61 protein-coding genes and 1 tRNA gene (2 of these 62 running past the window's edge) are annotated in these 54,659 nt (G+C 61.8%); 52 read left to right on the plus strand and 10 right to left on the minus strand.

The genetic code is table 11. The features are described from left to right. The 4 genes in view from ACZ52D_RS04085 to ACZ52D_RS04100 are tightly spaced (each overlapping or abutting the next) and all read left to right on the plus strand, a layout consistent with a single transcriptional unit that may run on beyond the window. Positions 1-242, plus strand: partial view of a 4'-phosphopantetheinyl transferase family protein gene (locus tag ACZ52D_RS04085; RefSeq protein ID WP_464442623.1) — the 3' portion only. It extends 448 nt beyond the left edge of the window; 242 of the gene's 690 nt are visible here — the last part of the coding sequence; its start codon lies beyond the left edge, outside the window; it ends in the stop codon at positions 240-242. Continuing rightward, on the plus strand, positions 239-1,177 hold the full coding sequence (locus tag ACZ52D_RS04090) for a hypothetical protein (protein ID WP_464442624.1): 939 nt from the start codon (positions 239-241) through the stop codon (positions 1,175-1,177). The genes ACZ52D_RS04085 and ACZ52D_RS04090 overlap by 4 nt, the downstream gene beginning before the upstream one ends. Beyond that, a complete protein-coding gene (locus ACZ52D_RS04095; protein ID WP_464442625.1) occupies positions 1,174-3,693 on the plus strand; it encodes a hypothetical protein in 2,520 nt (839 codons plus the stop codon). Before ACZ52D_RS04090 ends, ACZ52D_RS04095 begins: the two co-directional genes overlap by 4 nt. Next, entirely contained in the window at positions 3,690-4,550 is an 861-nt protein-coding gene (locus tag ACZ52D_RS04100; RefSeq protein ID WP_464442626.1) for a glycosyltransferase family 2 protein, read from the plus strand. Before ACZ52D_RS04095 ends, ACZ52D_RS04100 begins: the two co-directional genes overlap by 4 nt. On the opposite strand, the gene ACZ52D_RS04105 is transcribed toward ACZ52D_RS04100, so the two are convergent. Continuing rightward, on the minus strand, positions 4,547-5,761 hold the full coding sequence (locus ACZ52D_RS04105) for a glycosyltransferase (RefSeq protein ID WP_464442627.1): 1,215 nt from the start codon (positions 5,759-5,761) through the stop codon (positions 4,547-4,549). The genes ACZ52D_RS04100 and ACZ52D_RS04105 overlap by 4 nt on opposite strands. A gap of 232 nt (positions 5,762-5,993) precedes the next feature. Here ACZ52D_RS04105 and ACZ52D_RS04110 point away from each other — a divergent pair, with 232 nt between their 5' ends. Next, positions 5,994-7,391 (plus strand): oligosaccharide flippase family protein, encoded by a 1,398-nt coding sequence (locus tag ACZ52D_RS04110; RefSeq protein ID WP_464443115.1) that lies wholly within the window; start codon positions 5,994-5,996, stop codon positions 7,389-7,391. Here ACZ52D_RS04110 and ACZ52D_RS04115 read toward each other — a convergent pair whose 3' ends face one another. The 3 genes from ACZ52D_RS04115 to ACZ52D_RS04125 all read right to left on the minus strand — a co-directional run bounded on the left by ACZ52D_RS04115 (position 7,392) and on the right by ACZ52D_RS04125 (position 10,708). Further along, positions 7,392-8,669, minus strand: coding sequence for a GumC domain-containing protein (locus ACZ52D_RS04115; RefSeq protein WP_464442628.1), 1,278 nt, complete (start codon positions 8,667-8,669; stop codon positions 7,392-7,394). A gap of 126 nt (positions 8,670-8,795) precedes the next feature. Then, on the minus strand, positions 8,796-9,536 hold the full coding sequence (locus tag ACZ52D_RS04120; RefSeq protein WP_464442629.1) for a P-loop NTPase family protein: 741 nt from the start codon (positions 9,534-9,536) through the stop codon (positions 8,796-8,798). A 389-nt stretch (positions 9,537-9,925) separates the two neighbouring features. Further along, positions 9,926-10,708: a sugar transferase gene (locus tag ACZ52D_RS04125; protein ID WP_464442630.1), complete on the minus strand. Its 783-nt coding sequence runs from the start codon at positions 10,706-10,708 to the stop codon at positions 9,926-9,928. A 51-nt stretch (positions 10,709-10,759) separates the two neighbouring features. Here ACZ52D_RS04125 and ACZ52D_RS04130 point away from each other — a divergent pair, with 51 nt between their 5' ends. Next, positions 10,760-11,098: a hypothetical protein gene (locus tag ACZ52D_RS04130; RefSeq protein WP_464442631.1), complete on the plus strand. Its 339-nt coding sequence runs from the start codon at positions 10,760-10,762 to the stop codon at positions 11,096-11,098. Here the strand turns inward: ACZ52D_RS04130 and ACZ52D_RS04135 are convergent. Further along, positions 11,093-12,244, minus strand: coding sequence for an AraC family transcriptional regulator ligand-binding domain-containing protein (locus ACZ52D_RS04135; RefSeq protein ID WP_464442632.1), 1,152 nt, complete (start codon positions 12,242-12,244; stop codon positions 11,093-11,095). The two genes, ACZ52D_RS04130 and ACZ52D_RS04135, sit on opposite strands and share 6 nt — an antisense overlap. Before the next feature lie 179 nt (positions 12,245-12,423). Here ACZ52D_RS04135 and ACZ52D_RS04140 point away from each other — a divergent pair, with 179 nt between their 5' ends. Continuing rightward, on the plus strand, positions 12,424-13,260 hold the full coding sequence (locus ACZ52D_RS04140; protein ID WP_464442633.1) for a 2-dehydro-3-deoxygalactonokinase: 837 nt from the start codon (positions 12,424-12,426) through the stop codon (positions 13,258-13,260). 25 nt (positions 13,261-13,285) lie between these two features. On the opposite strand, the gene ACZ52D_RS04145 is transcribed toward ACZ52D_RS04140, so the two are convergent. Then, the gene (locus tag ACZ52D_RS04145; RefSeq protein WP_464442634.1) at positions 13,286-14,101 is read right to left on the minus strand and encodes a TIGR03084 family metal-binding protein; all 816 of its coding nucleotides are present in this window, start codon (positions 14,099-14,101) and stop codon (positions 13,286-13,288) included. Between the two features lie 89 nt (positions 14,102-14,190). Then, positions 14,191-15,204, minus strand: a complete 1,014-nt coding sequence (locus tag ACZ52D_RS04150; RefSeq protein ID WP_464442635.1) for a hypothetical protein — start codon at positions 15,202-15,204, stop codon at positions 14,191-14,193. A 331-nt stretch (positions 15,205-15,535) separates the two neighbouring features. On the opposite strand from ACZ52D_RS04150, the gene ACZ52D_RS04155 reads away from it, so the two are divergent. Further along, complete coding sequence (locus ACZ52D_RS04155) at positions 15,536-16,849, plus strand: hypothetical protein (protein WP_464442636.1); 1,314 nt, start codon at positions 15,536-15,538, stop codon at positions 16,847-16,849. Between the two features lie 92 nt (positions 16,850-16,941). Here the strand turns inward: ACZ52D_RS04155 and ACZ52D_RS04160 are convergent, their stop codons facing one another. Continuing rightward, entirely contained in the window at positions 16,942-18,069 is a 1,128-nt protein-coding gene (locus ACZ52D_RS04160) for a THUMP domain-containing class I SAM-dependent RNA methyltransferase (RefSeq protein ID WP_464442637.1), read from the minus strand. 275 nt (positions 18,070-18,344) lie between these two features. On the opposite strand from ACZ52D_RS04160, the gene ACZ52D_RS04165 reads away from it, so the two are divergent. The 10 genes from ACZ52D_RS04165 (at position 18,345) to ACZ52D_RS04210 (ending at position 28,114) form a co-directional block, all read left to right on the plus strand. Continuing rightward, the gene (locus ACZ52D_RS04165; protein ID WP_464442638.1) at positions 18,345-20,078 is read left to right on the plus strand and encodes an ABC transporter substrate-binding protein; all 1,734 of its coding nucleotides are present in this window, start codon (positions 18,345-18,347) and stop codon (positions 20,076-20,078) included. A 166-nt stretch (positions 20,079-20,244) separates the two neighbouring features. Further along, positions 20,245-21,309 (plus strand): ABC transporter ATP-binding protein, encoded by a 1,065-nt coding sequence (locus tag ACZ52D_RS04170; protein ID WP_464442639.1) that lies wholly within the window; start codon positions 20,245-20,247, stop codon positions 21,307-21,309. Positions 21,310-21,316: 7 nt separating this feature from the next. Continuing rightward, on the plus strand, positions 21,317-22,423 hold the full coding sequence (locus ACZ52D_RS04175) for an ABC transporter ATP-binding protein (RefSeq protein ID WP_464442640.1): 1,107 nt from the start codon (positions 21,317-21,319) through the stop codon (positions 22,421-22,423). Next, complete coding sequence (locus tag ACZ52D_RS04180; RefSeq protein WP_420667278.1) at positions 22,423-23,286, plus strand: carbohydrate ABC transporter permease; 864 nt, start codon at positions 22,423-22,425, stop codon at positions 23,284-23,286. The genes ACZ52D_RS04175 and ACZ52D_RS04180 overlap by 1 nt, the downstream gene beginning before the upstream one ends. Positions 23,287-23,300: 14 nt before the next feature. Then, complete coding sequence (locus tag ACZ52D_RS04185) at positions 23,301-24,098, plus strand: carbohydrate ABC transporter permease (protein ID WP_222455412.1); 798 nt, start codon at positions 23,301-23,303, stop codon at positions 24,096-24,098. Further along, entirely contained in the window at positions 24,098-24,376 is a 279-nt protein-coding gene (locus tag ACZ52D_RS04190; RefSeq protein ID WP_222455413.1) for a DUF2160 domain-containing protein, read from the plus strand. Before ACZ52D_RS04185 ends, ACZ52D_RS04190 begins: the two co-directional genes overlap by 1 nt. Before the next feature lie 144 nt (positions 24,377-24,520). Further along, entirely contained in the window at positions 24,521-24,916 is a 396-nt protein-coding gene (locus tag ACZ52D_RS04195; protein WP_222455414.1) for a BlaI/MecI/CopY family transcriptional regulator, read from the plus strand. Further along, positions 24,906-26,051, plus strand: a complete 1,146-nt coding sequence (locus tag ACZ52D_RS04200; RefSeq protein ID WP_464442641.1) for a M56 family metallopeptidase — start codon at positions 24,906-24,908, stop codon at positions 26,049-26,051. The genes ACZ52D_RS04195 and ACZ52D_RS04200 overlap by 11 nt, the downstream gene beginning before the upstream one ends. Before the next feature lie 320 nt (positions 26,052-26,371). Continuing rightward, a tRNA-Gln gene (locus ACZ52D_RS04205) sits at positions 26,372-26,446 on the plus strand. 345 nt (positions 26,447-26,791) lie between these two features. Next, positions 26,792-28,114 carry an integrase gene (locus ACZ52D_RS04210; protein WP_464442642.1) on the plus strand — a complete coding sequence of 441 codons (1,323 nt, stop codon included), beginning with the start codon at positions 26,792-26,794 and terminating at the stop codon, positions 28,112-28,114. On the opposite strand, the gene ACZ52D_RS04215 is transcribed toward ACZ52D_RS04210, so the two are convergent. Further along, positions 28,111-28,299, minus strand: coding sequence for a hypothetical protein (locus ACZ52D_RS04215; RefSeq protein ID WP_464442643.1), 189 nt, complete (start codon positions 28,297-28,299; stop codon positions 28,111-28,113). The two genes, ACZ52D_RS04210 and ACZ52D_RS04215, sit on opposite strands and share 4 nt — an antisense overlap. Then, complete coding sequence (locus tag ACZ52D_RS04220; RefSeq protein ID WP_464442644.1) at positions 28,289-28,495, minus strand: helix-turn-helix domain-containing protein; 207 nt, start codon at positions 28,493-28,495, stop codon at positions 28,289-28,291. The genes ACZ52D_RS04215 and ACZ52D_RS04220 overlap by 11 nt, the downstream gene beginning before the upstream one ends. 181 nt (positions 28,496-28,676) lie before the next feature. Between ACZ52D_RS04220 and ACZ52D_RS04225 the strand changes: the two genes are divergently transcribed. From ACZ52D_RS04225 to ACZ52D_RS04390, 34 genes are all read left to right on the plus strand, one after another. After that, on the plus strand, positions 28,677-29,051 hold the full coding sequence (locus ACZ52D_RS04225; RefSeq protein ID WP_464442645.1) for a helix-turn-helix domain-containing protein: 375 nt from the start codon (positions 28,677-28,679) through the stop codon (positions 29,049-29,051). Between the two features lie 211 nt (positions 29,052-29,262). Next, positions 29,263-29,868: a helix-turn-helix transcriptional regulator gene (locus ACZ52D_RS04230; RefSeq protein WP_464442646.1), complete on the plus strand. Its 606-nt coding sequence runs from the start codon at positions 29,263-29,265 to the stop codon at positions 29,866-29,868. Positions 29,869-29,910: 42 nt separating this feature from the next. After that, on the plus strand, positions 29,911-30,531 hold the full coding sequence (locus tag ACZ52D_RS04235) for an acyl-homoserine-lactone synthase (protein ID WP_464442647.1): 621 nt from the start codon (positions 29,911-29,913) through the stop codon (positions 30,529-30,531). Between the two features lie 240 nt (positions 30,532-30,771). Continuing rightward, complete coding sequence (locus ACZ52D_RS04240; RefSeq protein WP_464442648.1) at positions 30,772-31,089, plus strand: hypothetical protein; 318 nt, start codon at positions 30,772-30,774, stop codon at positions 31,087-31,089. After that, complete coding sequence (locus ACZ52D_RS04245; protein WP_464442649.1) at positions 31,082-31,348, plus strand: hypothetical protein; 267 nt, start codon at positions 31,082-31,084, stop codon at positions 31,346-31,348. The genes ACZ52D_RS04240 and ACZ52D_RS04245 overlap by 8 nt, the downstream gene beginning before the upstream one ends. After that, a complete protein-coding gene (locus ACZ52D_RS04250; protein ID WP_464442650.1) occupies positions 31,348-32,697 on the plus strand; it encodes a DNA methyltransferase in 1,350 nt (449 codons plus the stop codon). Before ACZ52D_RS04245 ends, ACZ52D_RS04250 begins: the two co-directional genes overlap by 1 nt. 3 nt (positions 32,698-32,700) lie before the next feature. Then, on the plus strand, positions 32,701-33,570 hold the full coding sequence (locus tag ACZ52D_RS04255) for a DUF6456 domain-containing protein (RefSeq protein ID WP_464442651.1): 870 nt from the start codon (positions 32,701-32,703) through the stop codon (positions 33,568-33,570). After that, on the plus strand, positions 33,567-33,839 hold the full coding sequence (locus tag ACZ52D_RS04260) for a hypothetical protein (protein WP_464442652.1): 273 nt from the start codon (positions 33,567-33,569) through the stop codon (positions 33,837-33,839). The genes ACZ52D_RS04255 and ACZ52D_RS04260 overlap by 4 nt, the downstream gene beginning before the upstream one ends. Positions 33,840-33,851: 12 nt before the next feature. Further along, positions 33,852-34,130 (plus strand): hypothetical protein, encoded by a 279-nt coding sequence (locus ACZ52D_RS04265; protein WP_464442653.1) that lies wholly within the window; start codon positions 33,852-33,854, stop codon positions 34,128-34,130. After that, entirely contained in the window at positions 34,127-34,735 is a 609-nt protein-coding gene (locus ACZ52D_RS04270) for an HD domain-containing protein (protein WP_464442655.1), read from the plus strand. Before ACZ52D_RS04265 ends, ACZ52D_RS04270 begins: the two co-directional genes overlap by 4 nt. A gap of 4 nt (positions 34,736-34,739) precedes the next feature. Further along, entirely contained in the window at positions 34,740-35,933 is a 1,194-nt protein-coding gene (locus tag ACZ52D_RS04275; protein ID WP_464442656.1) for a CHC2 zinc finger domain-containing protein, read from the plus strand. Beyond that, positions 35,926-36,633 (plus strand): DUF2793 domain-containing protein, encoded by a 708-nt coding sequence (locus tag ACZ52D_RS04280; protein ID WP_464442657.1) that lies wholly within the window; start codon positions 35,926-35,928, stop codon positions 36,631-36,633. The genes ACZ52D_RS04275 and ACZ52D_RS04280 overlap by 8 nt, the downstream gene beginning before the upstream one ends. 30 nt (positions 36,634-36,663) lie before the next feature. Beyond that, positions 36,664-36,984, plus strand: coding sequence for a DUF2158 domain-containing protein (locus ACZ52D_RS04285; protein WP_464442658.1), 321 nt, complete (start codon positions 36,664-36,666; stop codon positions 36,982-36,984). Next, positions 36,984-37,322 carry an HNH endonuclease signature motif containing protein gene (locus ACZ52D_RS04290; protein WP_464442659.1) on the plus strand — a complete coding sequence of 113 codons (339 nt, stop codon included), beginning with the start codon at positions 36,984-36,986 and terminating at the stop codon, positions 37,320-37,322. The genes ACZ52D_RS04285 and ACZ52D_RS04290 overlap by 1 nt, the downstream gene beginning before the upstream one ends. Further along, a complete protein-coding gene (locus ACZ52D_RS04295; RefSeq protein WP_464442660.1) occupies positions 37,319-37,600 on the plus strand; it encodes a hypothetical protein in 282 nt (93 codons plus the stop codon). The genes ACZ52D_RS04290 and ACZ52D_RS04295 overlap by 4 nt, the downstream gene beginning before the upstream one ends. Then, complete coding sequence (locus tag ACZ52D_RS04300) at positions 37,494-39,335, plus strand: DNA primase family protein (protein ID WP_464442661.1); 1,842 nt, start codon at positions 37,494-37,496, stop codon at positions 39,333-39,335. Before ACZ52D_RS04295 ends, ACZ52D_RS04300 begins: the two co-directional genes overlap by 107 nt. Positions 39,336-39,680: 345 nt before the next feature. After that, the gene (locus ACZ52D_RS04305) at positions 39,681-40,325 is read left to right on the plus strand and encodes a hypothetical protein (RefSeq protein ID WP_464442662.1); all 645 of its coding nucleotides are present in this window, start codon (positions 39,681-39,683) and stop codon (positions 40,323-40,325) included. Positions 40,326-40,511: 186 nt separating this feature from the next. After that, a complete protein-coding gene (locus ACZ52D_RS04310) occupies positions 40,512-41,108 on the plus strand; it encodes a hypothetical protein (RefSeq protein WP_464442663.1) in 597 nt (198 codons plus the stop codon). Positions 41,109-41,257: 149 nt separating this feature from the next. Beyond that, the gene (locus ACZ52D_RS04315) at positions 41,258-41,911 is read left to right on the plus strand and encodes a hypothetical protein (RefSeq protein ID WP_464442665.1); all 654 of its coding nucleotides are present in this window, start codon (positions 41,258-41,260) and stop codon (positions 41,909-41,911) included. Then, positions 41,883-44,018, plus strand: a complete 2,136-nt coding sequence (locus ACZ52D_RS04320) for a terminase gpA endonuclease subunit (protein WP_464442667.1) — start codon at positions 41,883-41,885, stop codon at positions 44,016-44,018. The genes ACZ52D_RS04315 and ACZ52D_RS04320 overlap by 29 nt, the downstream gene beginning before the upstream one ends. Next, entirely contained in the window at positions 44,018-44,488 is a 471-nt protein-coding gene (gene ssb, locus ACZ52D_RS04325; protein WP_464442668.1) for a single-stranded DNA-binding protein, read from the plus strand. The genes ACZ52D_RS04320 and ssb overlap by 1 nt, the downstream gene beginning before the upstream one ends. A gap of 98 nt (positions 44,489-44,586) precedes the next feature. Continuing rightward, positions 44,587-45,129 carry a hypothetical protein gene (locus ACZ52D_RS04330; protein ID WP_464442669.1) on the plus strand — a complete coding sequence of 181 codons (543 nt, stop codon included), beginning with the start codon at positions 44,587-44,589 and terminating at the stop codon, positions 45,127-45,129. Between the two features lie 71 nt (positions 45,130-45,200). After that, positions 45,201-46,616, plus strand: coding sequence for a phage portal protein (locus tag ACZ52D_RS04335; RefSeq protein WP_464443116.1), 1,416 nt, complete (start codon positions 45,201-45,203; stop codon positions 46,614-46,616). A 4-nt stretch (positions 46,617-46,620) separates the two neighbouring features. Then, a complete protein-coding gene (locus ACZ52D_RS04340) occupies positions 46,621-48,528 on the plus strand; it encodes a phage major capsid protein (protein WP_464442670.1) in 1,908 nt (635 codons plus the stop codon). Positions 48,529-48,597: 69 nt separating this feature from the next. After that, complete coding sequence (locus ACZ52D_RS04345; RefSeq protein WP_464442671.1) at positions 48,598-48,876, plus strand: hypothetical protein; 279 nt, start codon at positions 48,598-48,600, stop codon at positions 48,874-48,876. Further along, positions 48,857-49,183 carry a hypothetical protein gene (locus ACZ52D_RS04350; protein ID WP_464442672.1) on the plus strand — a complete coding sequence of 109 codons (327 nt, stop codon included), beginning with the start codon at positions 48,857-48,859 and terminating at the stop codon, positions 49,181-49,183. The genes ACZ52D_RS04345 and ACZ52D_RS04350 overlap by 20 nt, the downstream gene beginning before the upstream one ends. Beyond that, entirely contained in the window at positions 49,180-49,515 is a 336-nt protein-coding gene (locus ACZ52D_RS04355; protein ID WP_464442673.1) for a head-tail joining protein, read from the plus strand. The genes ACZ52D_RS04350 and ACZ52D_RS04355 overlap by 4 nt, the downstream gene beginning before the upstream one ends. Before the next feature lie 4 nt (positions 49,516-49,519). Next, on the plus strand, positions 49,520-49,909 hold the full coding sequence (locus ACZ52D_RS04360; protein ID WP_464442674.1) for a hypothetical protein: 390 nt from the start codon (positions 49,520-49,522) through the stop codon (positions 49,907-49,909). An 11-nt stretch (positions 49,910-49,920) separates the two neighbouring features. Continuing rightward, a complete protein-coding gene (locus tag ACZ52D_RS04365) occupies positions 49,921-50,256 on the plus strand; it encodes a hypothetical protein (RefSeq protein ID WP_464442675.1) in 336 nt (111 codons plus the stop codon). Next, the gene (locus ACZ52D_RS04370) at positions 50,256-50,405 is read left to right on the plus strand and encodes a hypothetical protein (protein ID WP_464442676.1); all 150 of its coding nucleotides are present in this window, start codon (positions 50,256-50,258) and stop codon (positions 50,403-50,405) included. The genes ACZ52D_RS04365 and ACZ52D_RS04370 overlap by 1 nt, the downstream gene beginning before the upstream one ends. A gap of 3 nt (positions 50,406-50,408) precedes the next feature. Then, entirely contained in the window at positions 50,409-52,505 is a 2,097-nt protein-coding gene (locus ACZ52D_RS04375; RefSeq protein WP_464442677.1) for a phage tail tape measure protein, read from the plus strand. 34 nt (positions 52,506-52,539) lie between these two features. Next, on the plus strand, positions 52,540-53,223 hold the full coding sequence (locus tag ACZ52D_RS04380) for a phage distal tail protein, Rcc01695 family (protein ID WP_464442678.1): 684 nt from the start codon (positions 52,540-52,542) through the stop codon (positions 53,221-53,223). Positions 53,224-53,236: 13 nt separating this feature from the next. Then, positions 53,237-54,112 (plus strand): DUF2163 domain-containing protein, encoded by an 876-nt coding sequence (locus tag ACZ52D_RS04385; RefSeq protein ID WP_464442680.1) that lies wholly within the window; start codon positions 53,237-53,239, stop codon positions 54,110-54,112. A gap of 1 nt (position 54,113) precedes the next feature. Continuing rightward, a protein-coding gene (locus ACZ52D_RS04390; RefSeq protein WP_464442681.1) for an NlpC/P60 family protein crosses the window boundary here: on the plus strand, positions 54,114-54,659 show its 5' portion. Its footprint extends 60 nt past the window's final position; the window shows 546 of its 606 coding nt (coding positions 1-546); it begins with the start codon at positions 54,114-54,116; its stop codon lies beyond the right edge, outside the window.

The raw sequence follows: 54,659 nt of genomic DNA on the forward strand, positions 1-54,659 counted from the left end.
GTCAATTGGCCAAGCTGATTTTCTCGGCCAAGGAAGCCGCCTACAAGGCCCAGTATTCACTAAGCCGGGCCTACTACGGATTTGATGGAATGGAATTGGATATCGACCTATCCGCCGGCAGTTTTCAAGCCGTTTTCACCGCCGCACGACCACCGTTTGCGCGGGGCGAGGCCGTCCCCGGACGCTTTGTCATCGGCGCGGAGCTCATCATGACAGTGGCGGAAGTCCGGAGGCGCTCATGATGGCGCGCCGCGGGTTTATCGCCCTGTCGGCAGCCGTCGCGGCCTTGGGGCTGGCCGGTTTTGCCACCCGAAATCGCCCGGTTCCAGTACCGCCGCCACTCCCGAAACCGGAGGGGCCGCTGACTGTCTTTCACCTTGGCCATTCGCTGGTCGGCGCGGACATGCCATATATGCTGGCACAGCTAGCTCCCGATGGGCACGGCTATAACAGCCAGCTGGGTTCCGGCACATCGCTTCGCGGTCATTGGGAGCCTGACGAGCCGATCCTCGACTTCGATACCGCCAATCAAGCTCCCGCCTTCCGGGATGCACGTGAAGCGGTCGGCTCGGGCGATTATGATGCGGTCGTGGTGACCGAGATGGTCGAACTGCGCGATGCGCTCAAGTATTTCGATGCGGCCAAGTATTTCGAAAAATGGGTCGATCTGGCCAGTAACGCGTCTCCAGCGCCGCGACTGTTCCTGTATGAAACCTGGCACAAGTTGGATGACCCCGAAGGCTGGTTCGAGCGGATCGACGGCGACCTGGAGCGGCTCTGGATCCGTGAACTGACGGGCCGGGCCAGTCGGCGGCACCCGGATCAGCCAGTGTATCTGATCCCCGGCGGACAGGTTTTGGCCGCCGTTGCCCGCGCCGCTGAAAACGGAAATATCCCCGGGCTCGACTCACGTGAAGCACTCTTTGCACGGACGCCGGACGGAGGCCTGGATACTATCCACATCAATGATCTGGGAACGTATATCGTGGCATTGACCCATTTCGCGGTGCTCTACCAACGCAGCCCCGAAGGCCTGCCCCACCAACTGACGCGCGCTGATGGCACGCCCGCTCAGGCGTGGCCCACCGATGCGGCGCGCCGCGTGCAGCAGATCGTCTGGCAGGTGGTCACCGCGCTGCCGCGTACCGGTCTCGGGGCTGAGGCACGCAACGCATGAAACTGGAAGCGCTGATCTCGTCCGTGGTGATGATCGGCCATTCGTTGTTCGGGCCGGACAACCCGCCAATGCTGGAACAGCTTCTGGCGGCTGGCGGCCAGCCTGCCACTGTGGAAGCGCAGATCATCAATGGCGCGCCGTTAAGCTACAACTGGCAGCACAGCGGTGACGGAGAGGGAGTGGACGCCCGCTCGCGACTGGAACGCGCGGCCGATGCGGTCATCGTGACCGAGGCAGTCCCCTTGGCCAACCACCTGAAGTGGAGCGACACCGAGGGCGCGGTGACCCAGTTCTACGAACTGGCGAGGCATTCCAACCCCGAGGTGGATTTCTACCTGCAAGAAACGTGGCACAGCCTCAACAGTGGCACCGAGACCCCGGTACCCTTTGATGAAGGTGCCCACGTACCCTGGCGTGAGCGGCTGGAACAGGACCTGCCGCGCTGGCAGGCGGTCGTGGATGCGGTCAACGCCCGCACCGACGGCACCGTACGGCTGTTGCCCGCAGGCCAGGCAATGGCGCGGTTGGATGATGCGATCCGGGCAGGCACGGTGCCGGGCCTTAACAGCATCGCTGACGTTTTTGCCGACGACATCCACCCCAATGCCACCGGTTTCTACTTCCTCGCTTTGCTGCAGTACGCGGTGCTGACCGGACAAGACCCCAGTGGGCTACCGCATCAATTGAAGGACCGCTGGGGCAATCCCTACCCGGCCCCCTCTCCTGCTCTGGCCGCCCGATTGCAAGCCATCGCCTGGGCGGCGGCCCAGGGGCAGCAGATACGCACCGCCGCCCTGCCAAAAGAACCAGCCGCGCTGCCGCAGGAGCCGACACTGCCTGCGCTCAATGCCAACGTTACCCCCTTGCCCGCTGCCGCGAAGACACCCGCGGCAGACGGGGTCTTGCGGCAGCCGATCGCCGTTACCCTTGCAGGCGTCGCCGACTGGAGCACCCAGGCGCCGTTTCTGGACCATTTCAAGACCGCACGCCCCTGGATCGGCCACCTGCCCGGCCAATGGGGCGGTGTTACCCATGCGGATCTGCAAGCGGCCGGTTATCTCGACGACAATGGCTGGCCCACCGCGATCCCGCCGGAACTGGGATCGATCGGAACGGTCATCCTGACCGACCTGCCCGAGGACGCGCGCGCGCTTGCCGGACGCTATGTGCTGCGCTTTGACGGCGAAGGCATTGTCGAGGTTTCGGGCCGCGCCAGCAATGTACGATACGGCAAAGGCGAGGTGCGCTTTGACTTTATCCCCGGTCCCGGGCCCGTCTCGATCCTGATCCAGCGCACTGACCGGGATGGCGACTACGTGCGCAATATCACCGTCGTGCGAGAGGAGCATCTTGGCGCTCATGACAGCGGCACGCTGTTCAACCCGTTGTGGCTGGACCGGTTGAACGGGTTTGACGCCCTGCGGATGATGAACTGGATGGCCACCAACAACTCGGAACAGACCGGCTGGGAAGATCGCCCGCGGCGACAGGATTACACTTGGGCGCAGAAGGGGGTTCCGGCTGAGGTGATGCTGGAACTGGCCAACACGCTCGGTGCCGATCCGTGGTTTTCCATGCCGCACATGGCCGACGACAGCTATGTCCGCCAGTTTGCGAGGCTGGTGAATGAGGGGTTGGACGCGGATCTGCGTGCCTATGTCGAATACTCGAACGAAGTCTGGAACTGGCAGTTTGAACAAGCAGCATGGGCGGACACACAGGCCAAGGCCCGCTGGGGGGGCGAAAACCTGTGGATGCAATTCTATGGCGGTCGCGCCGCCGAGGTGGCGCAGATCTGGAGCGAGGTATTCGGCGACAACTCTGAGCGGCTCGTGCGGGTGGTCGCGACCCAGACCGGCTGGCTGGGACTGGAGGAACAAGTGCTGACAGCGCCATTGTGGCAAGCGGAAGACCCCGCGCGCCAAGCCCCTGCCGCCTATTTCGACGCATACGCCGTGACCGGCTATTTCGGCGGGATCCTCGGAACCCGCGACCGCGCGGGGCAGCTGCGCGCCTGGATCGCCGACAGCCGCGCACAGGCCCGCGCGGTCGCCGCCAACCGTGGCCTGCCCGGGGAGGCCGCCGCAGAGTTTGTCGAGCGACACCGCTATGACGCCGCCAGCGCCCAGGCGGCGGCAGAATTGCGCGACGGGCTGATCTCGGGCGATGCCAGCGACACGCTCTCAGACTTGATAGAGCGGGTGTTGCCCCATCACGCGCGCGTGGCGAGGAAGCATGACCTGGACCTGATCATGTATGAAGGCGGCACACATGTAGTCGGTATCGGTCCGGTGGTGGATGACCCTGAAATCACGGATTTCTTCATCCACTTCAACTACACCGAAGAAATGGGCACATTGTACCGGGATCTGCTCAACGGCTGGTCCGAGGCAGGCGGCAGCCTTTTCAACGTCTTTGTCGACGTGAGCGCCCCGGGCAAATGGGGCAGTTGGGGGGCGCTGCGCACGCTCAGTGACAGCAACCCGCGCTGGGACGTTATCGAGGCGGCAAAGTGAGCGTGCTGGTCTCGGTGCTGATACCCGCCCATAACGAGGCAGCCTATATCGGCTCCTGCCTTGATGCCGTGTTTGCCTCGGATCCCCTTCCCGGCAATGCCAAGGGCGAAGTTCTGGTTCTCGCCAACGGTTGCTCGGATGAGACTGCCGCACAGGCAAGATCCGTGCAGCCGCCTGAGGGGTGGAAGCTAAAGGTGCTGGAACAAGCCGAGGGTAGCAAGCTGGGTGCCCTGAATGTCGGTGATGCGGCGGCGCGCGGCGATGTGTTGGTCTATCTCGACGCGGATGTCACCGTCTCGCCACAGCTGATTCCGCAACTGACGGCGGCACTGATAGCTGGCCCGAACGCCGCGGCGAACCGATACGTCCCGCGGTATGCGAGTGGCAGCCCGCAAGTGCCGCGAGCCCAAAGCGCGATTACCCGTGCCTACGCAAGGATCTGGACGCAGCTTCCCTTCTTCACCAATGGGGTTCCGGGGTTTGGCATATTTGCCATGAGCCGCGCCGGGCGGCAGCGTTGGGAAGACTGGCCGGACATCATTGCCGACGACATCTTCGCCCGCCTCAATTTTGCGCCGACGGAACGTATCCGCGTTCCAGCAAGCTACAACTGGCCGATGGTCGAGGGCTTGCGCAACTTGGTCCGGGTGCGACGGCGGCAGAATGCAGGTGTGGCGGAGATTGCCCAACGCTATCCAAACCTCGCCAAGAACGAGGACAAGCCCCGGCCCGCAAAGGCCGATCTCCTGCGGCTCATGGCGACGGACCCGGCCGGATTTGTTGTCTATGCGCTGGTCGCGGCGGCGGTCAAAACACCACTGTTCGCCTCAAGTAAACGCTGGACCCGAGGCCGCTAGTCCCGGGCCTTGATCGCCTCCTGAAAACAGCGGGCAAGCCGCGCCGCCTCGGTCGCGCTGTCATGCCGCTCCAGCACCCGCGCGCGCCCCGCCTGGCCCATCGCCCAGCGTTTGTCCGGCGCGGTCCGCTCCAACGCCTCAATCGCTGCGACCAATGCGGTGACGTCACCGGCCGGGACCAGCCAGCCGGTCTCCCCAGGCCAGACCAGTTCCGGCGTCCCGGCGATGTAGGTTGCGATCACCGGACGTGCCGCCGCCATCGCCTCCATCACCACCATCGGCAAACCTTCAGCAAAGGATGGCATGACGAGCGCATGTGCCCGTTCGAGTTCGCGGCGCACGCCACTTTCTGGCAACCAGCCCGTCAGGGTGACATTGCGCTCCAGTCCGAACCGGGTGATCGCAGTTTCCAACGCCCCGCGCATCTCGCCGTCGCCGATGAGCGTTAGGTGAACCTCTGGCATTCGTCGCATCAGTTCCGACAGGGCGTGGATCAGCACCATCTGCCCTTTTTGTTCCACGAACCGCCCGATCGCCACCAGGCGCAAGGGCCCATCCGGTGGCTGTACCACCTCGCGCCAGCGGTCTGGCTCTATCCCGCAATGGACAACCTTCAGGCTGTCCCACTTGCCAAAGTCGGCCCAGCGGCTCAACTGGCTTTTGCCAAAACTGCTGACCGCCACGGTAAAGGCAGCACGGTTGATCTTTTCCCCCAGCGACAAGGTCCGCGGGGCGTCGAACTCCTCGGGGCCGTGCACAGTGAAACTGTAACTCACCCCGCCCAGCGCCTCGGCCAGCATTGCAACCGCCGCAGCATTGGTGCCGAAATGCGCATGCATGTGCTGCGCGCCCTCCTCAGCGCAACGCTGCTTCACATAGGCGGCCTCAACCAGGTAGATAAGGTGCCGCAGCAGCCCCCGGTCCGAGGCCCGCGCCAGTTTGGCCGCCAAGGCCATTGCCCGCAGGAAGCGCCGCGGCGAAGCTGCGAACGCGCGCACCGCCGCTGCCAGCAACGGCAAGATGCCCGCCTTCAGCACATATTCCGTCCGCGCGCCCTCGGCCTGGTCACCCGGATCAGCCAGCGGCATCGTCGTCGGCCGCATCGCAAGGCGCAAAACCGTGACGCCCTGCGCCTCCAGCGCATGCAATTCCCGGCGGATGAAACTGTGCGAAGGCTGCGGGTAGGTATTTAGAATATAGCCAATTTTCAACGCGGTGCTTCCCACAAGTTCAGTGATCACCGGAACACTAACCGCGCCGACAGCACTTGCCCAGCATCGACGCAGAGATGTTTGGTCCACGTTGAGAATGCAGCACAGGCACCGGATCGTGACAGTATTTCAACGTGCTGAGCGTCATTCGACGGTAACGCCGCTCTGATGATTGACGCTCTTCATGCTGCTGCATAGCGTGCGGCATCGGGCGGTAGGCAACGGAGTGATCATGCAGCGGGTCGCGGCGCTATTTGCAGGACAGGGAATGATGGCGCGTGTCTTGCGCTCCGCCTCGTGGCTGATGATCGGCTATGGCGGCAGCCAGGCGTTGCGGCTGGCGTCGAATCTTATCCTGACACGTATCCTGTTCCCCGAAGCCTTCGGGCTGATGGCCCTGGTCTCGGTGGTGACGGTGGGATTGTCGCTGTTTTCCGACGTCGGTGTGGGCTTGTCCATTGCCCAAAGCAAACGCGGGGACGAGCCGGATTTTCTCGATACCGCCTGGACCATCCAGGTCATACGCGGCTTCTTTCTGTGGCTGATGACTGGGCTGCTGGCCTGGCCAGTGGCGCAGTTCTACGATGCGCCAGCGCTGGCGCTTTATCTGCCGATTGCCGGAGCCGGGCTGGCGCTGGCCGGCTTTCACCCGACCCGGGTTGAAACCGCGCTGCGCCACCTGCACGCAGGCCGGGTGACCGCACTGGACCTCGGCGCGCAGGTGGTCGGCCTTGCCGCCATGATCCTTCTGGCGCTGGCGATGCAGTCGGTGCTGGCGCTTGTCATTGGCGGGGTGATACAGGCAGCCGCCAAGCTCGCGCTGTATCACATTGGCCTGCCGGGGCGGGGCAACCGGTTCCGTTGGGAAAAAACCGCCGTGCAGGAACTGATCCGCTTCGGCAAATGGATCTTCCTGTCTACCGCCTTCTGGTTCCTGACCTCGCAGGGGGATCGGGCGATACTCGGGCGGTTTGTCCCCTTGGAGGTGCTGGGGCTCTACAACATCGGCTATTTCCTGGCGAGCTTCCCGATGCAGCTGGGCCACGCCGTGAACCAGCGCCTGATGATCCCGGTCTATCGCGACAAACCTGCCGATGCCGCGCCGGAGAACCGACGTCGGCAACGCCAACTGCGCTTTGGCCTGACGGGGGCAATTCTGTCCCTGTTGCTGGTGATGGCCTGGATTGGCCCCTGGCTGGCAGGGCTGCTCTATGACGACCGCTATGCAGCGGCAGGGCCGATGATTGTTCTGATCGCCTTGGCGCTCGCGCCCGCCGTGATCACGATGACCTACGATCAGGCTGCCTTGGCTGCGGGCGACAGCCGCGGGTTCTTTGTCTTCTCAGCCACACGTGCCTGTTTGCAAACGGGGATGTTCCTGGCGGCCGTCACCACGCTTGGGCTGGGCGGTGGTATCGCGGCGCTGGCGGTCTCGGTGCTGGCGGCCTACCCCGTGCTCGTACTTCTGGCACAGCGCCACCACGTCTGGGACCCGCTGCATGATCTGGTGTTCTTCGCGCTATGTGTTCTCGTTGGGGGCGGCGCCCTGCATTGGCACTGGACGGAGATCAGTAGCATGTTCGACCAGGTGCATTTGATTCAGGGCATGACATCCATTGGCGCAAACTGATCAGCCTGTGCCCCGGGATCGACGCCACGGCAACAAGCGCAGCAGCAGGCCGCCTATCCCCCTGCGACGGGGGGCGGACTCCATCATCGGGATCGACACCACGGGCAACAGCCCTGTTTCCCGTTGCATCTGCGCTGCCGTGCGCAACACCGGATGGCGCAGTTCCAGTACAAAGGCCACCGCGAACGCCAGGAAGAGGCTGGCCGCAGCCCCGATCAGCGCCTTGTTCTTGCGGGAGCCCGTCACCGGGTAATCCGGCAAGGGGGCGGGTTCGAGGATGGTCAGGCGCTCCGCCTGCCGCCCGGTTTCAAGGCGGAAGCCGACTTCTGCTTCGTTGCGGCGCGCTGTCATCCGCGCCAATTCTGCCTGCAGCTGCTCCATCCGCCGGTCATAGGCCCCCAGCTGACGCTCCACCTCGGGCGTGGTCTGCAGCGACTCTTCCAAGGCGGCTTTGCGCTGGCTCAGCAACGCTTCCTGTGCGTCCAGCGTCTTCAATTTCTGCTCGAATTCAGCAAGCATCCGCCGCGCTGTGGCGGGACGTTCCTCGGCCTGGGCCTGGTCTGCCGCCCGTCGGATCTCGATCCGTTCGCGGGCAATCTCCAGTAAGCCCTGGTTCATCGTGGCGATTTCCTCGCGACGAAACTCGATGGTGCCCGGCAAGGCGACTTCGTGCTCGAGCCGATAGGCCGCGATCTCATCTTCCAGCGCAGCAATCTGTTCGCTGAGCGCGGCCTCTTTTTCGGCAAAGAAGTTCAGCGTCTCGCGCGCCTGGGCAATCCGGCTTGCCTGGCTCAGTTCGATGGTGCGGCGACCGAACTCCCGGGCAACCTGCTGGGCCTGTTTTGCAGTGGGCATGCGGGCAGTGATGGTCAGCACCGAAATGGTACCATCGTCAGAGAACCCTTCGCGCGCGGCCGCAACGCCTGTAATCCGCACCGAGTGGCGCAGCATGGCGACCTTCTGCAAAGGTGTCAGCGACGGCTGGTCCGCGTAAAGGCCGAATTTCTCGATGATCTCCAACACCGTTCCACGCGCCATCAGCCGCTGCTCAATCAGCTGCATGCGCCGCGCCGAAGAGCCTTCTACGGTGGATTTGGCCAGTTCACCGGCGATCTGCGGCCGGGCAATCTGTAGCACCTCAGCTGTCTCGTATTCATGCTGCTGACTCGCCGCGAACCACAGGGACACCAGGCAGCCGAGGACAAACACCCGAAAGATGATGGACAGCCTGCGCCGCACCATGTCCACAAAATCGGCAAACGAGTAAATCGGCCCCATCTGTCTGCTCTCTTGTTGCGGGCCACTGCGGCCCGGCCCCTTCCACGGCGGTTTTGAACTGCGCCTTTTCACACGCATTCACCACGGCGACAGGACCATGGCAACCGGGCAAAACTAAGGCGAGGATTAGTCCAGCGGCATCTCTGAACGCTGTGCACGGTTCAGAACAACCCCAAGAAGCTGGGTATGTCCGGCGAGCATCTTCTCGCAAGCGGCCAAATGGGCGGCGGTGGTAGCCGTGCCGTCCGAGATCAACAACACCGCGTCGACCTGGGGCAAGAAGGCCACCGTGTCGTCATGCTCCAGCACCGGCGGCAGGTCAAACAGCGCCGTGTGCGCGCCGCTACTCTGCATCATCTCGTCGATCGCGGCGGCACAATTGGCGCCGTGCAACAACTCGGCCGCGTTCTGGTCCGGCACGTCATTGGCACCGACAGCCAAGGATGGCAGCGGACGCACCAGTTGCTCTTCCATTCTGGTCGCGCCCGACAGGAAGCTCGCCAGCCCGCCATTTTCCCCGGACCCGGTTGGTGTGGCCAGCCCCATGGCCGCGGCGACACCGGGATGACGAAAGTTCATATCCATCAGGATGGTGCGCCGCCCCGGCACTCTCGCCAGGCTAAGTGCCAGGTTGACGGCGGAAAAGGTTGTTCCGCAACCGGACAACGGGGCCGTCACCGCAACCCGACGCCAGCCGCGATCTTTCAGCGTATGCAGCAAGCGGGTGCGCAGAAGATCGAACGACTTTGCTGCGGCGGACTCACGTTGGTTGCAGACCAGGCGCAGCGATCTGTCGCTTGCCCCTGGCGAACCGCTTCCCGCGAAACTGACCTGACGGATCTGATCCCAAGGTTCCGGCAGCGCCACCGGCGGCGTTGTCAAGATCGGCGCAGCTGCAATGGACGCCGAAGGCGGCGCAGGGGGATCTGCCGATATCGACGGCTCGTCTGTCGGCACCGGCCGGGCCTGAGCCTCTTGCTTTACGCTGGCCGGGGTCCCGCTTTGATCACGCGCAGGCACCTGCTCAAATGAAGGTGCGCCATTTGGCGCGCCTCGGTCAGAGGCGTGCTCAACCGCCAGAGCGCGGCGGCGGCGAAATCGCTTGAAGCCTTGCTCACTCATACTGGTGTCCGTTTTCTCCGTTTAGGTTCGGCACGATGGCTGGACCCCGTGAATGATGCGCCAGTTCAGGGGGGCTGACAACCGGGGCGGCTGGCACATGTCCGCCCGGTACAGTTCATTGTCGCAGACGCAGGTTAATAACCTGTCCCCTTTACGACCACAGCCAGCGTGCGCCAGATCAAACCGACATCTCGCTGCAGAGTGACCTCTCGCAGGTATTGACTATCCGCCTGAGCCCGGCAGGAGAACCCGGCCTCGTTGCGCACTGAGACCTGCCAGACACCGGTGATGCCGGGCCGCAGCGCAAAATATGCCTGTGCATCGCCGTATAATCCCAACTGGTTGGGCATCATCGGCCGCGGGCCAACCAGGCTCATGTCGCCGGTCAGCACGTTCCACAGCTGAGGCAGCTCGTCCAGCGACGTGGCCCGCAACAGCCGTCCAACCCGTGTGATCCGCGGGTCATTCTTCAATTTCTGGGTCTGTTCCCATTCCTGCCGCAGTGCCGGATCCTCGCGGAGATATTGCTGCAACAGCTGATCCGCATCACGCACCATGGTGCGCAGTTTCAGGATGCGAAACGTGCGGCCGGCACGACCCAGACGCGGCTGCGTGTAAAACGGGCGTCCGCTTTCAATCCAGAGCGCCAGAGCGCAGAGAGCAATTATCGGCAACACCACGGGCAAGCTCAGCAACACCAGGCTTACGTCCAGCAAACGTTTGCCGACTGCGGCGTAGGTCCCGTTCGCCAGTCCACCGTGAGCACGCTTCCCACTTGCACGGGCAGTTGCGCCCAAGGCAGCATTGATATTGGCCGGTTGAACCGGCAGCGCCCGCCTGACACGTGCGGCGTTCGCGCCCTGCAGCTCAAAACGTGCTAAAGCCAGCCCTGCGCCACCAGAAATCATGTACTTCATACCGTACCCCTGCTTCTCCAGCCGCATTGCAACTGGACCGCTGCCTCGAACATGCAGCCGTTCACTCTTGTCGCCGGTCACCTGGATCTTGGGATCCGCCTCGGCACCTCAGGTATTCTTAGTTCCATGAGGGCGCGCCCCCACGCGCCCGCATCTCTTCTGTCCCCTCCGGCACCAGGCCGGAGCGCCACCTTTCAGCGGCTCACCTTATTTAAATCAATTTTAGGAAACTTCTTGCAAATTGCGACCTTTAACCATGAATTCGACATCTACAGCCAAAAACCACACTTCGCCGGGAAACAATCCCGCCATCTGCGCTGCAATTGTTTTGCGCGCCTTGATGGCCGCGACCAAGAATCGCGAGGAATGGTGCTATTTTTCCTGTCATGAGGTTTTCTCCGCACGAAAGTTGCCCGGGCTTTGGCCTGTCCACCGACGAAAGGCATCGCTGAAACTGCTAAGTCCGGAGTACCCCAGCAGAAAGGCAACTTCGCCAAGTGAGAGTTGGCTGTCCGTCAGGTAACGGCGCGCCAGCATCTCCCGCATGTTCTCCAGAACCGAGAAGTAGCTGGTTCCCGACTGCGACAGCTTGCGGGACAGTGTCCGCGAGCTCATGCCAAGATCCCCCGCGATGACCGCCAGGGACACCGGGCCCGCAGGTAGCCTTGCAGAAATCGCCTCCTCGACCTGTGCGACAAGGCTCTTGCCCGACGGGGCGTGCTGCCCAAGGAGCAAATCGCCATAGTCCGTGAGCAGCCGCAACAATACCGGATCACCGCCCACCAGGGGCAGATAGAGGTCGTCGAGGCCGAACACGGCGCAACTTGCGCTGCTACCGAAGCGGATGGGGCAGCCCAGCGCCGCTTCCATTTCGACCACGCCGTCGCAGCGCTGGTGGGAAAACTCCACCTGTTTCGGCAGCACGCAACCGTCACTGGCCCGAAACAACCCGCGTAGAAACAACACAGCGAGGAATTCGGAATATTGCCGGGCCCTATGCGCAGCACCCGCCTTGCAACTCCAGTCCAGCTGCCCTTCATCTTCCAAGGCGCATGTATCCAAATCCCAACTGTCGCTGAGCAGCGGCGCGTATTGCGCCAGATCCTGAAGGAATTCATTGGGAGTCGATGTCGAACGGCAAATGTAGCCCAGAAGCCCTGCCTGCCGCAGGTCGCAGCTCTGTGCCAGATGCACCCCGAACAGATCGTCTCCGCTCAGCTTTTCGGCATGGTCAAAGAAACCCGCGATCCGTGCCGTTGTGGCAAGCGGCTTTTGCTGATCGAGCAAAACCTGCCCGAAACCGGTACCCCCAAAGACATCAGAAGGCGCGTTTCCCAAGGCCAGCAGACGTCGGGCCGCGACCTGCGCGAAGCTTGCATCGTGCAAGACAGCTTGGGTTTTCATAGCTTCATACCCTCCTGTCACGAAACGCGGGGGCGGGACCGACCGGTCCGGTTTCAGGCGACACCACGTCGCAAAGTTTAAGTGTCTTTTAAGAAAATACCGCGGATCTGCCCGAGCTGTCGCCCCTTGCATCGGGATGACGGAAGCACGCTTCAGGCTATCTAACCTATCCGTTTGGTCAGGTAAGGCGGCAGCAGGACAAGGCAAGTCAAGCAAGCCAACTGCACGTCGCCGGGCTGGAACCTGCCCTTGCCTGCCCCTGAAATTGGCGCGATAAGCGGCTCGCCCCAAGCCGAGGAGATTGACCAGCCATGACAGCTTCGTGCAGCCACATCGTCGCCAATCTGGATGGGAATAAGTTGCAGGTTTGGCGTATCGCCGACGACGGCACGTCAGCTTCAGAACTGGTGGCACTGGCCGACAGCGATGCAGCAAGCCTTGCCGCCGCGCTGCGCAACGCGATGGGCGAGTCTGCAGTTCCGGTGCTTTTGGCAGGCAGCACGCTGGTCCCGCCGGTAGCGGTCCCGGGCAAACCATCAGACCTGCGACCGAAAAAGATCGAGCTGGAGGGGCTGACGGTGCACGCGCTACCGGGCCTTTGCCAAAATGCGCCGGCAGGGGTGATCCTTGGCGCGACCGCGCGCATTGAAGGGTTCTTGCGTCTGAACCCGAATTGGGACGGGGTAATTTGCTTGCCGGGGCCGTTAAACCACTGGGTGCATGTCAGTGCCCGCGAAGTGGTCAGCTTTCAGGGCGCGTTGACTTGGCCCCTGGCACAAAGCCTGGCTGACACCATGCGTCTGGACCGCACTGGCCCCTTTGACCGGTCTGCCTTGACGCAGTCTGCGGCGGACAGTCTGGCAAAACCGGAAACGCTGGCGGCACGGCTGGCTTCGGTGCAGGCCGAAGCAGTGGTGGGGCAGGCCAGCAAGGAAGTTCTGCTGGGCCAATTGTTGGGCACATTGATCGGCGCCGAGCTGGCCGCCGCGCGCCCCTATTGGCTGGGACAGAACCTGGCCCTGATCGCCGAGCCATTGCTGCAGTCTCCCTACGCGGCGGTTCTGGAGGCACAAGCCCTCCCTGTGACCCTCGCCGATCCGGATCGGATGGGCTTGGAGGGGTTGAAGCGCGCTTGGGAGGATCGCTGACTGCCAGACAGCGCAAGGCTATCGCCTATCGCACTGACACCCGGAACCGTGTCCCCGGCTCCGGCGGATCCTCCGGCGGACCTGCGAAACATTGGGCGATCCGCATCCAGGTTGTTGCAGGCTCCCCAAGGACGCGCAGATCCGTATCCGCCACGTTGCGCACCTGGGTTGTCACCTGAGCGAACTCTACCGCGGAGCCAGCAATCGTGGACGTTGCGGCGCTCCCATCCGAAGGCGCATTCCAGTCCCAAATTGCACCGGACGGAGCGGTCAACCGCACATGGGGTGGCGGCTCTGGTATCGTCAGGCCGCGATTGCGGAAACTCCAGCCAAAGGTAACCACCCCCAGATGCACGATGTTGCGGATGCGGTCACTTTCGCACCGCACGAGCCCGAGGTGGTCGAACACCTCTTGGCCATGCGCCCAGGTTTCCATCTGACGCGCCGTGACAGAGCTGAGCGCGCTCATATCCGGGCCAATCCATTTCAGACGTTGCTTCGGGTCAGCTGTGGCAAACGCATCCGCGCAATCTTCCGCCCCCTTTTGCCAGACCTCCAGCAAGGCGCGGCCGGACAGCCCGTCCAGCCAAGGAAACTGACACTCCAGAATGGACTTTCCAGCCTGCATGTCACGCTGCACCGGGGCAATGAAAGATGAAAACGCATCCGCCCCACGCAGTGCTGCCTCGGCAGCTGCGTTGAACAGATGCAAATGCCCCAGAACATGGTCTATGGTCCACCCCTTGAACTGGGTCGGCTCATGGAAGGCTGCTTCGGGCAGATCCGCCAGGATGTTCGCCAGTTCGCGGCTCTCCGTCCGAAAGTCCTCTGCCTGCTGCATCCCGGCTCCCTTTGTTGTCCGTCCCGCTGAGCATAGCGACCTGAAGCCCGCAGCGGAAAGTCGAACCCAACGTCAAAACAGCCGGGCCATTAGCCCTCGGCCATGGCCCGGAAGGCCCGGCTGGCCGCTTCGAAATTGCGGCTCAGAGGGGCCGTCAGGCGACATTGGGCCGAGAAGTAAGCCCCAGTCCGGCAGAGCTGTGCCGCAAACGCCGGGTGCACCCCGGCATCATCTAGGCGACGCACCCGCTCCTGGCTGAGCCACCCGCGTTTCCTGACCTCTTTCTGGATCAGTTGCAGGCGCTGGACGCAGTGCAAGGCGGTATAGGCTGACAGGTATTCCAGGTAGTCGGCAATGTCGTGGCCACAGCCTGGGTCGAAGGTGTCGATCATGATGTCAGCCATCTTGTCCGGCGCGATGGGCCAGGTCTCATCTCCGATCAACCAGGCAAAATCCTCGGCACCGTGGCGCAGTCCCGCATACTCGAAATCGAACCAGCGCACGAAGCCATCCGCACCGATCGCCGCGTTGCCCGCGCGACAGTCCCACTTGAGAAACTGGACCCCGGCACGCTCGACGAAACTGGCGACGCCCGAGACATCAAAGCTATCGGGAACGCCCATTGAATAGGGTTCCAGCGCATCAACCGATCCGACAAAATTGGCAATCCAATCGCGATTGGCGCCGAGATGCGGCAGCATTTCGTGCAACCTCGTCTTCCGGGCCGCGGCCTGAATACGGAAAATCGCCGCACAGGCCTCCGCCGCAAGCTCCAGCCGGTCTTCGGGATCATGTTCAATGATTTCCGTGCTCAGCCGGGTTTCGCCGGTATCCGATTGAAACAGCACATCATCGTGTACCCCCAGAACGCGTGGAATATCGTCGCAATGAGGGGCCAACTGCTCCAGCACATAAGCCTCGAGATGTGTGCGCCGAAAGTTTGCCCGCAGGGTCGCGATTACCGTTCGGTCCGGATAGTGCAGCCGCATCGAGGAGCGGGACTTTCCGCCCGGCGTGGAAATCTTCTGAGGTTCGGCCCCCAATACCGCGCGTGCCGCCTCGGCAATATAGGTCAAGCGTTCATCAAATTTTCCGTCTGCCATGCCCTGCTCTCTTTCTGCGCCAGAAAACCTGTTCTGCGGCGTTTTCCCCGGGAACGCGGTAGCAGATAGAAAACAAAGAAGGCGATATTCCGAAGAATTCTTGGCGCAATCCGGTTCAGACCCGCCGATTCCGCTGTTTCAGGTGACTGCAAACAGTAAACAAAGCGCCCTCCAGGCCAAAGTTGTTTCCAGGACCTCTCTGAATTGCAAAAATTTGGCGGGAATTTTTCGAAAAACTGCCGCTTGCTCACCATTTCCATTAATTCCCTGTCGGGGCGGACCCACTGGAATTGAGCGGTTCGACCACGTTTGTTTATTTTTGGGAGCATACATGGGCTGGGGATTTACGCGATGGAGCGGCAAGCAAGCTTGCGGCGGTGACAGTTACCACAACGGCGGCGTACAGGGCGGAGACTTTGGCCGCTGGTACGACAGCAACCTGTCTGACCACTTTGCCTGGAAAGGCAAAGCGCACAAGAAATGGTGGGATCAGGACCGGCATGGCGACGCGGGTTCTGGTGGTACGAAGGGGACCGCCGACAGCCGCGACGGTGACGGCACCGGCCGCGGTGGAGACAAGAAGCACTGGTGGTGGGAGCGCCACGCGGACGGCAGCGATGGCACGGGTGGCTCTGGTGGTACGGGTGGCTCCGGCGGTACGGGCGATTCCGGCGGCACGGGCGGTTCCGGCGGCACGGGCGGTACGGGCGGCTCCGGCGGTACGGGCGGCTCCGGCGGCACGGGTGGCTCCGGCGGCACGAGCGGCTCCGGCGGTACGGGTGGTTCCGGCGGCACGGGTGGCTCCGGCGGCACGGGCGGTTCCGGTGGTACAGGGGGCTCCGGTGGTACGGGCGGTTCCGGCGGCACGGGCGGTTCCGGCGGCACGGGCGGTTCCAATGGTACGGGCGGTTCCGGCGGCACGGGTGGCTCCGACACCCCGACTGAACCGGGCAAACAGACCGTCTCGTTCGAAATCGGCGGCGACGGCGATCCCAGCGTCACGGTTGAGGTTCAACAAACCACCGAAGGCCATCTGTTCATCAAGATGAAACCCACCAGCTGGGAAAGCGAAGTCGCTGACATCGACGGGCTGTTCTTCAACTTCACGGATGACGCGGTGATGGACGACCTCCACTTCTATCCGGATGAAAACGCCCTGCCCGTCACCGGACACGAGGCCAATGCCAATTCGGTCAACGCGCTGTCCGACGGCACGACTGTCCCGGACACCTTCGACGCGATGGTCCAATTCGGGCAGACACCGGACAGCACGGACGGCGCGGTGCATGACGCCAGCTTCACGCTGTGGTCCGGCCAGCCGCTGTCGCTGGAGGATATCGACCTCAGCAGCATGTCACTGGTGATCAGCAACCCGGATGGCAGCCAGCAGGTTCTGGAAGGTGGCTACGACCCGGCGGTTGCGGCCAGCAGCAGCGACACTTATGCCAACGGCGGTGTCACCGGAGAGGGGTTGAGCAACTGGTACGATGCCAATCTAGCGGACCTCTTCCCCGGCAGCCAGGACGGCGCGACCGACGGGCCGAACACGGACGATATCCTGGCCCTGATGAACCAGCCTGTGGGCGGGACAATGCCCGGTGGCGGCACCGAGGGCAGCGAGGTTCTGCTCGAGGATATCGTCTGATCCGGTAATGACGGCAGATCAGACAACCAAAGGGCGCCAATGGCGCCCTTTTTCGTCTCTTGCAACGTGCTCTTTTCAGGACCGTCCGCCGCTCAAGGCAACGGATCTGTCTTGTAGAGACGTATTTTGAGCCCGCCATGGGCAACCGGCGGCCCGAATGGCAGAAATGGCAACTGGGTTGCTTTGGCGAGGGCCGTGTCGGAGGTGACGATACCCACCCGCCAGCCGGAGAACCGTTCTTTCAGGACCTGCCCCAACGCGCCATACAAGGCGAACAAAAGTTTCTTGTTGCCGATCCGCGCTCCATAAGGCGGGTTCACGATGACCAGCCCCGGTGGGCCAGCCGGGCGCTGCAAATCGCTGACCGCGGCCTGAAGGAACCGGGTGTTTTCGGCAACTCCCGCCCGTTCGGCATTGGCGGCAGCCATCTGGACAGCGCCCGCGTTGCGGTCGGAGCCCTGAAATACCTGATCCACAGCCCGGGCGACCCCCTGCTGCTTCATGTTTTCCCAAGAGGCGGGGTCGAAGCTCACAAGCTGCTCGAACGCAAAATGGCGATTGCGTCCCGGCAGCATCCCGGCGGCAATTTCGGCCGCTTCGATCACGAAGGTCCCGGAGCCGCACATCGGATCGACCACCGGCTCACTGCCCGTGTAGCCACATTCGCGCAGGAACAGAGCCGCTAGGTTCTCCCGCATGGGAGCCTTTCCGACCGCCGATTTATGGCCGCGCTTGTGCAGCCCCTCTCCCGATGTGTCGACGCTGAACACGCAAAGATTGTCTTCGATCCGCAGCTTGACGGTCAGCGCCGCCTCCGCTGCGTCCCTGGTGATCGGCGCGCCCAGGGTTTCGGCGATGGCCTTTTCCACTCTCTGTGCAGCCGCACCGGCGTGGTAGATCTTGGATTTGCGATTGGTCGCAACCTCCACCCGCACCGGCACATCCGCACGCAGCACCTCACCCCAGGGGAATTTTCGGGCCCGCTTGTCCAGCTGGGCCAGGTGAAAGGCACGGAACTCACCGATCCGTGCCAGCACCCGCGCTGCACCGCGCAAGGAAAGATTGGCCCGCCAGACCTCACTCCAGCCGCCCTGCACCGTCACCCCTCCGGGCACCGCCTTGGGCGCGGCAAACCCCAGCTCCCTTGCCTCGTCCAGCAAGGCCTGTTCCAGCCCTGGCGCAACGGTCAGGAAAATCTCGAATGTTTCGTCGTTTCTCATGCCGCCTCCTTAGCCGCAAAGACATGGCACGGCGACTGTTTTCTGCGCAGGCGCTCTGTTGCGAAATGCCCTTAGGTCACCTTGGAAACGCTGCGATGCGGCGAGATCAAGCTGCTTTGCGGCACGACCTTTTGCACAAATATATTCTCTAAAATCAATACCCTACAAGTTACTAAAAATTTAGTTTGACAAGATATCTCCAGATATGAAAGCTCTGTTACAGTCAGGTGCAGCCAATGCACAACTGGCCTTAAGTGACTTTCAGGGAGGAAAAGATGCGCAAGTATCTTTTGTCCGCAGCAGCCGTTTGTGCGGTGGTTGCGGGATCGATTGGTTATGCCGATGAAATGGCAGCCAAGAAATGGATCGATGAGGAATTTCAACCTTCGGTATTGACCAAAGACGAACAGCTGGCAGAGATGCAGTGGTTCATCAAGGCCGCCGAACCTTATAAAGGCATGGAAATCAACGTGCTGTCCGAGGGCATTCCCACGCACAGCTATGAATCGGAAGTGCTTGCCAAAGCATTTGAAGAAATCACCGGCATCAAGGTGAACCACCAGATCCTGGGCGAAGGCGAGGTCGTTCAGGCGGTGCAGACGCAAATGCAGACCAAGCGGAATCTCTATGACGCCTATGTCAACGATTCCGACCTGATCGGCACCCACTCTCGCCTGCAGCTCGCCTACAACCTGACCGACATGATGGAAGGCGACTTCAAGGAGGTGACCAACCCCGGTCTCGACCTCGACGACTTCATGGGCACCCAGTTCACCACTGGTCCGGATGGCGACCTGTACCAGCTGCCCGACCAGCAGTTCGCGAACCTCTACTGGTTCCGCAAGGACTGGTTCGACCGCGAAGACCTGCAGGCCGCCTTCAAGGAAAAGTACGGCTACGACCTGGGCGTCCCGGTCAACTGGTCCGCGTATGAGGACATCGCCGAGTTCTTCTCTGAAGATGTGAAGGAAATCGACGGCACCGCGATCTATGGCCACATGGATTACGGCAAGCGCGCGCCCGACCTCGGCTGGCGCATGACCGATGCCTGGCTGTCGATGGCAGGTGCCGGCTCGAAAGGTGAGCCGAACGGTGTGCCGATCGACGAATGGGGCATCCGGATGGAGGAAGGCTCCTGTAACCCGGCTGGCGCCAGCGTCACCCGCGGCGGTGCTGCCAACGGCCCGGCAGCGGTCTATGCGATCCGCAAGTGGGACGAATGGCTGCGCAAATATGCACCCCCGGGCGCTGCGTCCTATGACTTCTACCAGTCGCTGCCCGCACTGGCACAGGGCAACGTCGCCCAGCAGATCTTCTGGTACACCGCCTTTACCGCCGACATGGTGAAGCCGCGCTCCGAAGGCAACAACACCGTTGACGAGAACGGCAACCCGCTGTGGCGGATGGCACCCAGCCCGCATGGCCCCTACTGGGAAGAAGGCCAGAAGGTTGGCTATCAGGACGTGGGGTCCTGGACCTTCCTGAACTCGACACCGCTGGATCGCGCTCAGGCTGCCTGGCTCTATGCCCAGTTCGTCGTCTCCAAGACCGTGGACGTGAAGAAGTCCCACGTTGGTCTGACCTTCATCCGCGACTCGACCGTAAACCACGAGAGCTTCACCGAACGCGCGCCCAAACTGGGCGGCCTGGTGGAATTCTACCGGTCCCCGGATCGCACCGCCTGGTCGCCGACCGGCATCAACGTGCCTGACTATCCGAAGCTGGCCCAGATCTGGTGGCAGCAGATTGGTGACGTGAACTCCGGTGCCTTCACGCCGCAGGAAGCGATGGACCGTCTGGCCGAAGAAATGGACATCACCATGGCCCGTATGCAGCGCGCAGACGAGCAGGCGAATGTCTACGGCGGCTGCGGCCCCCGCTTGAACGAAGAGAAGGATGCGGAATGGTGGTTCGCCAACGGCGGCGCCAAGCCGAAGCTGGAGAACGAGAAGCCGCAGGGCAAGACCGTCAACTATGACGAGCTGGTTGCCCGCTGGCAGACCCAGTAACGCCGCTCTCGACGGGATGGCCGGGCGCCTGTCGCCCGGCCATCCCACCCAAGGCTGCGGCGGTTCTCCCCGCTGTCGCAGCCACCTCCCCGCTCTCCCCCACGAAAAGACTGCGCGGCCGCTTTCGGCGCGTGAAACAGGCCTCCTGCCGGAAAGTCAAAGCAAGATGGCACTCGAACTCAAGGGTGTGACCAAGCGCGTCGGCGCGATTCAGCATATCAAGGAAACCTCCCTGGTGCTGGAACCCGGTCACTTCAACGTTCTCCTCGGCGCCACCGGCTCCGGGAAAACCTCTCTTATTAAACTGATGGCCGGGCTCGACCCGATGGCCAGCGGCCAGGTGCTGATGGACGGCCAGGACGTCAGCCGCCTGAGCACCCAGAAGCGCAACATCAGCCTGGTGCATCAGTTCTTCATCAACTACCCGCACATGACGGTCTACGACAACATCGCCTCGCCCCTGAAGGTGGCGGGCATGGCCAAGTCGGAGATCGAGGGCCGGGTCGAGGAAGCGGCCGCGATCCTGCAGCTGAAGCCGATGCTGCACCGGCGCCCGCACGAGCTGTCCGGCGGCCAGCAGCAGCGCTGCGCGCTGGCCCGCGCGATTGCCAAGGAAAGCCGCGCGGTGTTCCTGGACGAGCCGCTCGCCAACCTCGACTACAAGCTGCGCGAGGAGCTGCGCGACCAGCTGCCCGAGCTTTTTGCGGGCCGCGGCGCGGTGGTGGTCTATGCCACCTCGGAACCGGAAGAGGCGCTGCTGCTGGGCGGCAAGACCGCGCTGATGGCTGACGGCCGCGTGACCCAGTTCGGCCCCACCGCGGAGATCTACCGCAACCCCGGCAATGTCGATGCGGCGCGTGTGTTCTCCGATCCGCCGATCAACACCGCCGAGATCACCAAGCAGGGCAGCACCGCCCGCATGGGCGCAGGCGTCACCTTCGAGCTGCCCGCCGCGGCCGCGGGGCTTTCTGATGGCACCTACACCATCGCGATCCGCCCGCACCACGTGCTGCCGGTGCAGCACAACGGCGCGCATGTGCAGCTCTCGGGCCAGGTGCAGGTGACCGAGCTCTCCGGCTCCGAAAGCTCGGCGCATTTCGACATCGGCACCGGCAGCTGGGTCTCGCTCGCCCCCGGCGTGCACCCCTACCGCGTCGGCGAGCTGCACGACTTCTACATGGACCCCGCGCAGGCCTACTTCTTTGCCCCTGACGGCAGCCGCGCGGCGTGAGGCAATAATGGCTAAAATCACTCTCTCAAAGCTGCGTCACAGCTATCTTCCCGCGCCCAAGTCCGACTCGGACTACGCGCTAAAGGAAATCGACCTCGACTGGACCGATGGCGGCGCCTACGCGCTGCTTGGCCCCTCGGGCTGCGGCAAATCCACTTTGCTCAACATCATCTCGGGGCTTCTGGTGCCTTCCGAGGGCCGGATCCTGTTCGACGGCAAGGACGTCACCGCCCTGCCCCCGGATCAGCGCAACATCGCCCAAGTGTTCCAGTTCCCGGTGATCTACGACACGATGAGCGTTTACGACAACCTCGCCTTCCCGCTCAGGAACCGCGGCCGCGACGAGGCGGTCGTGCACGAGCGCGTCATGGCCATTGCCGAAATGCTGGAAGTCACCGAAATGCTGGACCAGAAGGCTGCCGGTCTCAGCCCCGACAACAAGCAGAAGATCTCCATGGGCCGCGGCCTCGTGCGCGAGGACGTGAACGTGGTGATGTTCGACGAGCCGCTCACCGTGATCGACCCGCACCTGAAATGGAAGCTGCGCTCCAAGCTGAAGGAGCTGCACCAGCGGGTGAAGGCGACGATGATCTACGTCACCCACGACCAGACCGAAGCGCTCACCTTTGCCGACCAGGTGGTGGTGATGCAGCTCGGCGAGGTGGTGCAGATCGGCACCCCGGTGGAGCTGTTCGAACGGCCCGCGCATACCTTCGTGGGCCATTTCATCGGCTCGCCGGGCATGAACATCCTGCCCTGCGAACTGCAAGGCGGCACCGCCTATTTCGGCGGCCAGCCGGTGGCGCTGGAAGGTCCCGTTCAGGGCGCGGCGGAAGGCAACACCGAGATCGGCATCCGCCCGGAGTTCGTTACGCTGTCTGACAGCGGCCTGCCTGCCACGGTCACCAAGGTCTCTGACATCGGCCGCCACACGGTGGTGGAATGCGAAGCCGCGGGCCAGCGCATCAACGCAATCACCGAAGGCGCCGCACCCGCCAAGGGCAGCGCCGTGCATCTCGCCTTCCGCCAGGACATGACCCGGCTCTACGTGGACGGCTGGCTTGCCACCGTGCCCGCCGCCGGCACCCCCGCCGCAATCGAAGGAGTGGCATGATGAAAACCGAAAACCAGAAAGCCTGGTTCTTTGTGCTGCCGGTGCTGGCGCTGGTCGCCTTCAACGCGCTGATCCCGATGATGACGGTGGTCAACTACTCGGTGCAGGAGACCTTCGGCGACAACGTGTTCTTCTGGCAAGGATTGGACTGGTTCCAGCAGATCCTGCGCTCTGACCGTTTCCACGCGGCGCTTGGCCGCCAGTTCCTGTTCACCTTCCTGATCCTGATCATCGAGGTGCCCTTGGGCATCGCGATTGCGCTGTCGATGCCGCGCAAGGGCTTCTGGGTGCCGGTGTGCCTCGTGCTGATGGCACTGCCGATGCTGATCCCGTGGAACGTGGTCGGCGCAATGTGGAACATCTTCACCCTGCCCGACATCGGCCTTCTGGGTTATTTCCTGAACCACGTGCTCGGCATCTCCTATGACATGACGCAGGATCCGGTCGCGGCCTGGGTGACCATTGTCACCATGGACGTCTGGCACTGGACCTCGCTGGTGGTGCTCTTGGCCTACGCGGGCCTCGTGTCGATCCCCGACGCCTATTACCAGGCGGCCAAGATCGACGGCGCCTCCAACTGGGCGGTGTTCCGCTTCATCCAGCTGCCGAAGATGAAGACGGTGCTGACCATCGCGATCCTGCTGCGCTTCATGGACAGCTTCAACATCTACACCGAGCCCTTCGTGCTCACCGGCGGCGGCCCCGGCAACTCGACCACGCTGTTGTCGATCGACCTGGTGAAGATCGCGCTCGGCCAGTTCGACCTTGGACCCGCAGCCGCCATGTCGCTCATCTATTTCGCAATCACGCTTCTGGTCAGCTGGCTGTTCTACACGCTGATGACCAAGGACGACCTGAACTAAAGGGAGGGAGACCGATGCAGAAACGATCCATCGTCCCCATCGTCTACATCCTGTTTCTCATGCTGCCGATCTACTGGCTGGTGGCGATGAGCTTCAAGACGACCAATGAAATCCTGTCGGGCTTCTCGCTGTTCCCGCAGACCTTCACGCTGGAGAACTACGCCACCATCTTCACCGACCCCAGCTGGTACTGGGGCTATATCAACTCGATCATCTACGTGACGATCAACACGGTGATCTCGGTGGCGGTGGCGCTGCCGGCAGCCTATGCCTTCAGCCGCTACCGGTTCCTTGGCGACAAGCAGCTGTTCTTCTGGCTGCTGACCAACCGGATGGCGCCTGCCGCGGTCTTCGCGCTGCCGTTCTTCCAGCTCTACTCCGCGGTGGAGCTGTTCGACACCCACCTTGCGGTGGCACTGGCGCACTGCCTCTTCAATATCCCGCTCGCAGTCTGGATCCTCGAAGGCTTCATGGGCGGCGTGCCCAAGGAGCTGGACGAGACCGCCTTTGTCGACGGCTATTCCTTCCCGCGCTTCTTCGCGACGATCTTCGTGCCCTCGATCAAGGCAGGCGTGGGCGTGGCAGCCTTCTTCTGCTTCATGTTCTCCTGGGTGGAACTACTGCTCGCCAAAACCCTGACCGCGGTGGCCGCAAAGCCGATCGCCGCCACCATGACCAAGACCGCGTCTTCCGCGGGCTATGAACTCGGCCTGCTGGCGGCAGCGGGCACTCTGACAATCATTCCGGGCGCCATCGTGATCTGGTTCGTCCGCAACTACATCGCGAAGGGCTTCGCGATGGGGAGGGTGTGATGCTTTCATGGATGGCCTGGACCTGGCCCACTGCACTGCTGTTCATCGGAATCTTTACCGCCATCGGCATTCTGATCGTGGCCGAGATCCGGCACCCCGGCGGCGCTGCCCGCAAGGGCGTGCTCGGCCTCACCACCACCCGGGGCGACCGGCTGTTCATCAGCCTACTCGGCACCTCCTACATCTTCCTAGCCTGGCTGGGCCTCGTAGGGATGCCGCTCTGGTGGCCGCTGGGCCTGTCGATCGCCTGGGGCATCTTCTGTTTCTGGAAGGTCTGATATCGGCCAGTTCAGAGCGCCTGCAAACAGTCCTGAGGGCATCCCCTCAGGACACCCCCACTCTCCTAAGAAAATAGTTTGCAACGTTACCCCCTTCCCCTAACATGACCTGAACCTCAGAAAATTGACCGGACCCTCCCCCAGATGCGCAAGAAACACCAAAATTCCCTGCTGACCGAAGTCGAGCTGGAATTCATGACGGTTGTCTGGGACATGGGCGGCGGAACTGTCAGGGAAATCCTGGCGGAGCTGAACAAAGTTCAGGAGCGCGCCTATACGTCGGTCGCCACGGTTCTGAAGATCATGGAGCAAAAGGGCTTTCTCAGCAGTGAGCGCAAGGACCGCTCGCTGGTCTACCGCCCGGCCGTTCCCAAGGCAGAGTATCAGAAAACATCTCTGAAAAACCTTTCGAGCAAGCTCTTCAACGGCGCGCCCGCGGCCATGGTCGCACGGCTGGTCGATGACGAGGATGTGACCGATGAGATGCTCGAGGAGATGCGGGCGCTGTTGGAGGAAAGGCTGGGGGAAAATGCGAACTGATGTTCTGCTGAATGCCTACATAGATCTGAACATTCTGCTGCTGGCGGGAACCGTGCTGTGGCTCTCGGCACGCAGGCTTCTGTCTCGCAGCAGGCTCGCCCGTGCCTACCGACCGCAGCTGCGCCTGCTGAACGGAATGACCTTGCTGCTGGCCTGTTCGCCGTTCCTCCTCCTCGCGTTCACCACCTTCGTCCTTCCCCACCCGCCCAATTTCTCCGACCTCATGGTCTCGCAGTTTCTGCAGGGCAACGTTCGCATGAGCGCGGGTGAGTTCGAGAATCTCCTCGGCTTGCGCGAAGACTTCGTGCGGGATCTCAGCAGCCTGCAGCCAATCTGGGCGCAGCTAGCCGTCTCCGCCTTCGCCGCGGGGGCTCTTTTGTGTTTCGTGCATGTGGCCCTGTCAGTGTGGCGCCTGCACCGGAACCTGACCGACGCCTTCGTCTGGAAGCGGATTGGCCGGGTGCAATTGCTGGTCTCCGACCGCAACAGGGTCGCCTATTCCACACGCGGGTTGTGGCGACGTTACGTGGTGCTCCCAACCGCTCTGCTGCACGAGCCCCACGACCTGAGGCTGACCATCGCGCACGAGCTGCAGCATTTTCGCCAGCGTGACATCGAATGTGAATTCCTGCTGGAAATGCTGCGGCCGCTTCTGTTTTGGAATCCTGCCTTCTATCTGTGGCGACGCGAGGTCCGCTTGCTGCGCGAATTTGCCTGCGATCAAGCGCTGATGGCGCGGCCGCAGTTCGATGTGCGCGCCTATTGCGAATGCTTGATACGTGCCTGCGCCAAGGCCGCGCGTGGCCAAACCCTCTTCACCCATCGCAGCCCGGTCGTGGCACTGGTCGACAGACGCGAAACCCGCCGTGGCGCCTCGCTGCAACGGCGCATCATTGCCGTGACCGCCCGCCAGCCGCAAGCGCCAGCCGCCTTTGGCTGGACCCTGGTGTCCGCCGCGATGACCGTCTTTGTGCTGGCAACCGCGGTTCTGCTTCAACGGCCCGGAGACTGGAGCCACGACCGGCTGATGCTCTCCACCATCGTCAACCTGGAACGCATGGCCAGCCGCAGCAGCCCTCCTGCAGTCGCGGTACGTGCCTTGAACGGTGGTTTTGCAGTCGCTGCGCGCCCCTGACGACGCGGGTCTTGCCGCCGGTTTCCGAAGCGGCAGAACCTCTAATGGCGCGCTAGCGAGGCAACGAACGCATTCCGCGCCCGCCTTCGCATCTTTGCGCACATTCAACCACTTCCGAACCGCTGCCGAGCGCGCGAACGACGCGACCAAAAGTTGCGTAACACACGGAATATACGAACTCTTTTGACCCCAGCGCCCGCCGAAAGGAGTTTTCCACAGGTTTCTTCGCCTGGAACGCAGTGAGAGGTCAAAAAGACGTACTTTTTTTCAAAAAACCTCTTGCACGCCCCCGAAACAAACTTTAGACAGCGCCTCACCGATGGGGTGTAGCCAAGTGGTAAGGCAGCGGTTTTTGGTACCGTGTATCGTAGGTTCGAATCCTACCACCCCAGCCACAGAATTCTAAGCCCGATGCTTTCAGCATCGGGCTTTTTCGCATCTTATCAAATCAAATCAACAACTTAACAGAAAGCCGGAAAACACCCACTTGACCTGAAGTTGAGCATCCCGCAACATTTCCCGCAACAAATCCCGCAACATTTGACCATCGGGCAGCGCTTGGAGATTGAGGATGGATGACCGGGGGCTTAGGCCGCGACACAACCGAAACCCCAGCCGGAGGGAGCGTGCCGCCAATATCGCGATAACGCTCTTTTGCGTGGTTGTAGGCACATTCAACGCCATTGGCCTAACCTTCGCCATTCTGCAACTTTCCGCCATTCTCACATGAGGGGCTGCACTTGGGCGTCGTGAATGACCGGGGCCGCTTCTACTGGGTCAAGCGGGTGCCAAAGCGGTTTGCTGGCCTAGTGCTGGGCGCAGACGGCAAACCGGTCACTCAGGTACGGCAAGCTCTGCACACTGACAACAAAGCTGAAGCAAAGCTGAAAGCGGCGCAGGTTGAGGCCGCCCGAATGGCAGAATGGGAAGCTTTGGCCGCCGCTGACCACGCCAGTGCCCGTGCCCACTATGAGGCTGCCAAAAAGCTGGCGCAGGCCCGGGGCTACCCTTACCTTCCGCTCACGACTTTGGTGGCTGGTGACCCGGCGCACCTCGCCGAGCGCATTATCTCTGTGACAGGCGAAAATTTCACAAGCAAGGCCGCCGCGCAGGCTGTGATTGGCACGGTGCCCGAGGTGTTGCCCACGCTCACAGAAGTGCGGGATGAGTATTATGATCTGACCCGCACCCGCCATCTGAAAAAGACCGAGCAGCAGCTAAAGCGGTGGCGCCAGCCGCGCGACCGCGCCGTGAATAACTTTCTGGATGTGGTCGCTGAGCGGGATGGCCGGAACATACCGATTGCCATGCCGATCAATGAAATTAGCCGGGATGACGCGCTCCGGTTCCGTGACTGGTGGCGGGTTCGCGTTGAGGGCGGCCTGAAACCCGATTCAGCCAACAAGGACTTTGGCCACCTGTCCGAGATGTGGAACACTTGGACCACCTTGAAAAATGTTGGTCTCGCCAACCCCTTTTCAAAGCTTTGGTTCGAGGTGCGCGGACGCAAGAAGACCAAGACTCCGCCGTTCTCTCGCGATTGGGTCAAGAATAAGCTGCTTGCACCGGGGGCGCTGGGTGGCCTCAACGATGAGGCACGCGATATTTTTCTGATGACTGTCAACACCGGCCTGCGCCCCAGCGAGATTACCGATGCCCCGCTTGAGGATTTTGTTCTGACGCACAATGTCCCGCACTTGCGCGTGCGCGAGAATGGGCGTGAGATCAAGGTTGAGCACACCGAACGCGATATGCCCCTGACTGGCGTTTCCCTTGAGGCTGCCCGCCGCATCGTGGACCGGGAAGGCATCAAGCGCTATCAGCACAAAGCAAATTCGTGGTCGGCCTTGGTCAATAAATACCTTGAGAATAACGGCCTGAAAGAGACGCCAAAACATGTGGCCTATTCGATGCGCCACTATGTCGAAGACGCGCTATTAGCCGCAAAGGTTGATGACCGGGTGCGCGCTGATATTTTGGGGCATGAGTACAAGCGCCCGAACTACGGCGAGGGCGGCGCACTGGTGGGCCGTCGTGAGGCATTGGAACTGATTGCGCTTTAAGCGGCGCGGCTGATCTTTTTAGCAAGCTCCATTGCCCTCACCGCCGCCGAAGATTTGCCCGCCAGTGCCTCAAGTTCTTCCTCTATGCGAATGAACGCGGGCAGAAACTCATCGCCATACATGGCAACCAACTGCGCAGCGCCTTCAAGAGCGCGTCGAAAGTGCTTCTCGCGCTCACTCAGCATGGTAAGTCACCCGCAGATCCAGCAGCCCGAGTTTTCGGGTGAAGGTCTGATAGCTCATACCGGCCACCCGGGCCGCCTCAGCTTTGTTTCCGTTGGCCTTGTTCAGTGCATAGCAAAAATAGCGGCGCTCAACTTCCTGCATGACGTGGCTAAGGGATTTGCCCTCAAACTCGTCAGTGTTGCCTTGTGCGTTCATTTCGTGACGCTCGCTCGCAGGATGGATTCACCTCGCAGCGCTCTACTTTAAGCTGCTAAGTACCAATCTATTGGTATTTTACCTAATTGCAATTACTTTTCTCACCTTTTTGGTAGCTTTCCCGCCTGCTGCATTCCGCTATGCTTGCGGTAGAGTTGGAAACACACACAGACGGTAGAAAATGCCCGGAATAGACAAAGAGGAGCAAAAGCGCGTTTGGCAGCGGCGCAAGCAGAACCTCAGGGCGATCATGGCCTTTAAAGGTTGGAAGGACTCCCCCCTTTCCATTGCTGCCGGGTTCAGCAAGAACACCGTCAACACGATGTTGAGCAGTGACACCCAGCCGAAATACGATACGCTCGAGCGCATATGCAAAGTCCTTGGTCTGCATAGCGTATCAATGCTCGACGCTGAGAACCCGGTATCCGAAATCAGGAACGAACTGTACGGGATGGTTCACGGGCTTGGGGAAGATCAGGCGCGTGAGGCGCTTGAATACCTACGGGAGAAATTTCCCGATCTACAGATTGCAGATGAAGAAAAGAATGCAGGCTAAACGCCTGCGCATCGTTAAGCTTTTCGAGTATAGTCAGGAGCTTGTCTCTATACACGTCGAACCTCGCGAAATAGCGCCTCCCGACACCCTGCCACACCTCTAAAGGTTGCATTCTACCATTATGCTGGTAAACTCCCCATTATTGGCGAGTTTCCCATTGCTGTGGGAGGACGTAATCGGTGATCATGGTGAGAGGTGCCAAATGCGAATTATGGACGAATACAGCACAAGCCCGCTGCTTGCCGTATCTGAAGAGCTTTGCACGGTTGGCTTCGGAAACTTCGCCAAGGGTGAAGTTGGGTATTACTCCAACTACCCCGCCGAGTTTCAGGAGATTTACCAGAAAAAAGGCTGGCTGAAACTTGATCCGGTGGTGCGGGCCTGCGCGCCCCGTGCCATTGTGTTTGACTGGGCCGAATACAGCGGTACAGCAAACCCGGTCATGTCCACCGCCCGCGAATTTGGTATGCACCACGGGGTTTCCATGTCCAGCCAGATTGCTGGCAGCGGAATGATTGTCAGCTATGCAGGCACGAAACAGCTTTCCGAGGCCGCACGGGCGGAAGCTGCCCGAATACTGCACAAATCCCACCTTGAGCGGCTGGCCTGCAACGCCTTGATGCTCAACAATGAACAGCGTGAATTGGTGGCGCTCTTTGCCCACGGGATGCGCGCCAGCCAAGTGGCCCACTACTTTGAGAAAAGCGAGGACACCATAAAGCTGCGCAAGCGCCGTATTGAGGCAACACTTGGCGTGAGTAACTTTCTCGCTGTTGTCCATATCTGTGCTGTTGCGGGCGTCACGACGGATTTGTAATTTTTTGCCCTTTCGCCCCCAAGTTGTGTTGCGCAACACGATTTGGAGAACCAAATGCAAACAATCATTTGCGACTGGAGCAGCATTCACCTGCACGGCCCGCTCTGGTTTGAACACCTCAAGGTGCGCAAACGGGCCTTTGTCGATGTAGAGGGATGGGATGTGCCCCATACCGAGCAGGTTGAGTGGGATCAATATGATACCCCGCTCACCAAATACATCATCACCCATGACAAGGGCCGGGTTCTGACCGCATCGCGCGTGCTGCCCTGCGATTATTCCGGTCCAACCTTTAGCCACATGATACGGGATGCCACGCTGGGCCGCCTGCCAAACATCCCGCCGGGCATTATCCCCGCCGCCAGCACGGAACGCACATCCTTTGAAGCCACTCGCTTCACCGCCGACCCCGGGCTGCCACGCCGCACCCGGATTGACGCCCTCAGAAAAAACGCCGTTGACCTGATCAAGCATTGCGAGCGCGCAGGCGCCGAGCGCGTGTTTGCCCTCATGCCGCCGGGCTTTGTAGCGTGGCTGCGCCGCGCCGATCTGAACGCCCACGCTGCCGGGCCTGTCACCGAGAACCAAAGGGGCGAGGTGTTCCAAGTCATCGAATGCCGCCGTCCGTTCTTCCGGGTCAAAGAACTGGCAAAGAGCGCCTGACCAACCTGCAACCATGATCGCCAGAAAAGGGCCGGATAACCCATCCGGCCCTTTTTTTCGTGCCTACCCAATGTTGAGAATATTTCCCAATTCTGAGCATGATCTTCAGCTTTGGCAACTTCCCCGCCAGTCTGGTAAGGCACTGCAAAATATGAGAGTTTTTCAACTCTTTTGACCGTCACGCTCCCGGGAAGAGCGGTGGCACAACGGTTGGCATCACCGACACACGGGAGCCAACCAATGAGCGCAGACACTCAGACGATTTGCCCGCAAACAGAAACGGCACCGTTCCGGCTGGTGCTGATCGGCGGCCTCACCATGCACGGCGAAATGACCGCCGAGGCAGCAGCCGGGTACGCCGAACTTATGGCGATTGAGCCGGAAAAAGCTGCCTGCGAAATCCTCGCCCTGATTGGCGAGGGCCTGCTTGGCGTTCACCGCGACGAACAGGGCGGCAAGCTGATCGCCACGCCGTCCATGGCGCAGTTGTGCCGGACCATCCGCGTTCTGGGCGTCACCACCTATCTGGCGCAGGTCAAGGCGGTGAGCCATGCGTAACCCTCCGCTGCTCCGCTTTCTGGCCGCTGTGCAAGAGCACACGGAAACCGGCTCCACCCTTATGGCCGCCGCAGGTTATGACCCGATTGAACTGCAACTCGCGGTCACAACCGCCCGGGAACATGGGTTCATTGAAGCCACCGGACAGATTCAGCCCTCGCTCCGCATCACCAATGCTGGCCGCGCGTGGGCCGCCGCAGAGCTTGCACCCTTCGCGGGCCTAATGGCCCGCACCGGCATGGAAGGGAGGGCCGCGTGATGGGTTCCCTGACACTGCATGAGGGTGACTGCCTTGAGGTTCTGGCAAGTCTACCCGAGGCGCATTTTGACGCCATCGTGACCGACCCGCTTTATCACCTCACATCCATTGTGAAGCGCTTTGGCGGCGACGGCGCCGCGCAAGCCAAGCACGGCACTGACGGGCTGTTTCAGCGTTCATCCAAGGGCTTCATGGGCAAAACGTGGGACGGCGGCGATATCGCCTTTCGCCCGGAAACATGGGCCGCTGCGCTGCGGGTGCTGAAACCCGGCGGGCACGTGGTCGCTTTCAACCATTCCCGCACTTATCATCACATGGCCGTGGCTATTGAACAGGCCGGTTTTGAGCTTCGGGACTGCATTCAGAACCTTTACGGCGCATCACCTGCATGGACGCTGTTTCTCGACAGTCTGGAACCCGAGCAAATCGGAGCGCTGGCCCGCGCGTTTGCCGCCGCTGACGCGCCGCTGCTGGCGTGGCTCTATGGCTCGGGTTTTCCCAAGAGCCACGATGTAGCCAAGAACATTGACAAACTTTTGGGCGCTGAGCGCGCGGCAGGCGAGAAAAAAGGCCGATCCAAGCAAGGCGGCGGTGCGATTTTCACCGATGGCATGACCGGTGGCGATTACTTCCACAGCAGCGCTGCCACCCCTGAGGCTGCCCAGTGGGAAGGCTTTGGCACCGCCCTAAAGCCGGGATTTGAGCCAATCGTTTTGGCGCGCAAGCCGCTGTCCGCAGGATCGGTTGCCCGGCAATATCTGGCCACCGGCACCGGCGGTTTGAATATCGACGCGGCGCGCATTCCTGCAACCGACGCCCAGTTGGCGCAAAAATATGCCTCAGTCCAAGGGACTGGCGCGCGCAGCAATAGCGTTTACGGGCCGGACAACAGGCCCCGGGATGGCGCCGAACCCCATGCGGAAGGCCGTTGGCCTGCCAACATCTGCCATGACGGCAGCGCCGAGGTTATTGCCAATTTCCCGCAAGAGCCGGTGCCCGGCCACAAGACCGCCACCCAAAGCATGGCCCGTTTCTTCTATTCGGGCAAAGCCACTAAAGCCGAGCGTTGCGGATCAACACACCCGACTGTCAAGCCGCAGGAACTTATGCGGTGGCTGGTTCGGCTGACCACCGCGCGCGGCGGGCGGGTGCTGGATATGTTCGCCGGGTCCGGCTCCACCGGCTGGGCTGCCGCGATGGAAGGGCGTGAGTGCCACCTGATTGAGCGCGACCCCGGATATGCCGAGCACATCCGTTCCCGGCTGCCCGATTTCGACCCCGAAAAGCTGACCGGTGCCCCCGCTGGCACCGGTGACGACACCCCCCAACCTGATCTCTTTGGAGGCTGAGCCATGACCGGTCTAGCCATCGCCCCCAAGGCCCTTTCCTCTTATCTGCAAAACGTCGTTGACGGGCGGTCCATGCGTGAAATCGCGGCGCCTGAGGGCTGCGAGCCGTCAACGGTCCTGCGGCGCATCCGAAAGGTTGAGGAACTGCGCGACCACCCCGAATGGGAAAAGCTGCTGGCCGCGCTTGAGGAAAGCCGGACCAACGCCAGCGCCCCCGCTGAACCTGCCGTGTCGCGCGCAACAATTCTGGCTGCCCTTGGCCTCACCGCCGAACAAACCGCCTCGGAATTTGCTGCCACCCTGCATGTTCTGAGCCGCTCTGACGGCCTGCTGTTGGCAGGCGATATGCCCGCCGCCGCTGTCACGGCTGCCGGTGAAACCAAAACCTCACTGCGCCGTGATGTGGTGCTTGCCGCCCTCGCATTCGGCTGGCTCACTCCAATTGGCCCGACCGGGGGCAAGGTGCGTCAATTCAAATCCACCGACACGGCGATTGAATGCGTGCGGGCCGAAATCGCCGCGCATCCCGCGCCCAGCCCCGAGCGCCGCGCATTTCTGCCCGCCCCGGTGCAGCGTTCCACCCCGATTGAGGCGCTGTTGCGCCAGAAACAAGACCTGATCACGCTGGACCATCTGCGCACGGCCCGTGATTTTCAGATGATCTATTTGGCCCGCGAAGCTGCCACGGCAGATGCCTATGCGGCAATCATGCAAAGCCTGCCGCCACGCCTGCTGACCGCGCTTGAGGAAGTCTGCGGCAAGGGCACCGGCTTTGAAGCCCTCGAGCGGAAAATGAAGCTGCCCGCCCGCTCCGGCAAGGCGGTTGTCGCCGTGGCGCTGGAAGTGCTGGCCCATGCGGAGCGCGCCGCATGACACGCCGGATGACCGCCAAGTGTGAGGTTTGCGGGCTGGTACCGCCCCGGCAAGGGGTCGGCTTCCCGGTTCTGCCGGGCGCCATTCCCGGCCTGCCCGAATACCTGCGCGGTGCCATCCTGTGGATTTGCCATGCCCCTGCCTGCGATCTGGCGGCACAGAAGCGCGCCGCCACTGCCGCCGCCCGGGAAGGCATCACGCTCACCGAATTTTCGCGCGTTCACGTCTTTGACCGCGCCCCCGTCCCCACCCCCGAAAGCGAAACCTGATTGGAGAACACCATGACCCGCCGGGTAGAGATCAACATAGACAAACTTGACGGCACCGAAACCATCACCGCCCACATCCGTGCCGCCAAAAACGGGTTTGCCGCCTGTTTTGGCCCGGTGAACCGGCGCCTCTACGGCCATTCGGTTTCCGGCAGCGTGGAGCTTGTCGCCACCAGCGCCGCCGCCATCAAGCGCGCCATGATGGTGGAATTTGAGGAGCGCCTTGATGCGCAACTCAAGCAACTGAAATCCGACAAAGCGGACGCTCGCCCCGATGGTGGAAGCAAATGAGCGCTTTCAAAACCACCCCCACCACCGTGGCAGACGCCTCAATCTGGACCGGCACTTGCTATATGGATTTGGTCGACCCGAACCCGGCGGAAATCCATTTTTCGGACATTGCCCGCGCCCTGTCCCGCATCGCACGGTTCAACGGGTTTGGCAGTATGTTCTATTCCGTGGCCGAGCATTCGGTTCTGTGTGTGCATCTGTTCGAGATCCACGCAGCAGGCGATATCTACAGCGACCCGCACCTGCGCGATATCGCGCGCGATATCCTGATGCACGACGCCGCCGAGGCGTATCTTGGCGATGTGACAAGCCCGCTCAAGGCGCATCTGCCGGATTACCAGCGCCTCGAGGCGCGCATGGCAGCAGCAATTGCCGCGCGGTTCAACCTGACGCAAACCGCGCCTGAATGGGTCAAGCGTTGCGACCTTGAAATGCTGGCCATTGAAAAGGAAGCGCTATTGCCCGGCGCTGGACACTGGCCGGTCATTGATGACGTTCCGCGCCCGGCAACCCTCAATCTGTCCGGCCTTCACCCTGTTACTGCCGAGGGGTTGTTTTTCCAGATGGCGGAGAAGCTCGGCCTGACCGGCGCTGACGGAGCCTGACCCGATGGCCCTGTCAGATGAGGTAAAAGCCCGGGTTTCCCTGCGCGCGATTGTTGAGCAAACCGTGACTTGGGACACGCGCAAAACCAATCTCAAGCGCGGCGACTATTGGGCGCCTTGCCCGTTTCACGGTGAGAAAACGCCCTCATTCCATGTGACCGAACCGAAAGGGCACGGGGGGCAATTCTTCTGCTTTGGCTGCAACGCCAAAGGCTCGGTGATTGATTACCTCATGGCGCGAGACGGCATCACCTTCACCGCCGCCGTGCGGGCGCTAGCAGATCACGGCGGCATTGACCGCACTGCAGACCCGGCCCGCATTGCCCGGTTCAAGGCGGAATCTGAGGCCCGCCAGCGGCAGGCCGAAAATGAAGCCCAAGAACTGGCGGAACGGGGCATCTCCAAGGCGTTCCGCATCTGGAAAGCAGCTTACGAAAACCACCCCGGGCTGATCGCCTATCTTGAACAAGGCCGGGGCATCAACGTGGCCGCCATCGGGGGCTTGCCCCCAACGCTGCGCTATCACCCTGATTTGCCTTGTTATGAGGGTGACGATAACGGGAACCCCCGGGTTGTGCATCGCGGTCCGGCCATGGTCGGCTTTATCGGGCGCAAGCGTCTGGTGGGGGTACATCTGACTTGGATTGACCCTTTTGACCCGGCCCGTGGCCGCGCCCGGTTTGCCGATGGCACCAAAGTACCCAAGAAATTCAAGGGCCGCACCGGTGAAATCTGGGGGCAGCCCGTGGTTCTGTCCAAGCCCTATTGCCCCCTTGTGGTGGCTGGCGAGGGCATTGAAACCACCTTGGCCGTGTTCTCAGCCACCCGCCTGAAAAACCCCGATTTCAAGGCGCGCATTGAGGCGGCGCTTTCGCTGAACGCCCTGTGCGGGCCTGAGGCGAAAACCGGCGCTGCCCGTGGCAGAAGCGCCCGCACAGGCAAACCGCTGCCCTCGCCGGTGCCCGATCTGGACTCCCCGCGCCCCGGCTGGCTGCCCCCCGAGGGCGTCACCCGGGCAACCATCCTTGCCGACCCGAGCACAAAATGCCCCGAAACCGCGCGGCTGAACGCCGAACGCGCCGAGGCCAAGGCGGCCCATCACTGCGCCAACGGCGCCCGCCTCGCCATCCCCCGGGGCGAGTGGGACCACGACGATGATTTTGCAGACCTAGCTAAGAAAGGTGAACTTAATGGCTGATACCTCAACCCGACTGGGAATCCCTTTCCTTCAGGCCGCACAGTCGCAAAAGCATGTCACCGTGAATGAGGCGCTGACCACGCTGGACGCGTTGACCAATCTGGTGCTGCAATCCGCAACGACCACCGCGCCGCCGTCATCCCCGCAGGAAAGCGACTGCTATTTCCTGCCCGCCTCGACAACCGGCGATTGGTCCGGTGAGGATGGCAAAATCGCCCATTGGTTTAATGGCGGCTGGCGGTTCGTGACGCCGCTGCCCGGGTTCCGCGCATGGATTGCCGATCAAGCCAAGCCGGTTGTGTGGAACGGCACCGAATGGCAGCCCATCATTGTGGCCGCTGCCGCAAACGGCGCCACCACCGCGCAGGACGTGCTTTCGGTCAGCCATACGGTCACCGCAGGCAGCAGCAACACCACCAGTTTGGACATTCCCGAGCGGTCCATTCTGCTGGCTGTTTCGGGCACGGTCACCACCGCGCTTTCAGGCACGCTATCCACCTTTGCCGTTGGGCTGAGCGGGCAGGAAACCCGGTTTTCTAACGGGCTGTGGACCGGCCAAGGCTCCACCTTTGTTGGCCCCAGCACGCCCGAGGTCTTTTGGTCTGACACCCCCATCAAATTGACCGCTGAGGGCGGCGATTTTGCGGGCGGCCAGATTGAGCTTGCCGCCCATGTCATGCGCTTCACCGCGCCGGTCTAACCCCTAATCCCATCAGGAAAGGAAAACCCAATGTCCGTAAAAACCATTGCCATCAAGATCATGGGCGCCGCCAAGCAGTTTGTCACCACCGAACCCGGCGGCGATACAACGCTGCATGTCTATCCCGAACGCGCGCAGGCTGCTGAGGAACCCATGACCTGCGCCGAGGCTGCCCGGCAGTGTGCCCGCGTGCCGGGTGATACGGTGCGTCTGAGATCCTGCGAAGTATGGATGACGGTTCTTTACAGCAGTTGCCATGAGGTAGATTGCGCGTGGTTCTGCGGCAGGGAACTGCATCAAGAGACCTTCCCGCTTGAATGCGTGACCTCTGAACCCGAAATGCCGTTCTGATGCCCCGTCGCCGCGATCAAATCCGGGGCAAAATCGCCGCGCGCGTAAGCCATGAGGCTTGCGCCACGCCCGGCCTCGCCGGTCCCTGCCACGTTTGGCAAGGCCCGACCTCGGGCCACGGTCGCGGCGGCGGTTATCCCCGCATGTCTTTGGATGGGGCCACCGTGGCCGTGCATATCGCTGCATGGGTCAACGAAAACGGCCTCATCCCGCCCCGCAAACAGCTTGACCACAAATGCCGCCGCCGCGCCTGCGTCAACCCGGATCACCTTGCACTTGTGACGCCCCGGGAAAACGCCAAGCGCCGCGATGCCGCCAAGAAGGCGAACCGCAAATGACACCAGAAGCTTATCACCAAGGCGGGCAATTGCTGCGCCAGATCGAAACCGCCAAGCAGGCCGTTAGGTTCTGGAAAGAGCGACTGAAAACACCCCGGGATTTTGTGACCAAATATCAGGCAGCCATTCCCACGGACGAACCCGACGATTTACCCCGGTATTACATCCCCGATGCCGCCATGCCGACCGATGACGAATTTGAGGAGTTCAAAGGCGTCATCCTTGAGCGGCTGGAGGCTCGCCTTACGCGCCTTGAGGCCGATTTCGCCAAGCTTTGACCCCAGACACGGCGAATTTTTACCCGCCACGTCTCTCACCGCCGCACACCATGACGAACCGGAGGCACCACCTATGGGCAAACCGAACGCCATTGTTCCGCATCAGCGCGCCACGGCCTTGACGCTCGCCGAACGGCTGAAGCTTGAGATGAATGATGAGGACAACGCCGCCCGCATTCTCTCGGTCTATGGCGAGGACTTGGTTTTTGTCTCGGGCAAAGGCTGGGCCGTATGGGATGGCACCCGCTATTCCTTCCGCTCGGGCCATCTTGCCGCGCGTGAGATCGCCCACAAGCTGCGCCAGCTTGTGCTTGAGGAAGCTGAATACCTGCAACGGAACTATGATCCGGCAGAGGAAGAAATCGAGGATTTCATTGAAGCGTGCTCGCGCAAACGCCCGCCGATTTTTGTGCGCTCAATTGATGACGCCCGCCAGATGATGGGCTTTGCGGCGGCGGCCAAGCTGCGCCAGCACGCCACGAAATGCGGTAATCAGGCCAAGGTCAAAAGCGCGCTTGAAACCTGCGAATATCAGCGCCGCGCCGAAGTCGAGGATATGGACTCGGACCCTTGGACGCTGGTTTTGCCGAATGGCGATTTGAACCTGCGCGCTGTGCGTGACTGGAAAAAACCCTATGGGGCCACTGAAGCTGAGGTGGTCGCCAGCAAAATGGAATGGCTGCAAGAGACCGATCGTTCCAAGCTGCCTACCAAGTGCGGCGGCGTGCGCTTTGATCCCGCCGCGCGCTGCCCGGGCTGGGAAGAATTCATGGAACTCATCATACCGGACCCGGCCATTCGTGAATGCACACAGCGCATTTTTGGTGCCTGCCTGTTTGGCGAAAACCGCGCCCAAATTTGCGTTTTCCTGCGCGGCCCCGGCGGCAATGGCAAGTCCACCCTGCTCAATACCTTGGCGCATGTCTTTGGGCGGCGTGATGGCTATGCCGCGACCTGCAAGGTTGAAATGTTCCTTGATACCGGCAACCAAAGCCCTTCGGGTGCCAACCCTGAGGAAGTCGATTTGCCCGGTGCCCGGGTCTACATCGCCACCGAACCGGGTGCGCGCGACGTGCTGAGCGCCAAGAAAGTGAAGGGCCTGACGGGGGGGGACCGGCGCATGAGCCGGGGCAACTATCAAGACCCATTCTTTTGGACCCCCACCGGCATTCCCATCATCTCAATCAACCGGACGCCCAAAATCAAGGATGAGGATGAAGGCACCCGCCGCCGCTTGGTCTTTGTGCCCTTTGATGTGAACCTGCGCGCCCTGCCGCCTGAAAAGCAGCGCTCGCAGGGTGAGGTTGAGGCGGAACTACGCGAAGAAGGAAGCGGTATTCTGAATTGGCTGATCGCGGGCTTTCAGGAATTCATGCACTTGGGAGTCCATCTGCCCGAACCGATGACCCGCCTTAAGGCGCAATTGCTTGAGGCCGCCGACCCTGTGGGCGTGTTCCTTGAGGAAATGACCACGAAAGAGACCAAGGGCCGCCTGTCTGTCAGCGACTTTTACAAGGTGCATGAGGCGTGGTGTGAGCAGGAAGGCCGCCAGCTTTATCAGATGAAAACCGTGGGCGATATCATGGTTGAAAAGGGCTTTGAACGCGGCCCGGTGCGGGGGCGCTCGCACTGGAAGGGCCTGAAATGGGCGCCTGAGGCCGCCGAACTGGTTGAGCGCGTCACCGGTGAGCGTATTGATGCGGCCCGGCCCGCCGATGATGAGCCGCCGTTCTGATGCGCCCCGCACCCCCTGCAGCGCAACCCTTCCGCCGCCCCGCGCCCCGGGTGAAGCGGGTGCAAAAGGGTCACCCCGGAAGGGAAACAGGGCGAGGGAAAAGCGGCCCCCGCCGTAGTCCGGCGGGGAAGGGATACGGGGAAAGCGTCATTTCGGCAAATTACCTCACCCCCTTCACCACAACCTCACCCCTAACAATACCCCTAACTTATTGAAAAGATTGAATGTGATGAAGGGGGTGATTGGGGTGAAGGTCGCGCTATACGGGCGAAAAGAACTTGAACAACTGAAAAGAGAAATCATTGCGGGGCAGATCACCCGTCTCACCAAGAAAGGGGGCCGATGATGGCTAAGAAGCGCAAGAACAGGGTGGCACCCAAGGTCAACCTGCCGCCTTTCCCTTGGGAAACCGAGGCGACCTTGCCCGATGGCACCACGGCGCGGCTTGCCCGTGGCCGGGTTGAGCAGGCGTCAATTGATCTGGGCTATGAGATCGACGGTGAACGGATCATCGGCCACCGTGCCCGGGTCTGGCGCACCAAACAGCCGCCGATGCTGCGCGTTCTCAACGCCTGCGCGCGTGCCGCCATGCTGGATTACACCGAGGCATTTGAGGCCGTGCATTCATCGGGCGGCACCAGCGACCCGACCGGCGGCGGTGGTGGCGGCGGCGGGGCGCGCAGCCCCAGCCTCCGTGCTCTCACCGCCGCTGAACGGCTGCGGCACATGCACGCCGCGCTTGAGGGCGGCGAGATGGCCGTGCCGCTCAAAGAGGCCCGCCGCCAGCGCCGTGGCGATGGCATGGCCCATGTCAGCCTGCGCCAGCTTGCCCAATGGGTCGCCATTGACGGTATGAGCCGCGCCGACATTCTGCGCCAAGCCGGTGCGGCCACATCCAATGTGGCGGCGCAGGATGCGGCCACCATCGCCATTGCCGAGATGGGCCAGCGGCTGGCCATCTGTTGCGGATACGCGCAGACGCCGAACTGATCAGCTAATTTACGCAACACGCCGGAGACTTGTTGTATAACCTTCGGCATCGTCAGAGAGGTGCGAAAGATGCCAAGCAACAGGCACCCTCCCCCTCGGTGAAGTCCAAGCCCCTGGCATTCTTTCCGTACGCTGCTCCCCCTCCGTCGCCGGGGGCTTGGACCTGAGATTTGAAAGGCACCTGCCTTGGACCTGAAAATCAAAAACAACATCAGAGAGTTTCAGCGCGGCCTCAATGACGTGTCCCGGCGGCAAATCCCGTTTGCCCTCAGCCTCGCAATCAATGAGGTGCTGAACGACATTCGCAAAAACTGGGAAAAGCGGCTGCGCCGCATCCTTGACCGCCCCACCCCTTTCACAATGAAAGCCTTTGCCGTGCGCCGCGCAACCAAGCGGTCGCTCACCGGCATGGTGTTTGCCAAGCCCATTCAGGCTGAATACCTGACCCGGCTTGAGGACGGCGGCAACCGGGCGCCAAAGCGCCGGGCCATTCTGGTGCCCGTGGGCCAGCGGCTCAACAAATACGGGAACATGCCGAGGGGTGCGGTTGGCCGCACGTTGAACAAACCCGCAGTCTTTAGCGGCAAGCCCAAGGGCGGGCGCCGCGCTGGCATCTGGCAGCGTGACAGGAAAGGCGCCTCGCTGAAACTGCTGGTGCATTACGCAGACCGCGCCAGCTATTCGCCACGGCTTAAGCTGGTGGTGAGCGCGGCCAAGACCGCAACCGCCCGTCTACCCGGGGCAATGCTGCGGGCGATGCGCAGGGCGGTTGGCTCGGCCTGATAGGTTCTTTCCGGGGCCACGCCACATGGGTAATTCGCGCGCATGTGTGATTTGTGACTTTTCGTTTTTCCGCAGCTTGCGCTTTGGGTTGTGGTTGTTGTTCCCGCCGGGCTGAAAAGGGGTTGGCAAGGGTGAATGGAGGGCTGGCGATGACAGATCAGATGCCCGACTTGCGAGAACTCACCGAGGATGAGGCCGAACTTGTAGCGGCGCATCCGCTTCCCAAGGGTGTACCCGACGCGCTGGTGAACAAATCTCAGCTTGAGGTCGGGCTTGGTGTTTCCGGCACCACAATCTCTAACTGGCTGCGCCGCGCCGACAATCCGCTGCCGTTTGAAGATGCTGGCACCAACGGGCGCTCCTATCAGTTTCGGCTCTCAGTGGCCTATGCATGGATGAAAGCCATGCGGGCCGAGGAAGAAAGCGCCAAGGCCGCAGGCGATGCCGCTACCGCGCAGCTATCCATGGCGCTCTTGGGCGGCGAGTCCGCCGCCGGTGCGCCCGGCAAGATGAGCCTCGCCGATCAGCGCAAGCTTTTGGAGCTTGAGGCGTTGCGGCGGGTGGAAGCGACCAACCGCCGCGCACTTGTCTGGCATGACGATGTTGCGGAAGCCTTTGAGGCTTACAACAGCACAATTCGTGATGCACTTGACGCGCTGCCCGACAAGCTGGCTCGCGTGCTCGGCCTTGAAGGCCGTGACCTAGAGAAAATTGAACAGGTTTGCGACGACGTGCTTGAGGGCGCGGATCGCGCAATCCGGGAGTTGATCGGCGATGGCGAAAGCGACGGAGACGCTGTTTGACGTTGAGCCGCTGCCGCCGTTCTCTCGTGTTGAGAGAGCCATCTTTGAGGCGCTGCCGACCTTGAAGCCGAGGGCGCGGGTTTCGGTTCTGGACACCGCCCCGCGCCGCATGATCAAGAGCGGCGGCCAGTGGGTGAAGTGGCGGGCGGATGTGGCCCCGTACATGAATGAGCCGATGGAGGTTGTGACTTCCCGGCGTTTCGATTCCATCGCCTTTGTTGGCCCGGCGCGTTCTTCCAAGTCTGAGGGGCTTGTGATGAACCCACTGGCCCATGCCATTCTTGCGCAGCCGCGCGTGGTCGCGGTGTTCAGCCCGACCAAAGGCGCCGCGCAGGAATGGTCTGAGGGGGCGCTTGATGAATTGATCCGAAACAGCCCCTATCTGCGCGAACAACGCAGCAAGGGGAAGGGCGCCGACAACACGTTCACCAAGAAATTCAAGGGCGGGATGCGCCTAACAATCGACTGGCCTGTAAAAGACAAGCTGGCGCAGCGCTCTATCGCTATGGTCATCGGCACTGACTATGACGCTTTCCCGGCAGACGTTGGCCGGAACGCTGACGGCATGGGGGAAGGCAGCGCCTTTGGCCTGATGCGCAAGCGCACCGAGGATGCCGGTTCCCGGGCAATGACCATTGTTGAGTCCTCGCCGCGCTATCCGGTGATTGATGAAACATGGACGCCCGCCAGCCCGCATGAGGCGCCGCCGGTCAGCGGCGGCATCGTCCCGGTCTACAATAGCGGATCGCGCGGCAGGCTCTATTGGCGCTGCTTTGATTGCGCCGACATTTTTGAGCCTCGCTTTGAGCGGCTGCAATACCCTGACGACGGGTCGCCGCTGGAACGGGGCGCCGCCGCCTTCATGGTCTGCCCGCACTGCGGCAGTATCATGGAAGCGCGCCACAAGGCAGAACTCAACCTTGGCGCCCATTGGCTGCATGAGGATACGAGCGGTGAACTTGTCCCGCTTTTCGATCTGCAGCGCGAAGTTGCAACGGCGTCTTACTGGCTGCCCGGTCCTGCTGCCGCGCTTGCGCCATGGTCGCGCATCGTCAGCCGCTACATTGAGGCTGAGGATGAGCACAGCAAAACCGGCGGTGAGGGCAGCCTGAAATCGGTGACAAACACCGAGCTTGGGTTGCCGTATCTGCCGCGCGCGCGGTCTGTTTCTGCCGGTCTTACGGTGGAAGTGCTGAAAGATGCCGCAACCGATCATGCTTGGCAGACGGTCCCGGAAGGCACTGCCTTTCTCACCGCCGCCATTGACGTCCAGAAAGGGAAATTCGTCTGCCAAGTTGAGGCTTGGACCCTTGACCTTGAGCGCGTGGTTATCGACCGGTTTGATATCGTCAACCCGCCAGAGACCGCGCCTCACCATGAGGGGCGCGGCATCAGGCCCGACCGTTACGGTGAGGACTGGGATGCCATTCTGCCGCTGATGGAAAAGACCTATCCAGCGGCGAACGGCGGTTTCGCGCTGAAAATCTTGGCGATTGTCTGCGACTTGCGCGGCGAACCGGGGGTGACCCCGCGCGCCCGGGACTTTTACCGCAAGTGCCGCCTACTGCACCGGAACCGGTTTTATCTGGTCATGGGTAAGGGTGGTGATCTGCCGCCCCGGGCCGCGCTGAGGCACCCTGACACGGCACACCGTGGCAAGGACCATGTGGCGCGTGACGTGCCCGCCATCGTCGCAGGCACCGACAAGCTGAAAGATGAGGTTGCAGCCTCGCTTTGCCAAGAATTCGGCGGTTCCCGAAAGCTGAATATCCCGAAATACGCGCCGCATGAGGTGTTTGAGGAATACTGCGCCGAGCGCCGGTATGAAAAAGGGTGGGACAAGCGCCCCGGGGTGCAGCGCAATGAGGCGCTGGACCTCAGCGTCTACAGCCTTGCCCTTGTCATTGTGCTGGAGGCCGAGGCGATCAACCGGGAAAACCCGCCCGCTTGGGCGCAGCCCGGCCCGGGCAACCTGATGGCGGTGACATACACCACCGAGGATGGGGATGCCAAATCCGGCACCCTCGCCGAACCGAAATCCCCCCCCGCTGAGCAGCCCGCAAAGGCGTCTCAATGGAAGGTGAAGCGAGCAAGGAGAAAGTGGTAATGGCTCTGAATCGTGCTGAAATCATCGGCAATCTCGGGACAGACCCCGATATCCGCACTTTCGCCAACGGCGGCAAGGTGGCCAACCTCTCAATCGCCACAACCCGAAAATGGCGCGACCGGCAATCCGGCGATGAGCGGGAAGAAACCGAATGGCACCGGGTCGCAATCACCGCTGACGGCCTTGCCGGGGTGGCAGAGCGCTACCTGAAAAAAGGGTCTAAGGTCTATATCGCCGGGCGCTTGCGCACCCGCAAGTGGCAGGATCAGAGCGGGCAGGACCGGTACGCCACAGAGATCGTGGTTGCGGGCTTTGAGGGCACGCTTGAAATGCTGGGCGATCCGCGCGGCAGCGAGGGCGGCCAGTCCGGCGGCGGCGGGTACGGTGGGGGCTACAGCAGCCACGGCACCAGCGGCGGCGGCTCGGGCGGCTCCAGCGGGCCTATTGATGACGATGAGATTCCGTTTTGACGGGCGGCGGTGACCTGCCGCCCGAACTGCTTGCCGCGTTCCTAGCTGCAAGCTTCTTTCTTCTTTTACCCAAGCCGCCTTGGCGGAGGTGATCAATGGTGACTGAAACACAAATCCCGGCACAGCTTGTGGCCGGGGATGGCTGGGCTTGGTCTGATGCAACCGCATTTGCCTCGCACCCGCCCACCGACTGGTCGCTGCGCTATGTGCTGCGCCCCATCGCAGGGGGCACGCCTGTCACCATTTTGGCAACGGCGGGCAGCGGTGCCTTTCTGCTGGCGCATTCCGCCACAGATTCGGCCAGCGTGCCCCCCGGTGAATACGAATGGACCTCGCTTGCCTTTGACGATGCCAACAGCGACCGGGTGCGGCTGGCTGTTGGCCGGGTCTGCATTCTGCCGGACCCGATGCAGGCCGATAGCGATCTGCGCTCCCCAGCCGAGCGCATTCTTGCTGCAATTGACGCCACACTTGAGGGCCGCGTGAGCAAGGACGCCGAGAGTTACACGATTGAGGGCCGCAGCATTTCCCGCACGCCGATTGCCGATCTGATCCGGCTGCAGGGCATTTACCAGCAGCGGGTTGCGCAAGAGCGCAATCCCGGCGGTTGCCCAATCCAATACCGGAGGGTTGCGTTTTGAAGTTCTGGCCATTCAAGAGCCGGTCGGATGAACCGGCAGCCCCCTCCCCTCGCCGCCGCGACCCGGTGCTTGTGAAACGCTCATACCGGGCCGCCTATCCCGACCGGTTGGCGGCAGGGTTCAATTTCTTCCATTCCACAACCCGGGATGAAATGCGCCGCGAAATTCGCGGCCTTGTCGGGCATTCCCGCCATGCGGCTCAAAACTTCGACTTTCAGCGCGCATATGAAATGCTGTTCCGCCGCCATGTGATCGGCCCCAACGGCATCCGCCTTCAAATGGACGTGCGCGACCCTGACGGCAAGAAGGATACAAAGGCCAACGCGACGATTGAAGCCGGTTGGGCCAGATGGGGCAAAAAGGGCACGCCGACGATTTGCGGCAACCTTTCGTGGTGGGGTGTTGAATGCCAGATCGCCACCGGCGTGGCCCGTGAGGGCGGCGCCTTTTTGCGCTTCCATGAGGGCCGTGGCCGTGGGCCGTTCGGGTTTCAGGTGGAGCCGGTTCTGTTTGACAGGCTGGACCTTGATCTGACGCAAGCGCTGGCAGGCGGCAGCTACATAGAGGCGGGCATTGAGTTTAACCGGGATGGCCGCATTCTGGCCTATCATGTGTGGAGCAAGCCCCAAGCCGAGGCGCATCACGGCGCCACCCGCAAGCGTGAGCGCGTGCCCGCGTCCAAGATGGTCTATGTGCTTGTGCCCGAGGAAATCGGCCAAATTCTTGGTGTGCCCCGGTCAGCCACCGCCCTGCGCCTGATGAACATGAGCGAGAGCTTTCAAGAGTCGGCCATGGCAGCCGCGAACTACGGCGCTGCGCAAATGCTGTTCTTTGAACAGGAAAACGCAGGAGGCCAACTCAGCGCCTCGGTGCAGGATACGCCGATTGACGAAATTGAAGCGGGTACCATCGGAATGCTGCCGCCGGGCGTCAAGGCGAACTGGAGTCAAAGCAAGTACCCCGACCAAGCCGTTGAGCCGTTCATGCGCCACATGGGCACCAGTCAAGCCGCCGGGCTTGGTGTTGCCTATGAAACGCTGACCGCCGATCTGAGCCGGGCGAATTTTTCAAGCCTGCGCGCTGGTAAGGGCGAGGAACGCGATGAATGGCGCATGTTGCAGCGGGCGATTTTTGAGAGCCTGCATGACCAAGTGTTTGCCCGGTGGCTGCCCTTGGCAATGTTGTCCGGCCTGATCCGCCTGCCGCTGTCCAAGATCCACAAATTTGACGCGGCCACATGGCGACCGCGCGGCTGGGCAAGCGTGAACCCGAAAGACGATGCGGGGGCCAACGCCAACGACTTGGCCAGCGGCACCCGCTCACTCACCGAAATCGTCGCCGAGCGGGGCCGCTCGCTTGAGGACGTGCTTGATGAGCGCGCTGCCGAGGTGGCCGCCTTCAAGGAACGTGGTTTGCCCGTGCCCGAATGGTCCGGCGTGCAGGATGACGGCCTGCCGGGCGATCACGACCCGCCGCAAAAGGAGTAACACCATGAGCCGCAAAATTCCGGCTTACGCCCAGCGAATGGGCGAGATCACAGGGGCGCCAGGGGGCGCCCCTTCTGATTCCCGGGAGGTGCTCATCTCATTCTCAAGCGAGACGCCTTACAAGCGTTTCGACTGGGAACGGGAGGAGGACTTCTGGGAAGTCTTGGGGCACGCCGAGAGCGAGGTTGACCTAACCCGCCTCAATTCCGGCGTTGCCCCCCTGCTGAAAGATCACAGGCCCGTGCTTGACGCCAAAATTGGCGTTGTGGTGCGGGCTTGGGTGGAAGGGGGGCGCGGCAAAGCGTTGGTCCGCTTTTCCGAAACCCCTGCCGCTGATGACATTCTCGCCCGGTTGCGGGCCGGGGATGTGACCTGTGTGAGCGTTGGTTACGCGATCACCAAGGCCGAACGACAGCCCGATCAGGACGGGCATCCCGTCGTGCGCGTCACCCGCTGGGTGCCGAAAGAAATCTCATTCGTCGCAATTCCTGCTGACCCAACCGTTGGATACGGGCGGGCAGATCAGGGCAGCGCGGCAACCATCATCATCACTGAAAAGGAGGCAGAAATGCCGAACACCGCGCCCAACGAAACCCGGGACGACTCCACCACCGCAAACCCGGCGCAGCCTGCCGCACCGGCAGCACCGGCGGCGCCTGCCGCCCCGCAGCAGCGCAACGACACGGCTGTTGCCGATGCTCTCACCGCCGAACGCCGCCGCTCGAGTGAAATCATCGCCATTGGCGAGCAATTCGATATGGCAAACGACGCGGTGCGCTCGGCCCTCGACAACGGCACCACAGTTGCCGCTTTCCGCGAAACCGTGATGAACCACATTGCCAGTGCGGAGACCGCCGAACGCAATGCCTCGCAGAACCATATCGGTCTGAGCGAGGGTGAGGTGCGCGATTTCTCGGTGATGAACCTTGTGCGGTTCATGGTGAACCCCAGCAGCGAGAATGAACGTGTTGCCGGTATGGAAATTGAAGCGGCCCGCACCGCTGCAACGGAAAAGGGGGCCAACACCGAATTCACCCTGCCGACCGATGTGCTGTTTGACCGCAGCTTTGCGACCCGCGCGCAGAACGTCGGCACCCCCGCCGCTGGCGGCAATCTGGTGGCCACGAAACTGATGGCCGGTTCGTTCATTGATGCACTGCGGGATGCCATGCCGCTGGCAGGTGCAGGCGTGACCATTCTGCCCGGTCTGGTCGGTGACGTGGACATTCCGAAACAGACTGGTGACGTTACCGAATACTGGCTGGGCGAGGATGAGGATGCCACGGACAGTGAAATCACCGTGGGTCTGGTCTCTCTTTCGCCCAAGACCGTTGGTTTCGGCACACCGATCACCCGCAAGATGCTGAAACAGGCGACTCCGGGTATTGAGGCACTGGTACGGAACAGCATTGTTTACACCGCAGGCGCGGCGCTTGAACGGGCTGCCGTTCCCGGCCACGCATCCCCCAACGCCCCTGCCTCGCTGCGTTCGCAGATTGTCGGCGCGGCGACCAACTGGAACTCCTCCGGCGAAATCACCCGCGCGGAGCTTGTCGGCCTGAAAACGGCAGTGAAATCGGCCAACGCGATGGGCGGCGCCCCCAAGTTCCTGATGAACTCGGTTTCCTACGGCGATCTGGAGGAACAAGTGGACGCCAACGGCAACCCGCTGTTCTTCCGCAACACCGACAAGCTGCTGACTTACGGCGTCAACGAAAGCAACATGCTCGCTGATTATGAGGTCTTTTTCGGCGTGTGGTCCAATCTGGTGATTGGCATGTGGTCCGGCCTCGACATTTCGGTTGACCGCGCGGCCAAAGCGGCCTCCGGCGGCATTGTCCTGCGCGCATTCCAAGATGCTGATGTGGCAGTGCGCCACGTTGAGGCATTCAAGATGGGCAGAAACACCTAAAGCCCGACCGGCCACCGAAACCAGCGGCACCCTGTCATGAGGGTGCCGCCTCACTCGGAAAGTGACCCAATGAATTTTGCACTGCACGCAAAGGCGATCACAGCCTTTGCGGTTTCGCTGGTGGTGCCGCCGCTGATGCTCTTGGTGCTCGGCGGCAGCTTCCACCACATTCTTGGCGCCGCCCTGATCGGCTTTGGAAGCGCCACCCTTACCGCCACGGCGGTGTTTTTGGTTCCCAACCGGACCCATGGTTTCAACGTCAATGATATCGCTGCCTCGCTGATTGAGGCGGGCCTTGATGCCGTTGACCAAAGCGAGGAGATCGCAGATGAGCAAGGAAGATTTTGAGAACCCCGTTGCCGTTGGCGTCGTCAAGGTGCAAGGCGTGATTTACCAGAGCGGTGAAGCGGTCCCGGCTGAAAAGGTGGACCCTGACCGTCTGGCCCGGCTGGTTGCCAAGGGCCTGCTGAGCTATGGCGAAGACGACGAACCGCCTGCAGATGGCCCCGCTGGCGACAAAACGGACTCTGGCAAGCCCGACGCAGACAAAACCGAGATCCCGGAAAAACCTGCCGAACAGCCTGCGAAGGACCGCGCCGAGACCAAGACCGGGCGGCCTGACCTCAAGCTGCCTGAGGGCGAAACCGGCGAATGATAGAGGGCGCCGATGAGTGGGCGGTTTTTACCGACCCTGACGTGTTCGGCGAGCCTGTCACCTACACTGGCCAAGGCCAGAACCCGGCCACGATAACCGCCATCTTTACCGCTGCCCACGCGGTGGTTTCTGGTGGCATTGGGCCGGGGGTGGCCACAACTGAGCCGGTGCTGACAGTCGGCGCCGATCAGCTCGCATTTTCGCCCGCGAAGTGCGATCAGGTGGCCCTCACCAGATCGCACCCGGGCTTTCCGGCTGGAACCACCTTCCGGGTGGCTGACCCGCAACCTGACGGTTCGGGCCTGATCCGCCTTATTCTCGAAAGGAACTGATACCATGCTGAAAGGCAAGGATGGCGTTTTTCGCTATGGCGCCGCAAAGGACCGCGTTGGCGCGGTGCAAAACTGGAACATTGACCAATCCGCCGACACGGTTGCCGGTTGGGGGATGGGCGACACCGCAGAAAGCGCTTTCACCACGATTTCGCGCTATTCCGGCTCGGTGGAATTCTACCTCGACCCCTCCGACCCCGGCGATGACATTGAGGTCGGTGATACCTTTGAGGTTGACCTTTACCCCGGCGGTGAAACCAGCGGCTCGGCCTACTTCACCGGCACCATTCTGGTGACCGCCACGCCGATGGCGGGCAGCAAGGACGGTATCCCAACCAAGACCGTCAATTTCCGCAACGCCTCGGGCACTCTGACCAAGAACACGGTGGCATGATGAATGACGCATTGACCTCGCTGACGCAGCATTATGACCGGCTGCGCAATCAGACTTTCACCGTGCCGAACGTCACCAAGGCAGACGGCAAACCGCTGGTGATCCATTTCGACCCGCCGACCAACGCCGATGGCAACATGATCCGGCAGCGGGCAGGCACCAGTAATGAGGCCAAAATCACGCTCTACACCGTGATTTATCTGGCCAAGGACGAAAACGGTAACCGGATGTTTGAGGACAACGCAGAGACCGTGCAGGCCCTGACTGAGAACGTGCCGGGCCGGGTGCTTACACAGATCGCCAACGCGATCATGAGTTTCTCGAGCCTGCCCGAACTGGGAAACTGATGCAGGCGAACGCCGAGGCGCGTTTCATCTACCGCCTCGCCGTGCGCCTCAAGAAATTCCCCTCAGAAATCCTTGACCGACCCATTGAAGAACTGCGCGCCCTTCACGCCTTCCTTGAATTGGAGGCCGAGGCGCAAACCAAAAGGTGAGCCATGAGCCTTGGGAAAATCAAAGACCTGTTTTTCAACATCGTTGGTGGTGACAAAAGCGGTCCTGCATTTGGGTCGGTCAACCGCCGTCTGCGCGAAACTGATGCGCTCGCTGCCACTGTCAGCGAGCGCATGGGCCGTGCGGGCCGCTCAATGCGGAATTTCGGTGCTGCTGGTACACTGGCGACCGGTTCGGTGGCCTTTGCCTTCAGGGATGTGATCGGCCTTTACGATGAGCAGGCCCGCGCCGAGGCAAAGGTTGCCCAAGCGGTTCGCCAAACCGGCGGCGCTGCAGGCTTCACCGCCGAGCAACTGACGGATCAGGCCAGCGCCCTGCAAAGCCTCACCCGCTTTGGTGATGAGGACATTCTGAACAAAGTTACCGCGCAACTGCTGACGTTTGGCAATATCTCGGGTGAGATTTTCACTGATGCACAAAGCCGTGCGCTTGACCTCGCCACCACCCTTGATGGCGATCTGCAAAGCGCATCCATTATGCTTGGCAAGGCGCTGAATGACCCGGTGAAAGGTCTGAGCGCCATGAGCCGCGCGGGCATCACGTTCAGCGAGGCGCAGGCTGAGGTCATCAAAGACCTCGCCAAGACAGGCCAGATTGCCGAGGCGCAGCGGCTTATCCTTGAGGAAATCGCCACTTACTACGGCGGGCAGGCCGAGGCCGCACGCGAAGCCGGGGCGGGCATCGTTGATGCGTGGAAAAACACATGGGGTGACGTGAAAGAAATCATCGGCGGGGTGATTGTCGATATCCTGCCAACTGTGATTGATGGACTTGAGGCAGTCGTTGGCTGGTTTAAAGACCTCGAGCCGAGAGGCCAGAAAGTCGTTGTCATGCTGGGCGCCTTGGCTATTGCCATTCCGCCGGTAACGGCAGCCCTTGGCCTGATGGTTTCCGGGATTGCCGCCCTTGGCGGCCCCATAACGCTGGGCATTGCCGCCGTCGTCGGCCTAACCACGGCCCTTGCGTACTTTTGGCCGGAAACAGACCGAGCCACACAGGCCACCGACCACCTGACGGCGGCCATTGGCGATGAGATCACGCAATCCCAATTACTGGGACAAGCCATTTCCGGCGACATTTCAATGAGCGTTTCTGCGGCAAAGCAGAAGCTTGAGGAAGCCAAAGCCCGCCTGCGGAACGTGCAGGCTATCTATGAGGACAAGCGCGCGCTTGGGCTGGCAGTCCAAGGCCGCACCGGCGTAGGCGCCATGTCGATGCCCAACAGCGTTGCTGAGCGCTATGATGCGGAAATCCGGCGCGGCGCCCACCGGCCAACCGGCGACGGGCTGGATATTTTCGACCCCCGCGCGCAGGCCGAATATGAGGGCCGGGTTGACCTGAGCGGCAATAATGGCGTGAGTGATCCGATCTTTTCGGAGGAGCACGCCGAAAACATTGCCCTCATCACAGATAACATCAGTGCGCTTGAGGAAGCCATCGCCAACGCTGAAAACGGCGTGGTGACCTTTGGCAACGGCCTTGTCGTTCCGATTGAAACCGCCGAACGCCTCAAGACTGAGATTGGCGGCGGTGGTGGCCTCAAAGACAAGCTTGATGAACTGACCAAGACCACCGCGGACTATGCGGAATCCCAAGCGTGGGGCACCGTCAAGGGCCACTTGCGGGAGCTTGTTGCGGGTGGTCAATCATGGTCTGACACATGGCGCGGCATCTTTGGCACGGTTCTGGACAAGCTGTTTGATCTGGCCTTTTCACCGGCATGGGACGCCCTGTTTGCCAATATTGAAAAGTCGCTTGTGGACTCTACCGGCTCCGGCGGCGGCAACCTCTTTGGCAATCTCACCTCGGGTCTGACCGGATTTTTCGGCAACATCCTCGGCCTTGACACTGGCGGCGATGTGACCGTGAGCGGCAAGGCTGGCGTTGACCGGAACCTGACCGTTCTGCGCACCTCTGACACCGAGCGCGTGAGCGTCCGCAGGCAGGGTGATTTCGGCGGCGGGGGTGCCCCGGTGAATGTCTACATCCAGACACCTGACCCGCAAGCCTTCCAAGCAAGCCGCGCACAGATCGGGCATCAGATTGCCCGGGCTGTAGCCGCTGGCAACCGGGCCACCTGATTGGTGGCCCGCCCATCCATTCAGGGAGTCTCGCATGGCGCATCTCGACATTGAGTTTCCGCGCGATATCGCGCAGGGCTGCCAAGCCATTCTTGAGCGCCGCGATGAGGTGGTGACACTGGCAAGCGGCCATGAGGAAACAAACCAGCGGTGGACACATGCCCGCCGCTCTTGGGCTGCCGGGCTGGCCATACGTTCGCATAAGGATTTGGCCGAGGTTGTTGCCCTGTTTGAAGAAGTGCGGGGCCGCGCCAATTCCTTCCGGTTCCGCGACTGGCTGGACTGGCGCAGCGCAGAGGCGCCCGCCCCGATCACCCCCACCGACCAACCGCTTGGCTCACCTATCAGCGGGGGCACGGAATATCAGCCGGCCACCGGCGATGGCGTCACCACGGCGTTTCAGATCGCCAAGCAATATGGCGTGATCAACCCGTATCTGCGACCCATCGCCCTGCCGCACGCGGCGTCCCTGCGGGTGGCGGTAGATGGCACCGAGGCGGCTTCCGGTTGGACGCTCTCAGCCACCGGCGGCCTCCTGACCTTTGACGCCCCGCCCGCCATCGGCTCGGTTCTCACCGCCGGGTTCACCTTTGATGTGCCCGTGCGGTTCTCGCAAAGCACGATTTCGCTTGAATGGGCCTATTTCACCGAAAACGGCGGCTCGGGCAGCGTGCCCGATATCACCCTGATTGAAAAACGCCTTGACGGGCTGAGCTAGCGAGGCCGAGGAAATGAGCGCATACACAGATGCCCTTGAAACGGGCAGCACCACCCTTTGCCGCTGTTTTCGAGTCACCCGTGCTGACGGCACGGTGATGGGGTTTACCGATCATGACACCGACGTTGCATTTGATGGCAGCACCTACAGCGCAGAGGCCGCGTTAAGCGCCAGCGAGGCCGCATCCACCCTTGGATTTGCGCCCGATGAAATGGACGCGCAAGGCGCGCTGTCACATGACGCCATTACAGAGGCTGACCTTGTGGCGGGCAAGTTTGACGGTGCTGCCGTTGAGGTCTGGGATGTGGATTGGCGCGATACGTCCATCAGGGAGCTTTTGGGCCGCTACACCGTGGGGGAAGTTGACCGCAGCGGGGTGGCATTCCGGGCTGAACTCAGATCGCTTGCCGCGACCTTGGACCGGCCCGAGGGCCGGGTGCATACCACACTCTGCGATGCGCGCCGCCTCGGGGATGCGCGGTGCGGGTTGGACCTGACCGCGTGGCAGGCCGTTGCCACAGTGACCGCCGTTGACGGCCTAGAGGTGACAGTTTCGGGCCTAGAGACCTATGAGCCGCGCTTTTTTGACAAGGGTATTGTTGAATGGGCAACTGGTCTGAATACAGGCGCGTCCAGCGACATTCGCGCGACATTGTATAGCGCCGGGGCATTGGTGCTTTCGCTGTGGCGTGCGCCCTCGGCGGCAATATCGGTTGGCGACACACTTACCGCCGTGGCGGGTTGCAACAGAACGGCCGCCACATGCCGGGACCGTTTCAGCAATCTGCTGAATTTCAGGGGCTTTCCGCATATACCGGGTGAGGCGTTCTTGCGTGACTACGGTTCCACCGGCGACCCTGACCAAACGGGGGGCAGCCGTTTTGAGTAACATGCTGAACCCTGCTTTGGTTGCGGCCCATGCCCGGGCGTGGATCGGCACCCCGTTTGTGCGGCAAGGCGCGCTGCGCGGTGCGGGCGCTGATTGCATCGGCTTGGTGCGCGGTATTCATTCCGAGCTTTGCGGCGCGCTGGTAGCGGCGCCCGCGTGGCGTGATGACTGGTCATGCGGCCCCGATGAGCCGATAATCAGGGGCTTGGCCGAACACGTCTTGCGGATACCGCTTGCATCGGCCCGCCCCGGCAATATCGTCACATACAGAGTTGGGCGCAAACGCGCCGCCCATGTGGGAATCCTGACAGACCGGGGCGTTATCCATGCTTGGGAACACTGCGGCGTCACCGAAAGCCAAGAGCATATTCGGGAAGTCACCAGCGCGTGGGCTGTGCCCTGCCATACCGGGTGCGAGCACGGCCCGGCTGATCTGACCGCAGAGGATTGCCTTGCGGTGATCTACCCCGGCCCCGGTGGGCCTTATGCGGAAATCTGCCGCATGACTGACGGAACCCCATTGGCCCGCACCCGGCATTTTGCCCGG

It is taken from the genome of Leisingera sp. S2M4, assembly GCF_055398055.1.

What these genes read in the sequence shown, in the direction of transcription:
- ACZ52D_RS04090 (WP_464442624.1), top strand. Translation starts at nt 239, where the DNA reads ATGATGGCGCGCCGCGGGTTTATCGCCCTGTCGGCAGCCGTCGCGGCC.
- ACZ52D_RS04095 (WP_464442625.1), top strand. Translation starts at nt 1,174, where the DNA reads ATGAAACTGGAAGCGCTGATCTCGTCCGTGGTGATGATCGGCCATTCG.
- ACZ52D_RS04110 (WP_464443115.1), top strand. Translation starts at nt 5,994, where the DNA reads ATGCAGCGGGTCGCGGCGCTATTTGCAGGACAGGGAATGATGGCGCGT.
- ACZ52D_RS04115 (WP_464442628.1), bottom strand. Translation starts at nt 8,669, where the DNA reads ATGGGGCCGATTTACTCGTTTGCCGATTTTGTGGACATGGTGCGGCGC.
- ACZ52D_RS04125 (WP_464442630.1), bottom strand. Translation starts at nt 10,708, where the DNA reads ATGAAGTACATGATTTCTGGTGGCGCAGGGCTGGCTTTAGCACGTTTT.
- ACZ52D_RS04130 (WP_464442631.1), top strand. Translation starts at nt 10,760, where the DNA reads ATGCAGCCGTTCACTCTTGTCGCCGGTCACCTGGATCTTGGGATCCGC.
- ACZ52D_RS04135 (WP_464442632.1), bottom strand. Translation starts at nt 12,244, where the DNA reads ATGCAAGGGGCGACAGCTCGGGCAGATCCGCGGTATTTTCTTAAAAGA.
- ACZ52D_RS04140 (WP_464442633.1), top strand. Translation starts at nt 12,424, where the DNA reads ATGACAGCTTCGTGCAGCCACATCGTCGCCAATCTGGATGGGAATAAG.
- ACZ52D_RS04145 (WP_464442634.1), bottom strand. Translation starts at nt 14,101, where the DNA reads ATGCAGCAGGCAGAGGACTTTCGGACGGAGAGCCGCGAACTGGCGAAC.
- ACZ52D_RS04150 (WP_464442635.1), bottom strand. Translation starts at nt 15,204, where the DNA reads ATGGCAGACGGAAAATTTGATGAACGCTTGACCTATATTGCCGAGGCG.
- ACZ52D_RS04155 (WP_464442636.1), top strand. Translation starts at nt 15,536, where the DNA reads ATGGGCTGGGGATTTACGCGATGGAGCGGCAAGCAAGCTTGCGGCGGT.
- ACZ52D_RS04160 (WP_464442637.1), bottom strand. Translation starts at nt 18,069, where the DNA reads ATGAGAAACGACGAAACATTCGAGATTTTCCTGACCGTTGCGCCAGGG.
- ACZ52D_RS04165 (WP_464442638.1), top strand. Translation starts at nt 18,345, where the DNA reads ATGCGCAAGTATCTTTTGTCCGCAGCAGCCGTTTGTGCGGTGGTTGCG.
- ACZ52D_RS04170 (WP_464442639.1), top strand. Translation starts at nt 20,245, where the DNA reads ATGGCACTCGAACTCAAGGGTGTGACCAAGCGCGTCGGCGCGATTCAG.
- ACZ52D_RS04175 (WP_464442640.1), top strand. Translation starts at nt 21,317, where the DNA reads ATGGCTAAAATCACTCTCTCAAAGCTGCGTCACAGCTATCTTCCCGCG.
- ACZ52D_RS04180 (WP_420667278.1), top strand. Translation starts at nt 22,423, where the DNA reads ATGAAAACCGAAAACCAGAAAGCCTGGTTCTTTGTGCTGCCGGTGCTG.
- ACZ52D_RS04185 (WP_222455412.1), top strand. Translation starts at nt 23,301, where the DNA reads ATGCAGAAACGATCCATCGTCCCCATCGTCTACATCCTGTTTCTCATG.
- ACZ52D_RS04190 (WP_222455413.1), top strand. Translation starts at nt 24,098, where the DNA reads ATGCTTTCATGGATGGCCTGGACCTGGCCCACTGCACTGCTGTTCATC.
- ACZ52D_RS04195 (WP_222455414.1), top strand. Translation starts at nt 24,521, where the DNA reads ATGCGCAAGAAACACCAAAATTCCCTGCTGACCGAAGTCGAGCTGGAA.
- ACZ52D_RS04200 (WP_464442641.1), top strand. Translation starts at nt 24,906, where the DNA reads ATGCGAACTGATGTTCTGCTGAATGCCTACATAGATCTGAACATTCTG.
- ACZ52D_RS04215 (WP_464442643.1), bottom strand. Translation starts at nt 28,299, where the DNA reads ATGCTGAGTGAGCGCGAGAAGCACTTTCGACGCGCTCTTGAAGGCGCT.
- ACZ52D_RS04220 (WP_464442644.1), bottom strand. Translation starts at nt 28,495, where the DNA reads ATGAACGCACAAGGCAACACTGACGAGTTTGAGGGCAAATCCCTTAGC.
- ACZ52D_RS04225 (WP_464442645.1), top strand. Translation starts at nt 28,677, where the DNA reads ATGCCCGGAATAGACAAAGAGGAGCAAAAGCGCGTTTGGCAGCGGCGC.
- ACZ52D_RS04230 (WP_464442646.1), top strand. Translation starts at nt 29,263, where the DNA reads ATGGACGAATACAGCACAAGCCCGCTGCTTGCCGTATCTGAAGAGCTT.
- ACZ52D_RS04240 (WP_464442648.1), top strand. Translation starts at nt 30,772, where the DNA reads ATGAGCGCAGACACTCAGACGATTTGCCCGCAAACAGAAACGGCACCG.
- ACZ52D_RS04245 (WP_464442649.1), top strand. Translation starts at nt 31,082, where the DNA reads ATGCGTAACCCTCCGCTGCTCCGCTTTCTGGCCGCTGTGCAAGAGCAC.
- ACZ52D_RS04250 (WP_464442650.1), top strand. Translation starts at nt 31,348, where the DNA reads ATGGGTTCCCTGACACTGCATGAGGGTGACTGCCTTGAGGTTCTGGCA.
- ACZ52D_RS04255 (WP_464442651.1), top strand. Translation starts at nt 32,701, where the DNA reads ATGACCGGTCTAGCCATCGCCCCCAAGGCCCTTTCCTCTTATCTGCAA.
- ACZ52D_RS04260 (WP_464442652.1), top strand. Translation starts at nt 33,567, where the DNA reads ATGACACGCCGGATGACCGCCAAGTGTGAGGTTTGCGGGCTGGTACCG.
- ACZ52D_RS04265 (WP_464442653.1), top strand. Translation starts at nt 33,852, where the DNA reads ATGACCCGCCGGGTAGAGATCAACATAGACAAACTTGACGGCACCGAA.
- ACZ52D_RS04270 (WP_464442655.1), top strand. Translation starts at nt 34,127, where the DNA reads ATGAGCGCTTTCAAAACCACCCCCACCACCGTGGCAGACGCCTCAATC.
- ACZ52D_RS04275 (WP_464442656.1), top strand. Translation starts at nt 34,740, where the DNA reads ATGGCCCTGTCAGATGAGGTAAAAGCCCGGGTTTCCCTGCGCGCGATT.
- ACZ52D_RS04280 (WP_464442657.1), top strand. Translation starts at nt 35,926, where the DNA reads ATGGCTGATACCTCAACCCGACTGGGAATCCCTTTCCTTCAGGCCGCA.
- ACZ52D_RS04285 (WP_464442658.1), top strand. Translation starts at nt 36,664, where the DNA reads ATGTCCGTAAAAACCATTGCCATCAAGATCATGGGCGCCGCCAAGCAG.
- ACZ52D_RS04290 (WP_464442659.1), top strand. Translation starts at nt 36,984, where the DNA reads ATGCCCCGTCGCCGCGATCAAATCCGGGGCAAAATCGCCGCGCGCGTA.
- ACZ52D_RS04295 (WP_464442660.1), top strand. Translation starts at nt 37,319, where the DNA reads ATGACACCAGAAGCTTATCACCAAGGCGGGCAATTGCTGCGCCAGATC.
- ACZ52D_RS04300 (WP_464442661.1), top strand. Translation starts at nt 37,494, where the DNA reads ATGCCGCCATGCCGACCGATGACGAATTTGAGGAGTTCAAAGGCGTCA.
- ACZ52D_RS04305 (WP_464442662.1), top strand. Translation starts at nt 39,681, where the DNA reads ATGGCTAAGAAGCGCAAGAACAGGGTGGCACCCAAGGTCAACCTGCCG.
- ACZ52D_RS04315 (WP_464442665.1), top strand. Translation starts at nt 41,258, where the DNA reads ATGACAGATCAGATGCCCGACTTGCGAGAACTCACCGAGGATGAGGCC.
- ACZ52D_RS04320 (WP_464442667.1), top strand. Translation starts at nt 41,883, where the DNA reads ATGGCGAAAGCGACGGAGACGCTGTTTGACGTTGAGCCGCTGCCGCCG.
- ssb (WP_464442668.1), top strand. Translation starts at nt 44,018, where the DNA reads ATGGCTCTGAATCGTGCTGAAATCATCGGCAATCTCGGGACAGACCCC.
- ACZ52D_RS04340 (WP_464442670.1), top strand. Translation starts at nt 46,621, where the DNA reads ATGAGCCGCAAAATTCCGGCTTACGCCCAGCGAATGGGCGAGATCACA.
- ACZ52D_RS04345 (WP_464442671.1), top strand. Translation starts at nt 48,598, where the DNA reads ATGAATTTTGCACTGCACGCAAAGGCGATCACAGCCTTTGCGGTTTCG.
- ACZ52D_RS04350 (WP_464442672.1), top strand. Translation starts at nt 48,857, where the DNA reads ATGAGCAAGGAAGATTTTGAGAACCCCGTTGCCGTTGGCGTCGTCAAG.
- ACZ52D_RS04355 (WP_464442673.1), top strand. Translation starts at nt 49,180, where the DNA reads ATGATAGAGGGCGCCGATGAGTGGGCGGTTTTTACCGACCCTGACGTG.
- ACZ52D_RS04360 (WP_464442674.1), top strand. Translation starts at nt 49,520, where the DNA reads ATGCTGAAAGGCAAGGATGGCGTTTTTCGCTATGGCGCCGCAAAGGAC.
- ACZ52D_RS04370 (WP_464442676.1), top strand. Translation starts at nt 50,256, where the DNA reads ATGCAGGCGAACGCCGAGGCGCGTTTCATCTACCGCCTCGCCGTGCGC.
- ACZ52D_RS04375 (WP_464442677.1), top strand. Translation starts at nt 50,409, where the DNA reads ATGAGCCTTGGGAAAATCAAAGACCTGTTTTTCAACATCGTTGGTGGT.
- ACZ52D_RS04380 (WP_464442678.1), top strand. Translation starts at nt 52,540, where the DNA reads ATGGCGCATCTCGACATTGAGTTTCCGCGCGATATCGCGCAGGGCTGC.
- ACZ52D_RS04385 (WP_464442680.1), top strand. Translation starts at nt 53,237, where the DNA reads ATGAGCGCATACACAGATGCCCTTGAAACGGGCAGCACCACCCTTTGC.